Genomic DNA, 57,671 nt, shown 5'->3' with positions numbered 1-57,671 from the left:
CACCGCGAGTCGCGAACCGTCGTCGAAGACGGCCTCGACGTGCACCTCGGTGACGACGTCGGCGACACCGGGCAGCACGTCGTCGGGGCCGAGCACGGACCGGGCCGCCTCGACGGCCTCGGCGAGCCTGCGTCCGTCGCGGGCCGCCTCGCACACGGTGTCGGCGATCAGCGCGGTCGCCTCCGGGACGTTGAGCCGCAGGCCTCTGGCGCGGCGGGCGCGGGCCAGCTCCGCGGCTCCGAAGAGCAGCAGCCGGTCACGTTCCGTGGGGGTCAGTCTCACGACGCGGCACCTCCTTGCTTCCCACTGATTAGAGCATCACTCTAAACGCCGGATTCATGAAACGGAAACATTGACGGACGACGTTCGTACGGTCCACATTGAACGTCGCTCAAACTTCAGGCGGCCGTCGAAGGAGACCAGCCATGCCGATAGAACAGCGCGGAGTCGACACCATCCCCGATGAGGAACGCACCAGCGGTCCCCGCGATCTGGTGTCGATCCTGCTCGGCTCCAACCTCTGCCTCGGCGTGATCATCTTCGGCTGGCTGCCCCCGTCCTTCGGGCTCGGCTGGTGGGCCTCGGTGAGCTCGATCGTGGCGGGCACGGTGGTCGGCACCGCGCTCACGGCCCCGCTGGCCCTGGTCTCGCTGCGCACGGCGACGAACCTGTCGACGTCCTCCGGCGCCCAGTTCGGCGTCCGCGGGCGCCTGGTCGGCTCCGTCGTCGGCCTGCTCCTCGCCCTCGGCTACACCGCCCTGACCGTGTGGATCGGCGGCGACGTGATGGTCAGCGTGCTCGGCCGCCTCTTCGGACTGCCGGACGACGGACTCTCGTACGCCGTCGTCTACGCGCTGCTCGCCGCCGCCACCGTCGCCGGCGCCGTGTACGGCTACCGGGTGCTCCTCGCCATGTCGCGCGTGCTGGCCCTCGCGATGACGGCCCTGCTGGTCCTCGGCGTGATCGCGTACGCGCCGCACTTCACCACGGCCGCGCTCCCCGAGGCCGGCGGCTATCTGCTCGGCTCCTTCTGGCCGACCTGGCTGCTCGCCGCCGTGGCGGCCGGCCTGTCCGGCCCGATCGCCTTCATCACGCTCCTCGGCGACTACACGCGCTACATCTCCCCGGCCCGCCACTCCTCGCGCACCGTCCTGCACGCCACCTGGCTCGGACTGATCGCCGGACTCCTCGTCCCCCAGCTGTTCGGCACCTTCACGGCGTACGCGGCGCGGGCGGCCCTCGACTACGCGGGCCCCCTCGTCACCGCCTCCCCCACCTGGTACCTGGTCCCGCTCCTGCTGGCGGCCTCCGCCGGCTCGGTCGGCAACGCGGGCCTGATGCTCTACTCGATGGGCCTCGACCTGGACGCGATCCTGCCCCGTGCCTCGCGGGCCCGCGCCACCTGCACGGTCGCCGTCGTCGCCACCGCCTGTGTCTTCGTGGGCCACTACGCCTGGGACGCGCAGTCCGCGATGACGTCCTTCGTCCTCCTGCTGACCGCCATCGGCACCCCGTGGGCCGTCATCACCCTGATCGGCTTCGTCCGCTGCCGGGGCGTCTACGACCCGGACGCCCTCCAGGTCTTCAACCGCCGCTCGCGGGGCGGGATCTACTGGTTCCGGGGCGGCTGGAACATCCAGGCCACGGTGTCCTGGGCACTGGGCGCCTTCGTGGGCCTGCTGGCCGTGTCCCTCCCCTCGTACGAGGGGCCCCTGCTGTCGCTGACGGGCGGGGTGGACTGCAGCTTCCTGCTGTCGGGGGCGGTCGGCGGGGTGGCCTATCTGCTGCTCTCGCCCCGGCAGACGTCCGACCGTGTCCTCGCCGGGGACGAACTCGCCCACGCCGACGGCGGGGTCCGGGTCGGCGAACCGGGCCGGTGAACCGGAACGCCCGTGTCCGCCCCGGTTCAAAAACCGGGGCGGACACGGGCGTCGGGTCGCATCAGCCCAGCGGGTGCATCCAGCCGTGCTTGTCCTCGGTCACGCCCCGCTGGATGTCCAGCAGCGCGTTGCGCAGCTTCAGGGTGACCTCGCCGGGCTCACCGTCCGAGTGCTGCCATTCGGTGCCGGAGCGCTTGACCGTGCCGACGGGGGTGATGACCGCGGCGGTGCCGCACGCGAAGACCTCGGTCAGGGTGCCGTTCGCGGCGTCCTTCTGCCACTGCTCGATGGAGACGCGGCCCTCCTCGGAGCCGTAGCCGAGGTCACGGGCGACGGTGAGGAGGGAGTCACGGGTGACGCCCTCCAGGATGGAGCCGGTCAGCGACGGGGTCACGATCCTTTCGCCGTACACGAAGTACAGGTTCATGCCGCCGAGTTCCTCGACCCACTTGTGCTCCACCGCGTCGAGGTAGCAGACCTGGTCGCAGCCCTTGGCGGCGGCCTCGGCCTGGGCGAGGAGGGAGGCCGCGTAGTTGCCGCCCGTCTTGGCGTCGCCCATGCCGCCGGGGACGGCGCGGACACGGTCCTCCGAGAGCCAGATCGAGACCGGCTTCACGCCACCGGCGAAGTAGGCGCCGGCGGGCGAGGCGATCACCAGGAACAGGTACTCGTTCGCGGGCTTCACACCCAGCCCGACCTCGGTCGCGATCATGAACGGACGGAGGTAGAGGGACTCCTCGCCACCGTGCGCGGGCACCCAGTCGCTGTCCTGCTGGACGAGCACGTCACAGGCCTCGATGAACGTCTCGACGGGCAGCTCCGGCATGCCCAGGCGGCGGGCCGAGGCCTGGAAGCGCCGGGCGTTCTTGTCGGGGCGGAAGGTGGCCACGGAGCCGTCGGGCTGACGGTACGCCTTGAGGCCCTCGAAGATCTCCTGCGCGTAGTGCAGGGTCATGTTCGCGGGGTCGAGGGAGAGCGGGCCGTACGGAACGAGCTGTCCGTCGTGCCAGCCGCGGCCCTCGGTCCACTTGATCGTCACCATGTGGTCGGTGAAGTGGCGGCCGAAGCCGGGGTTGGCCAGGATCGCCTCGCGCTCCGCGGCGGAGAGCGGGCTGGCGGACGGCTTGAGCTCGATCGTGGGCTGCGTCATGAGTGGTTGTCCTTCACCGGTTGTGTGTGACGGGCCGCGCTCACGCCCGAACTGCCAGTGGCCAGTGTTAGGACGTCCGAGCATTCCCTCATTCCGCGGCTCCGCGTTCGATTATCGCGCGCGGGGCGCCGGGGACGAAAACTGCGTGAATGCGGCCCTTGGGCTTGCCCAGGGGTTGATGGTGGCACCCGGCGAGGGCATAGCAAAAGCCGCCGGGTGCGGATGCGACCCGGCGGCTCCTGTGTGAAGCGAGTGGCGGCGGGTCAGCCGGCTACCCGTACGGCGAGCGCGTCGCCGATTTCGTCGGTGCTCCGGGCCGGCTTGCCGACGCGCTCCGCGAGGTCGGCCGAGACGGCTTCCTCGATGCGGACGGCCTCCGTCTCGTAGCCGAGGTGGCGCAGCAGCAGGGCGACGGACAGGACCGTGGCGCTGGGGTCGGCCTTGCCCTGGCCCGCGATGTCGGGCGCCGAGCCGTGCACCGGCTCGAACATCGAGGGGAACTCGCCGCTCGGGTTGATGTTGCCGGAGGCGGCGACGCCGATGCCGCCGGAGACGGCCGCGGCGAGGTCGGTGATGATGTCGCCGAAGAGGTTGTCGGTGACGATGACGTCGAAGCGGGCCGGGTCGGTGACGAGGTAGATCGTCGCGGCGTCGACGTGGATGTAGTCCGTGGTGACCTCGGGGAACTCCGCGGCCACCCGGTTGAAGATGTTGGTCCACAGGTGTCCCGCGAAGGTCAGCACGTTGTTCTTGTGGACCAGCGTGAGCTTCTTGCGCGGGCGGGCCTGGGCGCGGGCGAAGGCGTCGCGGACGACGCGCTCGACGCCGAAGGCCGTGTTCACGGAGACCTCGGTGGCGACCTCGTGCTCGGTGCCCTTGCGGATGGTGCCGCCGTTGCCGGTGTACGGGCCCTCGGTGCCCTCGCGGACCACGACGAAGTCGATCTCGGGCTGGCCGGCGAGCGGGGTCTCGACACCCGGGAGGAGCTTCGAGGGACGCAGGTTGACGTGGTGGTCGAAGGCGAAGCGGAGCTTCAGCAGGAAGCCGCGCTCCAGGACGCCGGACGGGACCGACGGGTCGCCGATCGCGCCGAGCAGGATCGCGTCGTGCTGCTTGAGGGCGTCGAGGTCCGCGTCGGTGAGGGTCTCACCGGTGGCGTGGTACCGCTTGGCACCGAAGTCGAACTCCTTGGTCTCCAGCTTCACATCCTGCGGGAGGACGGCGGAGAGGACCTTCAGACCCTGGGCCACGACTTCCTGGCCGATGCCGTCACCGGGGATCACTGCGAGATTGATGCTGCGAGACATGACGGCACCGTACTCCTTGTCCCATGGGATGACACGCCATGTCCGCCATCCGGACATCACGTTCGCCGCCACGGCCCCGCGGAACGCCGACCCGACGCCCACCGTTCACCCTTACGTCCCGCGGCCGTTGGGGCGTCCTGGGAAGTTTCCCGACATGGACACCCCTGACGTCGGCATCCCGGAACAGCTCGCGCGCCGTATGAGCATGGCCGAGCAGCACGAGTACCTGCGGACGAAGCTGACCCGCCGGCGCGCCCTGGTCACCGCGGGCGCGTTCGCGGGCGGCGGTCTGCTGGCCGGCTGCTCGCAGGGGGCGGGGGTGGCGACGCGCACGTCCGGCCCGTCCGTGCGCACGGCGACCGGGCAGGTGCACGGCTCCGTCGTCACGCCCTTCGGCCGTCACCTGGCCTTCGGCGCGGACCCGCGGACCCAGATGCGCGTCTCCTGGCAGGTGCCCCTCGCGGTCAGGAAGCCGTACGTGCGGGTGGGGCTGACGCCGTGGGAGCTGAGCCGGAAGATCGAGGCCGAAGTCAGGACCCTGCACACGCCCGGCCTGGCGGGCCGGCGGTTCGCGCTGGACCAGTACTACCTGCACGCGGCGCTCGACGGGCTGCGCCCCGGCACGACGTACTACTACGGCGTCGGCCACGAGGGGTTCGACCCGGCGGCACGCGAACGGCACGCGACGGTCGGCCGTTTCCGCACGGCGCCCGCCGCTGCCGAGAAGTTCGTGTTCACCGCCTTCGGCGACCAGGGGGTCACCCCCGAGGCGCTCGCCAACGACAAGCTGATCCTCGGCCGCCACCCTGCCTTCCACCTGCACGCGGGCGACATCTGCTACGCGGACTCGGTCGGGCTCGGCAAGGACTCCGACATCTACGACCCCAGCGCCTGGGACCTGTTCCTCAAGCAGACCGAGTCCGTGGCGAAGTCGGTGCCGTGGATGGTGACGACGGGCAACCATGACATGGAGGCGTGGTACTCGCCGAACGGGTACGGGGGCCAGTCGGCCCGCTGGTCGCTCCCGGACAACGGCTTCGACGCGCGCAGGGCGCCGGGCGTCTACTCCTTCACGTACGGCAATGTCGGGATCGTGGCGCTGGACGCGAACGACGTGTCGTACGAGATCCCCGCCAACAAGGGCTACTCGGGCGGGCGGCAGACGGCCTGGTTGGACAAGCGGCTCGGCGAGCTGCGGCGGACGGCCGACTTCGTGGTGGTCTTCTTCCACCACTGCGCGTACTCCACGGCGACGCACGCCTCCGACGGCGGGGTGCGGGACACCTGGGGGCCGCTGTTCGCCAAGCACCAGGTGGACCTGGTGATCAACGGCCACAACCACGTGTACGAGCGGACCGACGCCATCAAGGGCGGAAAGGTCGGCAGGCGCGTCCCGGTCGGCGCGTCGACGGACCCGACACGGGACGGGATCGTCTACGTCACGGCGGGCGGCGCGGGCAAGAGCCTGTACCGGTTCCCCACCGGGGTGAAGGACAGCCACGAGGGGAAGGTCAGAAACCGCGAGTCCGTCGAGACCTTCCACTGGACCGGCTCCCGGCAGCAGAAGGCCGAGACCGTGGAGTGGTCACGGGTGCGGTACACCGGCTTCTCCTTCCTCTCGGTGGAGGCGGAGGCGGGCACCGCTCCCCGGCTCAAGGTGTCGGCGCTCGCGCAGAGCGGCGAGCGCATCGACCACTTCGAGGTGCGGCGCGGCGCGTGAGCCCCGCGCCGCACCCCGTGCGGGTGCGGCTCCCGGTGTGCGGCCCGGCCGTCGGCCGGGGCGTGCGGTCGGCTCAGTGGCCCGTCTCGCCGCCGTTGTCCCGGCGGTCGAGGGCGCGCTGGAGGGCCGCTGCCGCGTTCTTGCGGTCGGAATCGCTCGTACGGGAGATGTGGCGGACTCGGCGGACGGTCGTCTCGGCCATGATGAATCGACTCCTTTGCCTCCGGACGCGCTGGTCCGGAAGTGCGGTGAGGGATTTACGAGACGCCGGATGGGGCGGGGAGCGGTGCCGCAGGGGTTACCTGCCAGGGGCTCCGGCTCACGACCGCCATTCGCTGGGTCGAGCGAGACGTTCGGCTCCTACAAAACTAGGCGAGGAGCGGGCATCTGTCTCCACAGTTAGTCGGACTTCCTACTATCTGAGACGGCGGTTCGGGTCACACCGTTCTGACCTGCACTGATCCCACCGGCCACATCACTCACGGATGGGTGCGGCCGCGGGGTGGCCGCCGCGTCGGGTCCGCCCTCAGAGCACGTCGCCGTCGCGCCAGTCGAAGACCAGCTCGTGGGCGGGGTCGAGCGGGCCGGCCGACGAGGGGCGGACGAAGGTGGCACCCTCCTCCTCCGGCAGGCGCACCACGCCGTCCGGGCCGAGCACGCTGATCCGGCCCGGCCAGACCTGCCAGCCGCGGGCCGTGTAGAGCGCGGCACCCTCCTCGCTCGCGGAGAGTGCCCCCAGTGCGTACGCGCCGTCGACGATGCGCTCCAGTTCGGCCATCACCCGCCCGCCCAGGCCCGTGCGCCGCACGTCGGCGCGCACACCGACCGCCTCCACGTATCCGGTGCGCAGCGAACGGCCGCGATGCAGGACGCGGCGCTGGACCACCGAACCGTGGGCGGCCAGGCCCCGCGCGTCGTGCACGAGGACATGGAGGCCGCCGAGTCCGTGGTCCCAGTCGTGGTCGCCGAAGTCCCCGTCGAAGGCGGCGTCCAGGAGCTCACGGACGGCACGGAGGTCGCCCGGGGCGAGATCCGCGGTGTGGGCCGTGCGCAGTCGCGTGGTCATCGGGCCAGTATCGCCGGGGAGTCGACCACCTGTCGGTCTAACCTCTAAAAATACCTTGACCGGTTAGCCATGGGTGTGATGAGGTGATCTCACCACCAAGGGGAACTTCAGGGGTTAGGGGAACCGCCATGACCGCGCACCGGATCCACCACCGCACCACCACCGTCCGAGGCCTGGAGATCGCCTACCGGGAGGCGGGCCCCGCCGACGCCCCCGTCCTGCTCCTCCTGCACGGCTTCCCGACGAGCTCGCACATGTTCCGGGACCTGATGCCGCTCCTCGCCGACCGCTACCACCTCGTGGCCCCCGACCACATCGGCTTCGGCCGCTCGGCGACGCCCGCCGCCGACGAGTTCCGCTACACCTTCGACCGACTGGCCGAGATCACCGGCGAGTTCACCGAGCAGCTCGGGCTGAAGGAGTACGCGCTCTACATCCAGGACTACGGCGCCCCGATCGGTCTGCGCCTGGCGCTCGCGCACCCCGAGCGGGTGACCGCGATCATCACGCAGAACGGCAACGCGTACGAGGAGGGCCTGGGCGCCGACGCGTGGGCACCGGTGCTCGCGCTGATCGCGCGGCGCACGCCCGAGACGGAGGCGCCGGTCAGGGAGATCAGCAGCCCGGACGGCATCAAGTGGCAGTACCTGCACGGCGTCCCGGACCCGACGCTCGTCAGCCCCGACGCCTACGAGCACGACGCGGCCCGCATGGCCCGCCCGGGCCAGAGCGAGATCCAGCTCGACCTGATCTCCGACTACGGCTCCAACTTCGCCCTCTACCCCGCGTTCCACGAGTACTTCCGCGACAGCCAGGTCCCGCTGCTCGCCGTCTGGGGCGCGCACGACGAGATCTTCGTCCCGGCGGGCGCCCTGGCCTTCCGGCGCGACCTCCCGCAGGCCGAGATCCACCTGCTCCCCGCCGGCCACTTCGCCCTGGAAACGCACGCGGGCCAGGCAGCCGCCCTGATCGGCGACTTCCTGGCCCGGCATGTCCGCTAGCGGTCAGCCCATGTGCGGGTAGCCGTAGTCGGTCGGCGGCACCAGCGTCTCCTTGATGGCGCGGGTCAGCGTCCAGCGCATCAGGTTCTGCGGGGCACCGGCCTTGTCGTTGGTGCCGGAGGCGCGGCCGCCGCCGAAGGGCTGCTGGCCGACGACGGCGCCGGTCGACTTGTCGTTGATGTAGAAGTTGCCCGCCGCGTAGCGGAGCTTCTCCATCGTGTACGCGGCCGCCGCGCGGTCGCCGGAGATGACCGAGCCGGTGAGCGCGTAGTCGGACGCCGACTCCATCTGGGTCAGCATCTCGTCGTACTTGTCGTCCTCGTAGACGTACACGGCCAGGAAGGGGCCGAAGTACTCGGTCGTGAAGACCTCGTTCTCCGGGTCCGTGCACTCGACGACGGTCGGGCGGACGAAGTAGCCGACGGAGTCGTCGTAGCTGCCGCCCGCGACGATCGTGCAGGACGGGTCGGCCTTCGCGCGGTCGATGGCCGCCTTGTTCTTGGCGAAGGAGCGCTCGTCGATGACCGCGCCGATGAAGTTCGACAGGTCGGTGACGTCACCCATGGTCAGGTAGTCGACCTCGGCCGCGAACTCCTCCTTGAAACCGGAGTTCCAGATGGAGGCCGGGATGTAGGCGCGGGAGCTCGCCGAGCACTTCTGGCCCTGGTACTCGAAGGAACCGCGGGTCAGGGCGGTCTTGAGGACCGCGCGGTCGGCCGACGGGTGGGCGACCACGAAGTCCTTGCCGCCGGTCTCGCCGACCAGACGCGGGTAGGAGCGGTACTTCTCGATGTTGTTGCCGACCGTCTTCCACAGGTACTGGAAGGTCTTGGTCGAGCCGGTGAAGTGGATGCCCGCGAGGTCGCGGTGCTCCAGGGCGACCTTGGAGACCTCGATGCCGTCACCGGTGACGAGGTTGATGACGCCCTTGGGCAGGCCCGCCTCCTCCAGGAGCTGCATCAGCAGCACGGCGGCGTGGGTCTGCGTCGGGGACGGCTTCCAGACCACGACGTTGCCCATGAGCGCCGGAGCGGTGGGCAGGTTGCCCGCGATCGCCGTGAAGTTGAAGGGCGTGATCGCGTAGACGAAGCCCTCCAGCGGACGGTGGTCCATGCGGTTCCACACGCCCGGGGAGTTCGCCGGCGGCTGCTCGGCGAGGATCTGGCGGGCGTAGTGGACGTTGAAGCGCCAGAAGTCGACGAGCTCGCACGGGGTGTCGATCTCGGCCTGCTGGGCGGTCTTCGACTGGCCGAGCATGGTGGAGGCGGCCAGCGTCTCGCGCCAGGGACCGGCGAGCAGCTCGGCGGCGCGCAGGATGATCGCGGCGCGGTCGTCGAAGGACATCGCGCGCCAGGCCGGCGCGGCCGCGAGGGCGGCGTCGATGGCGTCCTGCGCGTCCTGCTGGGTGGCGTGCGCGCCGGTGCCGATGACGGCCTTGTGGTTGTGCGGCTGCACGACCTCGAAGCGCTCACCGCCGCCGAGCCGCTTCTCGCCGCCGATGGTCATCGACAGCTCGATCGGGTTCTCGGCCAGCTCCTTGAGCTTGGCCTCCAGGCGGGCGCGCTCGGGCGAGCCGGGGGCGTAGCCGTGCACCGGCTCGTTGACGGGGGTGGGGACCTGGGTCACAGCGTCCATGTGTTCCGTACTCCTTAGTGAGCGGGTGGTTCGGGCTCAGCCCTTGGTGAGGATCGAGCGGGCGAAGAAGAGCAGGTTGGCGGGCTTCTCCGCGAGGCGGCGCATGAAGTAGCCGTACCAGTCGGTGCCGTACGCGGTGTACACACGCATGCGGTGCCCCTCGGCGGCGAGCCGCAGGTGCTCGTCGCTGCGGATGCCGTACAGCATCTGGAACTCGTACTCGTCCAGTTTGCGCCCGGCCTTGCGCGCGAGCTCCTGCGCGATGGAGATGAGCCGCGGGTCGTGCGACCCGATCATCGGGTACCCCTCGCCCTCCATCAGGATCTTCAGGATGCGCACGTACGCCTTGTCGGTCTCCGCCTTCTGCTGGTAGGCGACCTCGGCGGGCTCCTTGTAGGCGCCCTTCACCAGGCGTACGCGGCTGCCGCTCTCGGCGAGGCGGCGGGCGTCGGCCTCGGTGCGGAAGAGGTAGGCCTGGATGACGCAGCCGGTCTGCGGGAAGTCCTTCCGCAGCTCCTCGTGGATGGCGAACATCGAGTCGAGGGTGGTGTGGTCCTCGGCGTCCAGCGTGACGGTGGTGCCGATGGCGGCGGCGGCCTCGACGACGGGGCGGACGTTGGCGAGGGCGAGCTCGTGGCCGCCCTCCAGCGCCTGGCCGAACATCGACAGCTTGATGGACATCTCGGCCTTGGTGCCGAGGTCGAGCTGCTTGAGGCGCTCGATCAGGTCCAGGTAGGCGTCACGGGCCGCGGTGGCCTGCTCGGGGGTCGTGATGTCCTCGCCGACGACGTCCATCGTGACCTCGAGGCCCTTGCCCGTGAGGTCCTGGATGATGGGGACGACCTGGTCGACGGTCTCGCCGGGTATGAAGCGGTCGACGACCGGCTTGGTCACCGGGGCCGCCGAGATCAGACGGCGCATCTTGTCGCTGCGCGAGGCGGCGAGAATCACGGGACCCAGCACGGGGCACCTCCACAACAAAGCCAGCAGGAGGCCGAATCCCGACCATTCGGGTACGGCACGGAGAACCACCGTGAAACCTATGGATCGCTCCGATCCTCTGCCATCGACAGCTGTCACGCATCCGTGCCCTGGATCTCAGACAGATGTATGAAGGCCGCGCGAAAATGCGGGAGAATGCCCGGGTGACGGGTGAATACAGAGGGGACTACCAGGAGCTGGTCGACGAGATCTCGGCACTGCTCGGCGTGCCGGCGACGCTGGAGAACCGGGACTTCGAGCTCATCGCCTTCGGCGCCTACGACTCCGAGGGCGAGCTCGACCCGTCGGCCCTGGATCCCGTGCGCGCCCGCTCGATCCTCACGCGCCGCTCCACCGCGGCGGTCCGCACCTGGTTCGAGGGCTTCGGCATCACCCGCGCCACCGGTCCGGTCCGTATCCCGCCCACCCCGGAGGCGGGCGTGTACCGCGGAAGGATCTGTCTGCCCGTACGCCATCGGGGTGTCGTCCTCGGCTACGTCTGGCTCCTCGACGACGACCCCGGCCCCACCGCCGCCCAGCTCGCCGCCGCCATGCAGGTCGCCTCCCGGATCGGCGCCCTGCTCGCGGACGAGGCGCAGGCGGGCGCGGACCTCACCCGCGAACTGCGCGCGGTGCTCACCGCGGAGCGCGGCTGGCAGCGCGACATGGCCGTGGCCGAGCTGCGGTCGGCGCTCGGGCCGCGCGCCGACGTCCTGCACACCGTCGTCTGCGTGGCGCCATGGCCCTCGGCCGGCCCGGACGACGCCCCCTCCGCCCGCACGGTGCCGGGCGCGACCGCACTGTGCACGGTGCCGTGGCGTGGGGGTACCTCCGGCGCCCCCGAGGAAGCGGGGGACACCGGGCAGAGCCTGGCGCTGCTCGTGCGGCTGAGGTCGGCGGACGTCCTCTCCCCTGCGCTGACGGCGGCCTCACGGTTCGTGCGGGAAGCGGAGGGCGGGCGCGCGGAGAGCGGGCCGTCGGCGGGCGGCCCGGACGCGACGCGCGGGGAGGACGGACGGCTCCCGGGCGCCGCGGAGGGCGGACGGACCAGAACCGGCGCGCGTGGCGGACGAGGCCGGGCCGCGGCCGGGGTCGCCACGGCCCGCGTGGGTCTCGCGGAGCTCGGGGCCGCCTGGCAGGAGGCCTCCGCCGCCGCCCGTGCCGTCCTCGCCGAGCCGCGGCTCGGCCCGGTCGCCGAGTGGGCGTCCATCGGCCCCTTCAGACTGCTCACCTCCCTTCCCCCGGAGGTGGCCCACGACCCCGTGGTGAAGGGGCTGCTGGCGCCCGCCCACCGCGAACTGGCGCGCACGGCCGAGGTGTTCCTCGACTGCGCGGGCCAGGCCGGCCGTACCGCCGCCGAGCTGGGCGTCCACCGCCAGACGCTCTACTACCGCCTGTCCCGGGTCGAACAGCTCACCGGCCTGGACCTGGACGACGGCGAGGACCGACTGCTGCTGCACATGGCCCTGAAGGGGGCCCGGCTGTAGGGGCCGTGCGGGCCGGTGTGCCGTCAGGGGCCCGCCAGCAGGTCGCCGACGGCCGCGATGCCCTCGGTGATCGCCCGTTCGCCCACGTCCCCGAAGCCCAGGACCAGCCGGGGCGGCTCGCTCCCGCCGGCCGAGCGGCACGGGCTCATGCCGTAGAGGCCGACGCCGCGTTCCCGCGCCGCGGCCACGACGGCCTGCTCGTCGGCGTCCGGGGAGAGATGGGCGACCGCGTGGAAGCCGGCGGCGAGGCCCGTGAGGCGCACCGCGGGGGCGTGCTCGCCGAGCGCCGAGACGAGGGCCGCGCGCCGGGCCGCATAGACCGTCCGCATGCGGCGCAGATGACGGTCGTGGCGGCCGGACTCGATCAGCCGGGCGAGGGCCAGTTGGTCGAGGGTCGGGGAGCCGCGGTCGGTGAGGTGCTTGGCCCGGGTGAGCGGGTCGGTGAGCGAGGGCGGGCAGAGCAGCCATCCGATGCGCAGGGCCGGCGCGAGGGACTTGCTGACGGTGCCGACGGAGATCACCCGGTCCGCCGCGATCCCCTGGAGCGCGCCCACGGGCTCGCGGTCGTAGCGGAACTCCGCGTCGTAGTCGTCCTCGACGACGTATGCGTCCCGGCGTGCCGCCCAGTCGACGAGGGCGAGCCGGCGCCCGGGGGCGAGGACCACTCCGGTCGGCCACTGGTGGGCCGGGGTGACGATGACGGCCCGCGCTCCGGTCGCGTCGAGCGCGGCGACGTCGACGCCGTCCTCGTCGACCGGGACGGGCACCGCCGTCAGACCCGCGGCCTCGGCCGCGGCCGTCGCCGTGGCGGGCGCGCCCGGGTCCTCGTACGCCACGACGCGCACGCCGGTCCGGGCCAGGGCGCGCAGGGCGAGGCCCAGGCCCTGCGCGTAGCCGGAGCAGACCACGATCCGTTCGGGGTCGGCCGCGGCGGCCCGCACCCGGCGCAGATAGCCGGCCAGCACCTCGCGCAGGACGGAACTCCCGCGCGGATCCCCGTAGTCGAGGCCGGAGGTCGGCATGGCCCGGCCCGCCTCGCGCATCGCCCAGAGCCAGTCGGTGAGGGGGAAGCCGCCCAGGTCCGGTACGCCGTGGCGGAAGTCGGCGATGAGCCGCGGGGCCGCCGGGGGCGCGGAGACCGGCGCGGCGGGCACGTGGGCGACCGTCGCGACCCGGGTGGCCGAGCCGACCCGGGTCACCAGGTAGCCCTCCGCCTGGAGTTGGGCGTAGCAGTCCTGGACCAGACCTCTGGACAGGCCGAGCGTGCGGGCCAGTTCGCGGGAGGACGGCAGGCGCTCACCGGGGCCGAGGCGGCCGGTGCGGATCGCGTCGCGGACCTGGCGCTCCAGTTGGGCACGCAGGTGCTCGCCGCTGTCCCGGTCGACGGACAGGAGCAGTTCGGGTGACAGACCGGCCCACTGCAACGGCATGGAATTGGAGCTTACCGGCGGTCCGGCGCGCACCTAGCGTCGTTCCCATGACGACTACCGCGACGAACTCCCCGGCCCGCCCGCGCCTGGTCACCCGTCCGCTACTGCTCCGCTTGGTGAGCATGGTCGGCGCCTCGACCGGCTTCTTCCTGCTCCTGTCGGTCGTCCCCCGCTACGCGACGGCGTCGGGGGCGGGCCCGGCCACCGGTGCACTGATGCTGTCCACGGTCCTCGGCGAGCTGGCCGCCCCTCGTTTCGTGGCCCGTTACGGCCACCGGTTCGCGCTGGTCGTCGGGCTCGTCCTGCTCGGCGCGCCCGCCCTGGTCCTGACCCTCTCGCACGACCTGGCATGGATCGTGGCGGTGTGCCTGGTGCGGGGCCTCGGCTTCGCCCTGACCTTGGTGGCGGGCGGGGCACTGACCGCCTCGCTCATCCCGGCCGAGCGGCGCGGTGAGGGACTGGCCCTGGTCGGAGTGGTCTCCGGGGTCCCCTCGCTGATCGCCCTGCCGCTGGGCGTGTGGCTCGCCACGCACGTCGGGTACACGCCCGTCGCGGTCGCCGCGGGTGTGGCGGCGCTGGCCGCGGTCGCCTCCGTGCCCGGTCTGCCGGGCCGTCAGGCGACCGCGCCGGGTGGGGAGAAGCCGGTGGGCATGGTGGCCGGCCTGCGCACCGGAGGCCTGGTGCGGCCCGCCGCGGTCTTCGCGGTCACGGCCGTCGCGACCGGCATCGTCGTCACGTTCCTGCCGCTCGCGGTGCCCGCCGCGCTGGACGGCGTCGTCGCGGTCGCCCTCTTCGTCCAGCCCGCCGCGTCGACGGCGGCACGCTGGGCGGCGGGCCGCCACGCCGACCGGCACGGGCCCGCGCGGCTGGTGCTGCCCGGCCTGGTCCTGTCCGCCGTGGGCATGCTGGTCACCGCCGCGACCGGCAGTCCGGCCGCCGTGCTCGCCGGGGTCGCCCTGTTCGGGATCGGCTTCGGCATCGCCCAGAACGCGACGCTGACGCTCATGTACACACGGGTCACGGCCTCCGGGTACGGCACCGTCACCGCGCTCTGGAACCTCGCGTACGACGGTGGCATGGGCGTCGGCGCGGTCGGCTTCGGCGCGCTCGCCGCTTGGACGGGCTACTCCTGGGCGTTCGCGGTCACCGCCGTGCTGATGCTGGTGGCAGTGGTGCCCGCCGTGCGCGACCGGCACACGGACGCACCCGCGCCGCCGTCGTGCTGAGCGCGCCGTGCCGAGGCCCCAAGGCGCCGGGGGCCCGCCCGTACTACGTCAGCCGGCGGCCGTCTCCCCCCGGCCGCCCTTCGCCGCGCCGTCGAGCACCCGTCGCAGGCCCTCGGTCAGCTGCTCGGCGGTCGTCGCCGAGTCCGCGTCGAAGAGCCACTGCACGCTGAGTCCGTTGAGCAGGGTCTGGTAGAAGCCGCCCACCGTGCGCAGCGTCTCCTCGTCCACGTCGTCCTCCGATCCGCCCATGAGCAGGGGGACGAGGCCCCGGCGCCCCTCGTCCGAGGCCTTCACCAGGTGATCGCGGACCATGGGCAGCCGGTCGGTGTTGGTGATGACCTCGAAGGTGAGCATCCAGATCGCGCGGTCCTCGACGAAGGACCTGGTGACGTTCGTCCAGACCTCCTGGAAGCGGGCGAGGGAGCCCGGCTCCCCGACGGCCCCGCCCGCGCCGATGGACTCGAACGTCCCGCCGACGTCCGAGATGAGTTCGACGTAGGCCTGGGCGAGCAGCGCGTCCTTGGAGCCGTAGTGGTAGCCGATGGAGGCCAGGTTCGTCCCCGACTCCTTCACGATGTCGCGCGCCGTGGTGCGCACGAACCCCTTCGCCAGCAGGCAGCGCTTGGCGCCTTCGAGCAGATCCTCGCGGTGTCCCATGCGGGTCAGCGTACCCCGATCCAGACAAGCGTCCTATACGCACGTATCAAACCAACGTCTTATACGCTCGTACTAGACAAGCGTTTAAGACGCTCGTACAGTCACTGCCATGACGAACCCGAAGAGCACGACCGCCTTCGCGTCCGGCGCCCCCGCCGGCCGCCGCGAATGGACCGCCCTCGGCGTCCTGATGCTTCCGCTGCTCCTGGTCTCCATGGACGTCTCGGTCCTCTACTTCGCGATCCCCGCGATCAGCGCGGACCTGGAGCCCAGCGGCACCCAGCAGCTCTGGATCTTCGACATCTACGCGTTCGTGCTCGCGGGCCTGCTGATGACGATGGGCTCCCTCGGCGACCGCATCGGCCGCCGCAAGCTCCTGCTGATCGGTGCCGCGGCCTTCGGCACGGCCTCCGTGATCGCCGCCTACGCCGACAGCGCCGAGATGCTGATCGCCGCCCGCGCGGTCCTCGGCATCGGCGGAGCGACCCTGATGCCGTCGACGATGGCGATCATCCGCACGATGTTCACCGACCCCGGACAGCGCGCGAAGGCGATCGGACTGTGGTCCGGCGTCATGACCGGCGGCATCGCGCTCGGCTCGGTGATGAGCGGCGTCCTCGTCGAGTACTTCTGGTGGGGCTCGGTCTTCCTGGTCAACCTGCCCGCGATGGCGCTGCTGCTGATACTCGGCCCGATCCTGCTCCCCGAGTCCAAGGACCCGAACCCCGGCCGCTTCGACCTGCTCGGCGTGCCGCTGTCGATGGCCGCCGTCCTCCCCGTCATCTACGGCATCAAGGAGATCCCCTCCGAGGGCTGGAACGTCCGCTACGTCGTCTCCATCACCGTCGGCCTGCTCTTCAGCGCCCTCTTCGTCCACCGCCAGCGCACCACGAAGTCCCCGCTCATCTCTCCCGCCCTGTTCCGCGGCCGGGGCTTCGCCCCCGCCGTCGTCCTCAACCTGGTCTCGTCCTTCGGGATGATGGGATCGGCGTTCTTCACCACGCAGTACCTCCAGTCGGTGCTCGGCAAGAGCTCCATGGAGGCCGCGCTGTGGGCACTGCTCCCCACCGTCCTGGTCGGCGTCGCCGCGCCGGTCGCCGCGCAGCTCGTGCAGAAGGGCGTGCACCGCGCCCACGTCGTCTCCGGCGGCTTCGTCACCGGCGCCTGCGGCTACGCGCTGCTCGCCCTCGCCGGCACCGACTCGATGTGGCTCGTCCTCGCCGGCGCCGGCGTCCTCGCCTCCGGCATCGTCACCGTGATGTCGCAGATGATGGACCTCGCCCTCGGCACGGTCCCCATCGGCAACGCCGGTGCCGCGTCCTCCCTGCTGGAGACGGGCGCCGAGTTCGGCGGCGCGCTGGGCATGGCCGTCCTCGGCTCCATCGGCACCGCGGTCTACCGTCACGACATGCCCTCCGGGGTTCCGGCCCCCGCCCACGAAACCCTCGGCGGCGCGCTGGCCGTGGCCCGGCAGCTCCCCGGCGACACCGGCCAGGCCCTGGTGACGGCCGCCCGCGAGGCCTTCACCCACGGCATGCAGGCGGCGGCGATCGCGGGCACGGTCGTGCTGCTGGGGGCGGCGGCCCTGGCCACCGCGACCCTGCGGAAGGTGCACGTCCGGGAGGCCGAAGCCCCGGACGCCACGCACCCGGAGGCGGAGGGCGCGACCGCCTGACACGGGTCCACCGAGCACGTTCCGCGAGGGGCCCGGACCACCGCAGGGTGGATCCGGGCCCCTCGCGTGCGTGGGACCGGGTCCTTCGTCCCCGGAGGCCCACCCCTCGCGTACGCGGGACTGGGAGCCTCGCCCCCGAAGACCCGCCCCTCGGAGACCCGCGCACGGGGCACGCCCGGGCCGGAACGGGTCGGAACCGGCTCTGGGCCGGGTGCTCGGGTCGCCCGGTGCTCGGATCGCCGTCTGCCGAGATCCATCGTTCAGGTCGCCACGTGCTGGAGGCCAGTCGCCGTGTCCGCCACCTGCCGGGGCCTGTCACGCTGGTCGCCCCACCGAAGCCCGTCGCGCCGGTCGCCCCACCGGAGCCCGTCGCACCGGTCGCCCCACCGAAGCCCGTCGCCCCACCGGAGCCCGCCGCACCGGTCGCCCCACCGAAGCCCGTCGCGCCGGTTCGCCTCCCGCCGAGCGCGCCGTCGGTCGGAGTGCGCAGGCCGGAGCCGCCGCTTCCGGTCGCACCCCTGAGGTCCCGGCCGGACCCAGGGCACAGGCCGGAGCCGCCACTCCCCCCTCTCCGCCTCCCCGGCCCGTCGGTCCGAGTGCGTCGGCCGGAGCCGTCCTGTCCGAACCGCGTGCCAGGATGTCCCCGTGGCACAGACTTTCGGTACGCCGTTCATAGGCCGCGCGGACGAACTCGCCCGGCTCACCGACGTGCTGGAGCGGGCGAAGCAGGGCGACCCGCGCGCCGTGCTGGTGGCGGGCGACGCCGGCGTCGGCAAGACCCGGACCCTCGCGGAAGCCTCGGCGCACGCCGCCGACACCGGCATGACCGTCCTCACCGGCCACTGCGTGGACCTGGGCGACGTAGGCCTGCCGTACCTGCCGTTCACCGAGATCCTCGGTGCCCTCGCCGCGGACGAACGCTTCGCCCCCGCCCTCGCGGCGCACCCTGCCGTGGGCCCGCTGCTCGGCGCCGGCCCCGGCACCGGCGCGGACCACGGCGGGCGGCTCCAGCTCTTCGAGGGGCTGGCCGGACTCCTCGCCGCCGTCACCGACATCAGCCCGCTGCTGCTGGTCCTCGAAGACCTGCACTGGGCGGACCAGTCCTCCCGCGACCTCCTGCGCTTCCTGCTCAGCCGCGGCGTCCTGCAACGGCCGGCGGCCGGCGCCTTCACCCACCGCCTCGCGGTCTTCGCCTCCTACCGGGCGGACGACCTGCACCGGCGCCACCCCCTGCGCCCCCTCCTCGCCGAGCTGATACGACTGCCCGCCGTCGACCGCCTCGAACTGCGGCCCATGCCCGACGCCGAGGTGGCCCGCCTCGTCCGCGCCCTGCGCACGGACCCCGTGCCGGACACCACGGTCACCCGCATCGTCGAACGCGCCGAGGGCAACGCCTTCTACGCGGAGGAACTGCTCGCCGCGCTGCCGGGCGGCGTCGACCCCGCCTCCCCCGCCATGCCCAGCGGCCTCGCCGACGTCCTCCTCATCCGGATCGAGCAACTCTCCGAGACCGCCCAGCAGGTGCTGCGCACGGCCGCCGTCGCCGGCCGCCGCGTCGAGCACGACCTGCTGCGCGACGCCGTCCAACTGCCCGAGGACGCGCTGGAGTCGGCGCTGCGCGAGGCCGTCGGCCGGCAGCTCCTCGTCCCCGACGAAGCTGCCGCGTACTCGTTCCGGCACGCCCTGACCCGCGAGGCCGTGTACGCCGACCTGCTGCCGGGCGAGCGGGTCCGGCTGCACGGGACCTTCGCCAGACTCCTCGCGGAGAACGGCCGTTCGGCGCGGAGCGCGGCGGAGCGGGCCCATCACTCGCGCGAGAGCCACGACCTCGCCGACGCGCTGACGGCCTCGCTCGAAGCCGCCGACCACGCCCAGCAGGTCGGCGCGCCCGCCGAGGAACTGCGCCACGTGGAGATGGCCCTCGAACTGTGGCCCGCGGTGGAGGCCGCGGCCCGCCCGGGGGACGGCGACCCGGTGACCCTCACCCTGCGCGCCTCCGCGGCAGCCGCGCGGGCCGGCGAGTCCCACCGGGCGGTCCACCTCACCCGCGCCGCGCTCGCCCGGGCGGGCTCGGACGCCGACTCGGAACTCGCGGCACGCGTCCGCTACACCCTCGCGGGCAACCTGATGCGCATCGACAGCCTGAAGGCGGCCTTCACCTACAGCAGCGAAGCGCTCGCCATGATCCCCGAGGAGCCTCCGTCGTACACCTGGGTGTGGGCGGCGGCCACCCATGTCATGGCGGCGCGGTACGTGGGCCGGGACGAGGACGCCGAGCGGGTCGCCCGGCAGGCGCTGCGCACCGCCGAACAGCTCCGGCTCGTCGACGCGCAGGCCGACCTGTTGGTCTCCCTGGTCGGGCTGGAGCCCGACAACCGGCGTACGCAAAGGGGCCGCGACCGGCTGCGGCAGGCCCGCGAACTGGCGCGCGGCTCCGGCAACGTCCCGGTCGAGATGCGCGCGCTCTACAACCTCGCCATCGGCTGCTACGAATCGGGCGACCTCGACGAGTGCCTCGACTGGCTCGGCGAGGGCCTGGACCGTGCCCGCCGCTCCGGTCTCGTCTCCTCGCCGTACGCGCTGGAGCTGCGTTACCTCCAGTCCCTGGTGCTCTACACCCTGGGCCGCTGGGACGAGTGCGTCACCGCGGCGGCGTCCGATGCGGAGCGGCTGCCCGCCGCGGCCGGGTTCACGACCGGACCCGCCCTGTACGTGGCTGTCGCGCGCGGCGACGAGGACGCCGACGACCGCGCCCGTGCCCTGCTGGCGGGGCCGTTCGACTGGCTGGCCACGCTCATCGGCGGGATCGTGCTGACGGACGCCGCCGCACTGCGCGGGGACGCGGACGCCGCCGTCGGGCGGATGCGCGACACGATCAGCGCGCTCACCGGGAACACGGCCACCGACCGGCCCGACGTCGGGGTCCGGCTGGCCGCGCTCGCCCTGTCCGCGGTCGCGGACACGGCCGTGGAGCTGCGGCTGACCGGGGACGAGGCGGGGGCGCGCCGGTGGACCGACACCGCGGCCGAGCTGGTGGAGACCGCGCGGGTCACCGCGGACCGGGGCGAGGACGGTTCACGGCAGGGGCCGGAGGGACTGGCCTGGCTGGCGCGGGCCGAGGCGGAGTGGCTGCGCGCGCACTCCGGGCCGGACGTGCCGGCCTGGGAGAAGGCCGTCACCGCGTTCGGCTACGGCGATCCGTACGAGCTGGCCCGTTGCCGGTGGCGGCTCGCCGAGGCGCTGCTCGCGGCGGACCGACGGGTGGAGGCCGCCGAGCAGGCGCGGGAGGCCCGTGGGACCGCGGTCCGGCTGGGGGCGGTGCCGTTGCGTGAGGCCGTGGATGCGCTCGTGCGGCGCGGGCGGCTGGGCGAGGCGCCGTCCGGCGCGGACCGCTCCCCCGTGCTGACCGCCCGGGAGAGCGATGTCCTGCTGCTGCTCTCGCGGGGGCGGACCAATCGTCAGATCGGGGAGGAGCTCTTCATCAGCGGCAAGACGGCGAGTGTGCACGTGTCCAACATCCTCGCGAAGCTGGGTGCCGCGAGCCGGACGGAGGCCGTCGCCATCGCCTACCGACAGGGCCTGGTCACCCCCGGCCCGGACGGGCCCTGACCCCGGCCAGAGCGCCCCTGACCTGGGCCTGGACGGCTCCTGCCCTCGGCCGGAACGCCCCTGCCGTCAGCCCGGACAGCCCCTGACCCCCGCCCGAAACGCCCCTGCCGTCAGCCCGGACAGCCCCTGACCCCCGCCCGGAACGCCCCTGCCGTCAGCCCTGACAGCCCCTGACCCCCGCCCGGAACGCCCCTGCCGTCAGCCCGGACAGCCCCTGACCCCCGCCCGGACGGCTCCTTTCCCCGGCCGGAACGCCCCCCTGACCCCGGCCGCGACGCTCCGCCGGCGTCGATCGGACGCCCCCGACCGGATGGCTCGGCCCGGGATTACCTCGCCCCAGGATGCCTCGGCCCCAGGTCGGCGCCACCCCGGGTTCCTTCGCCCCCGCCGCCCCTACCCGTCCCCTGCCCTGGGGCTCCGCCCCAGACCCCGCTCCTCAATCGCCGGAGGGGCTATTTTTTGGCGCCCCAAACGCCGGACGCGCCGGTGCTCCCGGAGCACGGAAACCCCTAGCCCGTCCGGCGCCTGAGGACGAGGCCGCCAGGCCGATACGACAACGCCGGACACGATGGTGCCCCCGGAACACGGAAGCTCCCAGCCCGTCCGGCGCTTGAGGACAAGGCCGTCCAGGCCGATGCAGGGACCCGAGGACGCACGACGAACAGCACCACAGAAACCGCAAACGCCGGACACGCCGGTGCTCCCGGAGTGCGGAAGCTCCCAGCCCGTCCGGCGCTTGAGGACGAGGCCGTCCAGGCCGATGCGGGGGTCTGGGGGCGGCAGCCCCCAGGGGTGCGGGCGACCTCAGACGAGGTTGACCGAGCGAGCCGAAGCCGCTCCGATCTCCTCCGACAGCTCCCCGAGCACCGCCGGCGAGACCGTGTCGTCCACGGTGAGGACGGCGACCGCCTCGCCGCCCACCGCGGCACGGGCGACCTGCATGCCGCCGATGTTGATGCCGGCCTCGCCGAGGATGCGGCCGACGGTGCCGACGACACCGGGACGGTCCTCGTAGCGCAGCACGACCATGTGGTCGGCGAGCGCGAGGTCCACGTCGTACTCGCCGACGGCGACGATCTTCTGGAGGTGCTTCGGCCCGGCCAGCGTGCCGGACACCGAGACCTCCTGGCCGTCGCCGAGCGTGCCGCGCACGGTGACGACATTGCGGTGGTCCGGGGACTCCGAGCTGGTGGTCAGCCGGACCTCGACGCCGCGCTCCTGCGCGAACAGCGGGGCGTTGACGTACGACACCGTCTCGTCGACGACGTCCTCGAACACGCCCTTGAGCGCGGAGAGTTCGAGCACCTTGACGTCGTGCTGGGTGATCTCGCCGTACACCTCGACGTCGAGACGGACCGCGACCTCGCCCGCGAGGGCGGTGAAGATGCGGCCGAGACGCTCGGCGAGCGGCAGGCCCGGCTTGACGTCCTCGGCGATGACACCGCCCTGGACGTTCACCGCGTCGGGGACGAGCTCGCCCGCGAGGGCCAGGCGGACCGAGCGGGCGACGGCGATGCCGGCCTTCTCCTGCGCCTCGTCGGTGGAGGCGCCGAGGTGCGGGGTGCAGACGACCTGGTCGAGCTCGAAGAGCGGGGAGTCCGTGCAGGGCTCCTTCGCGTACACGTCGAGGCCGGCGCCTGCGACGCGGCCCTCCTTGAGCGCCGAGTACAGCGCCTCCTCGTCGACGATCCCACCGCGCGCGGCGTTGACGATGCGCACCGAGGGCTTGACCTTGTGCAGCGCCTCGTCGCCGATGAGGCCGAGGGTCTCGGGGGTCTTGGGGAGGTGGACGGTGATGAAGTCCGACACCTCCAGCAGCTCGTCCAGCGACAGCACCTTGACGCCCATCTGCGCGGCGCGGGCGGGCTGCACGTAGGGGTCGTAGGCGACGACCTTCATGCCGAACGCGGACATGCGCTGCGCGACGAGCGCGCCGATGCGGCCGAGGCCGACGACGCCGAGGGTCTTCTCGGCGAGCTCGACACCGGTGTACTTGCTGCGCTTCCACTCACCGATCTTCAGGGCCGAGTTGGCCTGCGGGATGTTGCGCGCGGTGGCGAGGAGGAGACCACAGGCCAGTTCGGCGGCGGTCACGATGTTCGAGGTGGGGGCGTTGACGACCATCACGCCGGCCTTGGTGGCGGCGGAGACGTCGACGTTGTCCAGGCCGACGCCGGCTCGTGCGACGACCTTCAGCTTCTTGGCGGCGGCGACGGCCTCGGCGTCGACCTTGGTGGCCGAGCGGATCAGGATCGCGTCGACGTCCGCGATCGCGGGCAGCAGCTCGGCGCGGTCCGCGCCGTTCGCGTGCCGGATCTCGAAGTCCGGGCCCAGGGCGTCGACGGTCGCGGGCGACAGCTCTTCAGCGATGAGTACGACAGGTTTCGAGCTCACGTGAGTCCTCACAAGTCCAATGCGGACGGCCGTCCCGACGGCCGCAGGCGGTGGAGGTTGGCTAGCCGCGTGGAAGACGCACGACGCTGTGGGCCTGACGCGTATGTTGTGCAGCAGTGTAGTGGCGTCACGCCGTACGTCTTACGCCGCTGCGGAAGGATCACCCGTCCGTGGCTGGACGGGATGGACAACGCCGCGTCCGCGGCGTTACCCGGGGTTCGACGCGGGGGCCGAAGCGTCACGCTCCGGCCCCCGCGTCGTTCGGCTCACGCCTCGTCGTCGTTCACCCACGACATGAGCTTGCGCAGCTCCTTGCCCGTGGTCTCCAGGAGGTGGTTCTCGTCCTGGGTCTTGTACTCGTTGTACTTCTTCAGACCGGAGTGGTACTCCTCCATCCAGTTCTTGGCGAACGTGCCGTCCTGGATCTCGGCGAGGACCTTCTTCATCTCGGCCTTGGTGGCGTCCGTGATGATGCGCGGGCCGGTGACGTAGTCGCCCCACTCCGCGGTCTCGGAGACGGACCAGCGCATCTTCTCCAGGCCGCCCTCGTACATCAGGTCGACGATGAGCTTCAGCTCGTGGAGGCACTCGAAGTAGGCGATCTCCGGCTGGTAGCCGGCCTCGGTCAGGGTCTCGAAGCCCGCCTTGACCAGCGCGGCCGTACCACCGCACAGGACGGCCTGCTCACCGAACAGGTCGGTCTCGGTCTCCTCGGTGAAGGTCGTCTTGATGACGCCGGCACGGGTGCCGCCGATGCCCTTGGCGTACGAGAGCGCGAGCGCGAAGGCGTTGCCGGTCGCGTCCTGCTCGACGGCCGCGATGCAGGGAACGCCGCGACCCTCCTCGTACTGGCGGCGCACCAGGTGGCCCGGGCCCTTGGGGGCGACCATGGCGACGTCGACACCGGCCGGCGGCTTGATGAAGCCGTAGCGGATGTTGAGGCCGTGGCCGAAGAACAGGGCGTCGCCGTCCTTCAGATTCGGGGCGATGTGCTCCTCGTAGACCTGGGCCTGGATCGGGTCCGGCACCAGGATCATGATGACGTCGGCCTCGGCGGCGGCCTCCGACGGCGTCACCACGCGCAGGCCCTGCTCCTCGGCCTTCGCCTTGGACTTGGAGCCCTCGTGCAGACCGACGCGGACGTCGACACCCGAGTCACGCAGCGACAGCGCGTGGGCGTGGCCCTGGCTGCCGTAGCCGATGACCGCGACCTTGCGGCCCTGGATGATGGACAGGTCGGCGTCGTCGTCGTAGAACAGCTCGGCCACTGGGGTTCTCCTTGGTGTGCTCGTGTTGCGTCCCACCGTACGGCGGGCGGGGGAAGGGAAGTCTTCGGGTCTCGGTATGCGGGCGGACTGTGTGCGCTGTCCGCCCGCACCGAGACGGTTTCCGGGATTAGGCCGACCGGTCCAGAGCGCGCAGCGACCGGTCCGTGATCGAACGCGCCCCGCGTCCGATCGCGATCGTGCCGGACTGGACGAGCTCCTTGATGCCGAACGGCTCCAGCATCTTGAGCATGGCCTCCAGCTTGTCGCTGCCACCGGTCGCCTCGATGGTGACCGCCTCCGGGGAGACGTCCACGGTCTTGGCGCGGAACAACTGAACGATCTCGACGATCTGGGAGCGCGTCTCGTTGTCGGCGCGGACCTTCACCAGAACGAGTTCGCGCTGAACGGCCGAACCGGGTTCCAGCTCGACGATCTTCAGCACGTTGACGAGCTTGTTGAGCTGCTTGGTGACCTGTTCGAGCGGCAGTGCCTCGATCACGTTCACCACGATGGTGATGCGGGAGATGTCGGGGTGCTCGGTGACACCGACGGCCAGCGAGTCGATGTTGAAGCCGCGACGGGAGAACAGGGCCGCGATCCGGGCGAGGATGCCGGGCTTGTTCTCGACGAGGACGGAGAGGGTGTGCTTGCTGCTCATGATCTGACTCGGCTCTCTCTCAGTCGTCTTCGTTGTCGCCGAAGTCGGGGCGGACGTCCCGGGCTGCCATGATCTCGTCGTTCGAGGTGCCGGCGGCGACCATCGGCCACACCATCGCGTCCTCGTGGACGATGAAGTCGACGACGACCGGGCGGTCGTTGATCGAGTTCGCCTCCTCGATGACCTTGTCGAGGTCGTCCGGGGACTCGCAGCGGATGGCGTGGCAGCCCATGGCCTCCGACAGCTTCACGAAGTCGGGGACGCGGGTGCCGGCGCTCGGCTGCTTGCCGTCCGCCTCCGGGCCGGAGTGCAGCACGGTGTTGGAGTAACGCTGGTTGTAGAAGAGGGTCTGCCACTGGCGGACCATCCCGAGGGCGCCGTTGTTGATGATGGCGACCTTGATCGGGATGTTGTTCAGGGCGCAGGTGGTCAGTTCCTGATTGGTCATCTGGAAGCAGCCGTCGCCGTCGATCGCCCAGACCGCGCGGTCCGGCTGACCGGCCTTGGCGCCCATCGCGGCCGGGACCGCGTAGCCCATCGTCCCGGCGCCGCCCGAGTTCAGCCAGGTGGCGGGCTTCTCGTACTGGATGAAGTGCGCGGCCCACATCTGGTGCTGGCCGACGCCCGCGGCGAAGATCGTGCCCTCGGGCGCGAGCTGCCCGATGCGCTCGATGACCTGCTGCGGCGAGAGCGAGCCGTTGTCGGGCTGGTCGTAGCCGAGCGGGTACGTCTCGCGCCAGCGGTTCAGGTCGTTCCACCAGGCGGAGTAGTCGCCGGCGTGTCCTTCGCCGTGCTCCTTCTGCACGGCCTGGATCAGGTCGGCGATGACCTCGCGGGCGTCACCGACGATCGGCACGTCGGCGGCACGGTTCTTGCCGATCTCGGCCGGGTCGATGTCGGCGTGGACGATCTTGGCGTACGGGGCGAAGCTGTCCAGCTTGCCGGTGACGCGGTCGTCGAAGCGGGCTCCGAGGGCGACGATCAGGTCGGCCTTCTGCAGCGCGGTGACGGCGGTGACCGCACCGTGCATGCCCGGCATTCCCACGTGCAGCGGGTGGCTGTCGGGGAATGCGCCGAGCGCCATCAGGGTGGTGGTGACGGGCGCTCCGGTGAGTTCTGCGAGGACCTTCAGCTCGGCGGTGGCGTTCGCCTTGAGGACGCCGCCGCCGACGTACAGGACGGGCCGCTTGGCCTGGGTGATCAGCTTGGCGGCCTCGCGGATCTGCTTGGCGTGCGGCTTGGTCACCGGGCGGTAGCCGGGCAGGTCCTGGACGGGCGGCCACTGGAAGGTGGTCTGCGCCTGGAGGGCGTCCTTGGCGATGTCGACGAGGACGGGGCCGGGACGGCCGGTGGAGGCGATGTGGAAGGCCTCGGCGATCGTCCGCGGGATGTCCTCCGCCTTGGTCACCAGGAAGTTGTGCTTGGTGATCGGCATGGTGATGCCGACGATGTCCGCCTCCTGGAAGGCGTCCGTGCCGATCGCCTTGGAGGCGACCTGCCCGGTGATCGCCACGAGCGGCACCGAGTCCATGTGCGCGTCGGCGATCGGGGTGACCAGGTTGGTGGCACCGGGGCCCGAGGTCGCCATGCAGACACCGACCTTGCCGGTGGCCTGCGCGTAACCGGTGGCCGCGTGGCCGGCGCCCTGCTCGTGGCGGACGAGCACGTGCCGCACCCGCTTGGAGTCCATCAGCGGGTCGTACGCCGGAAGGATCGCACCGCCGGGAATGCCGAATACGGTCTCGGCCCCGACCTCCTCAAGCGAGCGGATGAGGGACTGCGCGCCCGTGACGTGCTCGGGGGCGGACTGCTGTCCTCCGGAACGGGGCCGCGGCTGCGGATGGTGGGCCCCGGTGGCCTGCTCGGTCATCGGCATTCTCTTCTCGATGCTGAGGGTTTTTGCGAGTTTTGTGCGGTGTACGACATGTGCCTGTGCAACAAAAAACCCCTCGTGCCGTGAGGCAAGCGAGGGGAGCGCGCCGGGTGCGGTCGCTGGGTGTCCCGGGTCCGTCCGGTGGCCACCTAGCTTCAGCCGACGCGCTTTCCAAGTACGAGAATTCGGGTGCGCATGGCATTGACCCTCCCCCCGGCACGCACCGACTGTCAAGTGGGTGGGACGGGAGTCTCATTATGTGAGCGGAGGGCCGTACCGCCCCCGAAAACTGCCGGCACACCACTCGTATACACCCCTGAGCCGCCGCCCGCGAACGCAGGCTCGACGGGGCCGTGGGGCACCGGATAATGGCCGGAAGACAGCGCTCTGCGCAGCCGGTACTCGTCGAGCGGCCCGGAGAACGCCATGCCCTGCCCGTGGGTGCAGCCCATCGCGCGCAATGCGATGACCTGCTCCGGAAGGTCGACGCCGTCGGCCACGGACTGGAGCCCGAGGTCGGTGGCGATCCGCAGCAGCCCACTGGTGATCTTGTGCAGCCGGGCGGACTCGACCACTCCCTCGACCAGACTCCTGTCGAGCTTGAGCACGTCGACGGGGAGTCTCCTGAGCGCCGTGATGGCCGCGTAGCCGCTGCCGAAGCCGTCCAGGGCGATACGGACGCCGAGGCGCCTGAGCGCGTTCAGCCGGCGCTCCAGCTCGTCCAGGGAGACCCGGGGATCGGTGTCGGACAGCTCGATGATCAGGGCGCCGGAGGCGAGCCCGTGCCGGGTGAGCAGGGCTTCCACGGAGCCGAGGGGGCCCGAGCGGTCCAGCAGCCGCCGCGCGTTCGTCCGGACGGTGACGGGCACCGTGACGCCCGCGGCGGTGCGCTGGGCGGCCTGCTCGACGGCTTCCTCGAGCACCCAGCGGCCGAGCTCGGCGGTCTTGTCGCTGTCCTCGGCGACGCGCAGGAACTCCGCGGGCGTGAAAAGCACACCCTGGGCGGATCGCCAGCGCGCCTGAGCGGTGACCGACGTGATCCGGCCGCTCTCCAGCGAGACCACGGGCTGATGCAGCAGCGCGAACTCGCCGTCCTGCAGGGCCGACCGCAGCCGGGTCGCCAGCTCCGCCTTGCGTACGACGTCCTGCTGCATCTGCGGCGCGTACAGCTCGACGCGTCCCTTGCCCGCCGCCTTGGCGCGGTACATCGCCAGGTCGGCGTTGCGCTGGAGCTCTCCGGCGCCCAGGCCCGGTTCGGCGAAGGCGACACCGATCGACGCGGCCACCCGGACATCGTTGCCGTCGATGGAGTAGGGCTGGGAGAGGGTGACCCGCAGCCGGTCGGCGAGCTCCATGATGTGGTGTTCGCGGGCGCTGCGGTCGCGGTTGCCGTCACCGACGATCAGGGCCGCGAACTCGTCGCCGCCCAGGCGGGCGGCGGTGTCGCCCTGCCGTACCGAGTCCTGGAGTCTGCGGGCGGCCTGGACGAGGAGTTCGTCGCCGGCCTGGTGCCCGATGGTGTCGTTGACCGCCTTGAAGCCGTCGAGGTCGATGAAGAGGACGGCGGTGCCGCGGTCGGAGGAGCGGCGGCCGGAGAGCGCCTGCTGGACGCGCCGGGTGAACAGCGCGCGGTTGGGCAGGTCGGTGAGCGGGTCGTGCTCGGCGTTGTGCTGCAGCTGCGCCTGGAGGCGGACCCGTTCGGTGACGTCGCGGCTGTTGAAGATGAGGCCGCCGTGGTGGCGGTTGACCGTGGACTCCACGTTGAGCCAGCCGCCGTCGCCGGACCGGAACCGGCACTCGATCCGGGTGGTGGGTTCCTCGGTGTGGCTGGCCGCGAGGAAACGTCGTACTTCGTGAACTACGCAGCCGAGGTCTTCGGGGTGGATGAGCGTGGCGAGCTCGGAGCCGACGAGATCGTCGGCGTCGCGTCCGTAGACTCCGGCGGCGGCCGGGCTGACGTACCGCAGGACGCCGTTGGGCGCGGCGATCATGATGACGTCGCTGGAGCCCTGCACCAGGGAGCGGAAGTGGTTCTCCTTCTGGGCCAGCTCCTGGGTGAGGGTGATGTTGTCGAGCAGCATGATGCCCTGGCGCACCACGAGGGCCAGCACGACGAGGCCCGCGGTGATCAGGACCACGCGGTCCACGTTGTGGCCGTTGAGGACGTTGTAGAGGATGCCCAGGGTGCAGACGGCGGCGGCCAGGTAGGGCGTGAGGGCGGCCAGCGAGCCGGCGATCGGGCGTGAGGCCGGATACCGGCCGTGGCCTTCGTCCTGGGGGTTCACGTGCCCGTGTCCCCCTTGCTGTCCGTCGGGCTGTGACGGCTGTGGTCCGTCGTGCCCCTGTGGTCCGTCGGCCCCTTCCGGGCCCTGGAATCCGTGGGCGGCGTGGTCCGCCCGCTGCCCGGCGCGCTCTTTCCGGCGCTGCCCCGGGATGTGCTCGTGGACCACGCGCGCGTGCCCGTCCGCGGGGTGGTCGTCGGCGTCCGGCTGTCCGTGCCGGGTGCCGACCCAGGGCGCGTACGCGAGGAGCAGTGAGCCGGCGAACCAGCCCGCGTCGAGGAGCTGGCCCGAGTGATAGCTGTTGTGCAGGAGCGGCGAGGTGAACAGGGCGTCGCACATCACGGTCAGGGCGAGCGCCCCGATCGCCGTGTTCACCGCGGAGCGGTTCACCGACGAACGCCTGAAGTGCAGCGCGAGCACCATGCTGACCAGCGCGATGTCCAGCAGCGGGTACGCGAGGGACAGCGCGGTGTGGGCGACGCTCGGGCCGTCGAACTTCGCGGCCTGGGCGAGCGCGAGGCTCCACGACAGCGTGAGCAGCGAGCCGCCGATCAGCCAGGCGTCCAGCGCGAGGCACACCCAACCCGCCTTGGTGACGGGCCTCTTGGCGAGCACGAGCAGTCCTACGATGGCGGGTGGCGCGAAGCACAGGAAGAACAGGTCGGCATAGCTCGGGCTGGGGACTGGGCGGTCGAGGACCACCTCGTACCACCCCCAGACCAGGTTCCCGAGCGAGGCCATGGCGGAGGAGAGCGCGAACAGCAGCCACGCCGGTCGAAAACGGCTGTGCCGGCTACGGGCGTAGCGGAAGCAGGAGACGGCCGCGGTGCCCGCCGCGGCGCTCAGTCCGAAGTCGCCCATGATCAAAGCAAGTCCGGCGGAGCCCCAGCCGAGCGCGGAACCGACGGCGTATGCCGCGCACACGAGGGCCAGTGCGAGTTGTGAGTACAGACCCGTCCCACCGCCGAACACCGGCCGGCGGGTCAGCAGTGCCCCTGGCGAGCTCACCGGGGCCACCCGGTCCGCACTCCGGAGTCCCGCTGGTCGCCGTGGGCCGGGTGCGCGTGCCTCCGGCGGCCGCCGTGCCTGCGGTGGGGATGGCCACCATGTCCGTGGCCGCCGTGCCCGGCGTGGCCGCGTCTGCGCGTGGCCGCGCGCAAGGGCCGTCGTCGGCGGCTCCGCCGCGTCGGATCGTTGGTCCATAGGCCGTGCATCGCCCGTCGCCCCCCTCGCAGTCCGAATGTTCAACCCCGGCGCCGAACGGTGCGCGGCGCAGCCCCTGTCGGGACGATACACCAGTCTCGTCACTCAGGGACATAGTTCCTCTACGCTCCGTAACGACCAGCGCGGATGTCGGAACTGCCCGCGTTCGGGGAACTGCGGAGGGTGCTCGAAGCGGACGGTGCGCGAACGGGACGTGACCTAAGCGCCGGTGGTAAGGACCACGTTCCGCAGCGGCTCCCGGTTCACGAAACGGTTCAACTGGTCCGCCAGGAGCCGCTTGGCGCGTGGCATGAACGCCGAGGTGGGACCGCCGACATGGGGGCTGATGAGCACGCCGGGCGCGTGCCACAAGGGATGTCCCTGCGGCAGCGGCTCGGGATCGGTGACGTCGAGGGCCGCGGTGAGCCGGCCGCTCTCCAGCTCGGCGAGCAGGGCCTTGGTGTCGACGACGGGGCCGCGCGCGACGTTCACGAGGAGCGCGCCGTCCTTCATCCGGGCCAGGAACTCGGCGTCCACCAGGCCTCTTGTGTCCTTGGTGAGGGGCGTGGACAGCACCACGACGTCGGCCTCGGGCAGCAGGGCGGGAAGTTCCGTGAGTGGATGCACCAGACCGCGCGCCATGGTGCGCTCGGAGCGCGCGACGCGCGCCACCCGCGCCACCTCGAAGGGCGCGAGCCGGTCCTCGATGGCGGCCCCGATGGACCCGTAGCCCACGATCAGCACGGACTTGTCGGCGAGCGCGGGACGGAAGCCCGAGCGCCACTCCCCCTTGTCCTGGCCGCGCACGAAGTCAGGGATGCCGCGCAGTGAGGCGAGGATCAGGGCGAGGGTGAGCTCCGCCGTGCTCGCCTCGTGCACACCGCGGGCGTTGCACAGCCGTACTCCCGGACGCAGGTGCCCGAGGCTCGGCAGGACGTGGTCGACCCCGGCGGAGAGCGTCTGCACGACCTGGACCGACGTCATCCCGGGCATCGGCCGCTGCGAGACGGCGGGCGGCTTCATGTAGGGGACGACGTAGAACGCGCACTCGGCCGGGTCGGCGGGGAAGTCCTCGCCGCCGTCCCAGAAGCGATAGTTCAGGCCTTCGGGGAGGCCTTCGATCTCGTCGGCGCGAATCGGGAGCCACACATCGGGAGTCATGGTCAGGAGGCTATGCCAGGCACCCGCAGGCGCAGAGGTTAGGTTGGGGTGCCAGCAAGGGGAGGATTACGGCCAGGTGGAGCGCAGGACGATCGGGGCGGCGGCGCTCGAGGTGGGCGCGGTCGGGCTCGGGTGCATGCCGATGAGCTGGGCGTACACCGCTTCGCGACAGCGCGGCGAGGAATCGCTGCGCGCGGTGCACACGGCACTCGACCAGGGCTCGACGCTGCTCGACACGGCCGACATGTACGGCCCCTTCACCAACGAGCTCCTGGTGGGACGAGTACTGAAGGAGCGGCGCTCCGACGCCTTCGTGTCGACCAAGGTCGGTCTGCTGGTCGGCGAGCAGCACATCGTGGCCAACGGCCGCCCCGGCTACGTGCGACGAGCGTGCGACGCGTCGCTGCGCCGGCTCCAGACCGACGTGATCGACCTCTATCAGCTGCATCGCGCGGACCCGGAGGTCCCGGTCGAGGAGACCTGGGGCGCGATGGCCGACCTGGTCACCGCGGGCAAGGTCCGCTCGCTCGGCCTGTGTGCGGTGGGCGCCCGGTCCGGCCGCCGCTCGGGGGCGCGGCTGCACGACGGGACGATCCGGCAGCTGGAGCGGGTGCAGCAGGTCTTCCCGGTCAGCGCGGTCGAGGCCGAGCTGTCGGTGTGGTCGACGGAGGCGCTGGACGCGCTGCTGCCGTGGTGCGCGGCGCGCGGGGTCGGCTTCCTGTCGGCGATGCCGCTCGGCAACGGTTTCCTGACCGGCACGCTGACCCCGGGCGAAGGGTTCGAGCCCGACGACGTGCGCGCCCGCCACCCCCGGTTCACCGCGGAGATGATGGCGGCGAACCAGCCGATCGTGGCGGGGCTGCGGCGGATCGCCCGGCGGCACGGGGACGAGGTGACGCCCGCACAGGTGGCACTGGCGTGGGTGCTGGCACAAGGGTCGCAGGTGGTTCCCGTGCCGGGGACCAAGCAGGAGCGCTGGGTCGACGAGAACGCGGGGGCGGCCGGACTGCGGCTGACGGCGGCGGACCTCGCCGAGGTCTCGGCGCTGCCCGGGGCCCGGGGATCCTGGGACTGAGTCCGTCCGCCGCGGGGCCGTCCGCCTCGGGCTTCGGTGATCGGGAACCTCCGCGGCACCGGCGGTGTATGAACAGTAGGACCGCCGCGTCGAAGGGACCTTGATCGTGCAACGACGAGTGGTGACGGCCGTGTTGGCCGCGGCAGCGCTTCTGGTGACGGCCGGCTGTTCCTCCGGGGACGGGGGCGCGCCGGACGACGGGAAGAGCGCGTTCCCGGGCATCGGGAGTTCGACGCCCGCGCCGTCGTCCTCCGGGAGCCCCACCGAGGAGGCACCCCCCGCGAAGGGTTCGGTGAAGGTGGTGCGGACGGTCGCCGAGGGCCTGAAGACGCCCTGGGGTCTGGCACCGCTGCCTGAGGGCGGGCTCCTGGTGTCGTCGCGGGACGAGGGGACGATCGTCCGGGTGGACGAGAAGACCGGCCGGAAGACGGAGCTGGGCGAGGTCCCGGGGGTCGCGCCCGCGGGCGAGGGCGGCCTCCTGGGCATCGCGCTCTCCCCGGACTACGCCTCGGACCACATGGTCTACGCGTACTTCACCACCGCCTCGGACAACCGCATCGTCCGCATGCTGTACGACGCGAAGAAGCCGCCGGGTGAGCAGCTCGGCGCCCCGGACACCGTCTTCAAGGGCATCCCCAAGGGAGTGATCCACAACGGCGGCCGGATCGCGTTCGGCCCGGACAAGATGCTGTACGCCGGCGCGGGCGAGACCGGTGACCGGGGGCAGGCCCAGAACAAGAAGGCGCTGGGCGGCAAGATCCTGCGGATGACGCCGGACGGCGATCCCGCGCCGGGCAATCCCTTCGGCGAGTCCGTCGTCTATTCGTACGGCCACCGCAATGTGCAGGGACTGGCCTGGGACGACAAACAGCGGCTGTGGGCCTCCGAGTTCGGCCAGGACACCTGGGACGAACTGAACCAGATCAAGCCCGGCGACAATTACGGCTGGCCGGTCGTCGAGGGCCGCGGCGGCGAAGCCGAGTACCACGACCCGGTCGCCCAGTGGCACACCGACGACGCCTCCCCCAGCGGCATCGCCTACGCCGAGGGTTCCATCTGGATGGCGGGTCTCAAGGGCGAGCGGCTCTGGCGCATCCCCCTGAGCGGCACGAAGGCGTCGGCGGCCCCCGAGTCCTTCCTCGAGGGCGAGTACGGCCGCCTGCGGACGGTCGTCTCCGCCGGCGGCGACAAGCTCTGGCTGACGACGAGCGAGACGGACGGTCGCGGCAGCCCCGCGCAGGGGGACGACAAGATCCTGGAGCTGAAGGTGAGCTAGGGGGCGGGGCCGCTCTTCGCCGCGGTGCTTGTCTCCGGTGCCGTCCAGCGGCCACGCGTCGTGCGCCTGCGCGGGGCCGATTCCCGCCGCCTGGCCAGGGCCCTGGTACCCGCCGGCGTCGGGGTGCCGGCCGGGGTCGTGGTGCCCGGGCCGGCGGCGTGCTGCCCGGGCCTCAGGCCGCGGCGTGCTGCCCGGGCCTCAGGCCAATGGTCGGGATCAGGGTCGTGGTCGGCGGCCTATTCGGGCTCGGAGTCCTGCGTCGGCTCGGATCCCTGTCCCGACTCTGGCTGTGCGTCCTGAGCGGACTCGGCCCCGGGGTCATGCCCGGCCTCGCGCCCCTGCCCGGACTCGGCCTCGGGCTCGGACTCGGACTCGGACTCGGGTCCACCGTCCGGCTCGTGGTCGGTGTTCTGTTCCTGCTCGGACCCCTGCTCGTGTTTCGGCAGTCGTACGACCACCTTGCCCGAGGACAGGTCTATGGGGCCGCGCCCCGGGTCGCCGTCCGTCAGGTCGACCCGGCTCAGCTCCAGTCGCTTGCGTTCGTCATTGGTGTGCTTGCGGCCTGGTGCGAAGAGCTCCTCGAACATGTTGAACACAGCGCCTCCCTCGGCCCGGATCCTTCACAGCGTAGATCTCAGCCCGTCGCCCTGGCGGCCGGGGCCTCCGGGGGAAAGAGCCGCAGCCGGTGTGCGAGCGCGGCGGCCTCCCCCCGTCCTGAGACGTCCAGCTTGGCCAGAATGTTCGAGACGTGGACGCTGGCCGTCTTCGGGGAGATGAACAGCTCCTCGGCGATCTGCCGGTTGCTGCGGCCGGCGGCCACGAGGCGCAGCACGTCGCGCTCGCGGCTGGTGAGGCCGAGGGCCAGCGCCGGGTCCTTGGGGGCAGGTGCGCCTGGTGCGGGCGCGGCGGTCAGGGTCAGCCGGGCCCGCTGGGCGAGCAGTGCGACGGCGTCGGCGAGCGGACGCGCGCCGAGGTGATCGGCCGCCGCCCGGGCCAGCCGCAGCAGTTCGGTGGCGCGGGCGCGGTCGTCCTCCTCGGTGCCCGAGAGCAGCAGGGCCTCGGCGAGGCGGTACCGGACCCGGGCGAGGTCGTACGGGCGCTCCAGGAGTTCGAAGGCGGTGACGACCTCGGACCAGTCGTCCGGGGCGGTGATCCCCTCGGCGCGCCGGAGCTCGGCGCGCACCCAGGCCTCGTGGGCGAGCCACACGGGCGCTCCCGTGGCCAGCCGCTTCGCCATGGTGCGGACGCACTCCACGGTGTCGGAGCGGCCCGCTTCGGCGAGGGGCAGTCCCCGGGCGTCCGCCTCCGCGGTGGCGGCGGCGAGCAGGAGCGGCCAGGCGTAACGCTGGGTGCCGGGCGGGAAGCCGCAGCCCAGGGCCTGTTCCAGGACGGCGCGGGCGTCGAGGAGACGGCCCTCGGCCGCGGCGACGCCGAGGGCGGTGCGCAGCAGCGGCAGGGCGTGCTGCGGCTGGATGTCATGGGTTCCGAAGTGGTCGCCGGCGGCCACCAGTTGGCGTCCTGCCTCGGCGAGGTCACCGCGCGCGAGGGCGAGGGGGGCGAGCCGGGAGGCGCCGACGCCGGACGGCTTGCCGCTGAGCCCGATGCCCAGCGCGTTCCGGGCCGCTTCGGTGGCCTCGTCCCAGTGGCCGAGGGAGCCGAGCGACTCGGAGAGGTTCCCCCAGATCCAGGCTTCGGTGTCCAGCAGCCCGTGCTTCCGCGCGAGTTCGGCGCCCTCGCGGAGGATCCGGACGGCTTCCCGGGAGCGGCCGACCGACTCCAGGTGGGAGGGCAGGTTGATGTGCACGCGGCCCATCACGAGGAAGACGTCCTGCCGGACCACCTGCTCCCTGACCTCGTACAGCTCTTCGAGCCCCGCCTCGACGTCGCCCGAGTCGACCATGAGTCCGCCGAGGGTGAGCCGCGCGTTCAGCTCGATGTCGCGGGCGCCCACCATGCGCGCGTACTCCACGGCGCGCTCGGCGGCGGAGACAGCGCCGGGGCCCGGCTCGTGCAGCATGCACCATGCGGCGACGTTCGACAGGACGTCGGCGTGCACCTCGGACGGCGGAAGGCCCCGGACCAGGTCCTGGGCGGTGGCGAGTTCCGTCCAGCCGTCGCCGCGGGCCTGTGCCTGGATGAGGCGGGAGCGCTGGATCCAGAACCAGGCGGCGCGCAGGGGGTCTCCCTTGACCGCGCCCGGCGGGGAGTTCGGGGACGGCGCGGCCTCGTCCTCCAGGAGGTGCAGTGCCCGCTTGGTGATCTTCAGGGCGCGCTCGCGCTCCCCGCAGAGCCGGCCCGCGACGGCGGCCTCGGCCATCAGGTCGAGGTAGCGCAGGGGTGTGGTGGCCGGGTCGCAGCCGCAGGGCGGGTAGACCTCCACGTAGTCGACGGGCCGCAGTTCGGCGCGGACGGTGTCCGGGGTGACCTCCCACAGCTCCATCGCCCGCTCCAGGAGCCGCAGTTGCTCGGAGGGGGCGTGGCGGCGGCGGGCCTGGACGGAGGCGTCGAGGACGGCGGGGAGGGCCTTGGCCGCGTCGTGGGCGTGGTACCAGTAGCTGGCCAGGCGGGTGACGCGCTCGTCGGCCGGCACGAGCGACGGGTCGGCCTCCAGGGCCTCGGCGTACCGGCGGTTGAAGCGGGAACGCTCGCCGGGCAGCAGGTCGTCGCTGACGGCCTCGCGGACCAGGGAGTGGCGGAAGCGGTAGCCGTCGCCGCCGGGTGAGGCGAGCAGGATGTTGGCGCCCACGCAGGCGCGCAGCGCCTCGATGAGGTCGTCCTCGGCGAGCCGTGCGACGGCGGCGAGCAGCGGGTACTCGACGGTGGAGCCGCCCTCGGCGACGATCCGGGTGACGCGCTGGGCGCTTTCGGGCAGGCCCTCGACCCGTACGAGGAGCAGGTCGCGCAGGGAGTCCGTGAGCCCGGTGGGACAGCCCTCGTGCGCGGCGACGGCGAGTTCCTCGACGAAGAAGGCGTTGCCGTCGGAGCGGCCGAAGATGTCGTCGACCTGGGCCGGGTCGGGTTCGTGGGCGAGGATCCCGGCGATCTGACGGCCGACCTCGGCGCGGCTGAGGCGGCTCAGTTCGATGCGGCGGACGGTGCGCAGCCGGTCCAGTTCGGCGAGGAGGGGGCGCAGCGGGTGGCGGCGGTGGATGTCATCGGCGCGGTAGCTGGCGACGACGACGAGACGGCCGCTGCGCAGCGTGCGGAAGAGGTAGGCGAGGAGGTGGCGGGTGGAGGCGTCGGCCCAGTGCAGGTCTTCGAGGGCGACGACGACGGTGCGGTCGGCTGCGACGCGCTCCAGGAGACGGGCGGTGAGTTCGAACAGGCGGGCCATGCCCTCCTCTTCGTACCGGCGGCCGGAGGTCTCGCCGAGCTCCGGCAGGAGCCGGGCCAGTTCCTCCTCCTGTCCGGCCGCCGCGGCCGCGAGTTCGTCGGGGAGTTGCCGGCGCAGGGCGCGCAGGGCGGTGGAGAACGGCGCGAAGGGGAGGCCGTCGGCGCCGATCTCCACGCAGCCGCCGCAGGCGAAGACGGCGCCTGCGCGCGTGGCCGCCGTGGCGAACTCCTCCAGCAGGCGGGTCTTTCCGACACCCGCCTCGCCGCCGAGCAGCAGCGCCTGCGGCTCGCCCGCGGCGGCGCGGGCGAGCGCGTCGTTCAACTCCCCCATCTCGTCGGCGCGTCCGACGAACACCGGGCTGACGGACCTGGTCTCCACAGGCCCGAGCATCGCACAGGGGTCCGGCGGTGCGGCACCGGATATCGCGACGACGTCCGCGGTGCCGGCGCCCGCGGCGGGGGCCGTACGGACGAAGGCGCCGACCTTCTCGGTCGGCGCCTCGCCGGGGAGGTTCCCTGTCGTGTTCCGCGGCGGGCGGCCGCCCCCGGTACGGCCGCCCGCCCGTGCCCCGGCGTTCACGCGACGCGTGCGAACCGGTGCCTGCGGGGGTGGTTGCTATGTCCCTCGTTCTCGTTGCGTCCTGCCTCACGCGCGGCGGCGTTGCGGGCGGCCCGGCGGACGCGGCGCGCCTCCCGGACGAGCCGGTGGTTCTCGGCCTCGCGGATGAGCTCTGCGGAACGGATCTGGTGAAGCTCGTACTCGAACATCTGGTGTCCCTCGTGAGGAGTCGGTTTCGGCCTCGCTTGTTCGCGATGCCTCAACTTTCGCCTCCCAGGGGGGTGTGTCACATCGGGAGAGTTCCGCATCTTGCGCGCGTGAGGGGCCTTAGGGCGGACGCGGATGACCGGCGCCGGCCCTAAGGCCCCTCAGACGTGCGGGACGGACGGAGTGTGTCAGCCGGTGGAGGGCAGCCCGAGCAGGATGTCGGAGTACTTGGCCACCGCGAGCACGAGGCCGATGACGCCGAGCGAGACGCCCGCCCAGGCGACCGACTTGATCCAGGCGGCCTGCGGCCTGCCGGGTGCGCCGAAGGCGGGGCGGGCGAGCACGACGACGCCGACGATCAGTGCGGCCAGCGCGAACAGGCCGCCCACCAGGGCGGTCGCCGCCCAGGCGTCGCCGTAGACCTCCTTGACCTGCTTGGCGACGCTGGCGGAGGAGGAGGTCTGGAGCTGGCCGACGAGCGTCTCGCGGGCGGCGGCGACGGTGGCGACCCAGCTGCCGGTGAGCGAGACCACGCCGAGCCCGGCGGACACGACGGCTGCCGCGCCCTGGCCCACGCCGGTGGCTCCCTCACCGTCGCCCGGGGCGTCGTCCCCGGCCGTGTCGTCGCCGGTGGTGTCGTCGCCGGTGGTGTCGTCGGCCTCGGCCGACCCGTCGGTCCCGGCACCGGTCGGCGTGGCCTCGTCGGTGACGCTGCCGTCCGCCTCGGTGACGTCCTTCTTGGTGACGTCCACGGTCTTCTCGTCGCTCGTGGCCCCGGTGTCGGTCCCGGCTTCGTCAACTGTCTTGGTACCCATGCCCCGCACCGTACGGACGCTGTCTGAGAAGTCTCTTAATGATCGTCGTGGGCGGCACGCGCGCGTGCGGCACGCCATTCCGGCGCGAGGACGGACCAGACCTCCATGTCGTGGCGCGCATCGCGGTAGACGTAGCTCTGCCGCAGTACGCCGTCCCGGGTCATGCCGAGCCGCCGGGCGACGTTCAGGCTGGGGGTGTTCGCGCTCGGGGCGATCCACTCCACGCGGTGCATGCCGCGCTCGTCGACGGCCCAGTCGATGAGGACGCGCATGCCGCGGGTGACGAGTCCGCGGCCGGCCGCGGCGGGCTCCAGCCAGCAGCCGGCCTCACAGGTGCCCATGGCGGTGTCGAAGATCCGGAAGAGCAGTCCGCCGACGAGTTTCCCGTCCAGCCAGATCCCGTGCAGGCTGCCGCTGTCGGCGGCGCGCTTGTCGGCGTACAGCTGGAGATAGTTCCGCGCGGAGTCGAGGTCCGTCACGTGGTCCGGGAGCGACACATGGCGGCCGATGTAGTCCCGGCCACGCTCCATGTGCGTGAAGAACTCCTCGGCGTGCCAGGGCTCCAGGGGCCGCAGCTCCGCTCCGTCGTCACCCAGGGATATCGCGTACATCCCGCTTCCGCTCCTTCTCCAGTACGTCCGCCACGTCGGCGTCCACCGCTTCGGCCAGCCTCTCATGGGCGGCGCGGCACTCGGGCGGCTCGATGCTGATGCGCGGCAGGCAACGGTCGAGGCGGCGGGGCAGCCACCAGTTCGCGCCGCCCAGCATGTGCATGAGGGCGGGCACGAGCAGCGTGCGCAGGACGAAGGCGTCGAGGGCGACCGCCGAGGCGAGGGCGATGCCGAACATCGCGATGACGCGGTCGCCGCTGAGCACGAAGGCGAGGAAGACGGAGATCATGATGACGGCGGCGGAGTTGATCACGCGACTGGTCTCGGCGAGTCCGACCCGGACGGCGCGCCGGTTGTCCCGGGTCTCCAGCCATTCCTCGTACATCCGGCTGACCAGGAAGACCTGGTAGTCCATGGAGAGCCCGAACAGGACGGACACCATGATCACGGGAAGGAAGGGTTCGATCGGTCCGGCGCGGCCGAGTCCGAGCAGCTCGCTGCCCCAGCCCCACTGGAAGATCGCGACGACGACCCCGAAGGCGGCGGCGACGGCGGCGACGTTCATCACGGCGGCCTTCACGGGGATGCCGATCGACCGGAAGGCGAGCAGCAGCAGGACGCAGCCGAGCCCGATCACAACGCCCACGAAGAGCGGGAGTTTGCCGACGACGACGTCCGCGAAGTCGTCGTAGCTCGCCGTCACCCCGCCGACCTGCACGTCGAGCGTGGTGCCCGCTTCGGCCCGTGGCAGCACCTCGGCGCGCAGCCGGTCGACGAGGTCGCTGGTCTGCCGGGACTGCGGGGCGGATTCCGGTACGACGGTGAGGTAGGCGGTGTCGCCGCCGCTGTCGTAGGTCACGGGTGTCACCGTCGCGACGCCCTCGGTCGCCCGGAGCGTGGCGTCCAGGTTGTCGAGCGCGAGCCGGCCCTCTGCCCCGCCGACCCGGGTGACGAGGGTCAGGGGGCCGTTGACGCCGGGTCCGAAGCCGTCCGCGACGAGGTCGTAGGCCTGGCGTGTGGTCGTGTGCCCCGGGTCGTTGCCCTGGTCGGAGGTGCCCAGGCGGAGCGAGAACGTGGGCAGGGCGAGGAGCACCATGACGACGACGGCGACGGTGCCGAGAAGCTTGGGGTGCCGTTCCACGAAGGCGGACCAGCGGGCGGCGAACCCGGTGGGGAGCTCCGGTTCGGGCCCGTGCTCGTGGAGCCTGCGCCGTTCGCGGCGGTTCAGCGCACGTGGGCCGATCCAGGAGAGCAGGGCCGGCAGCAGGGTCACGGAGGCGGCGACGGTGAGGACGACGGTCAGGGAGGCGGCGACCGCGACGCCGTTGAGGAAGCCGAGCCGCAGGATGAGCATCCCGAGCAGCGCGATGCAGACGGTGGCGCCCGCGAAGACGACCGCGCGGCCGGTGGTGGCGACGGCGTTCCGCGCGGCCTCGTCGGCGGGGAGGCCGCGTTTGAGGCCGCGCCGGTGCCGGGTCACGATGAACAGCGCGTAGTCGATGCCGACGCCGAGTCCGATCAGCATGCCGAGCATCGGCGCGAAGTCGGCGACGGTCATGGCGTGTCCGAGGAGCACGATTCCGGCGTACGCGGTGCCGACGCCGACCAGTGCGGTCGCGATGGGCAGCAGGGACGCGGCGAGCGAGCCGAAGGCGAGGAAGAGGACGACGGCGGCGACGACCACGCCGACGGCCTCGGCGAGGTGCCCGCCGGACGACTGGGTGAGCCCGATCGCGCTGCCGCCCAGCTCCACTTGGAGCCCTTCGCTCTCGGCGGCCTTCGCGGTGTCGACGACGGCCCGGGCCTCGGCCTTGTCGATGTGCTCGGCGCGGTCGTCGAAGGTGACGGTGGCGTAGGCCGTGCGGCCGTCGGAGCTGATCCGGTCGCTGCCGCGGCTGCCGTGGGGGCCGACGACGGAGGCCACTCCTGGCAGGTCGGCGATCCGGTCGAGGGTCCGGGTCATGGTCTGTTCGACGTCGGAGGAGCGCACGGTGCCCGACGTGGTGTGCCAGACGACGGTGTCGCTGTCGCCGCCGAGTCCGGGGAAGCCGTCGGACAGGAGGCGGGCGGCGCGGCCGGATTCGGTGCCGGGGGCTTCGTAGTCGTTCGAGTAGGCGGAGCCCGTGACGGCAGCGGCGGCGGTGACGCCGCCGAGGGCGAGAAGCCAGAGCAGTACGGCCACGAGGCGGTGTCGGACACACCAGCGTGCGAGGGCTGCCACGGACGAGCTCCCTGAGTGATTTGTGGATCTTTATCGGGAACTGCCCGCAAAGAACGCATGACTTATGCGTCATCACTCTTGCAGCCGGTAGTGATCGTCTGCCCCGTTCGCGGGGCTTCTCACGAGAGTGCGAGCCAACTCACAGGACATTCCCGTGAACTCTGTCGCCCCGCGAGGCGTCGGTCAGTCGAACTGGTCACCCACGGCCATGACCATCACCCCGGCGACCATCAGCCACAATGCCCGCCGCGTGCGACCACGAGAACCGAGAACCGAGGCGATCGCGCACAGGGCGGCACCCGAGGCGTACGAGACGGGTATGAGCGCGGGCGCGGAGCCGGTGGAGCGCAGCGCCGAGGCGGCCAGCCCGGCGACGGTCAGCAGCGCTCCGGCGCAGACCGCCGTCCAACGGGCCCGCCGCACCTCGTGCGTCGGGTCCTCGACGTCACCGGGCTCCACGTCGGGTATCTCGGAGTCACTGCTTCCGCTCATGGCGCGGGAGCGTAGCGCGTGTCCCTGAGAAGGTGCGCGCATGCCCAGGGGGGTGCATCGGAACCGATGCACCCCCCTGGGGTTCTGAGAAGGACGGGCTCAGCCCTCGCTGACGCCCAGCTTCTCCAGGATGAGCTCCTTGACGCGGGCCGCGTCGGCCTGGCCGCGCGTGGCCTTCATGACCGCGCCGACCAGCGCGCCCGCGGCCTGGACCTTGCCGCCACGGATCTTGTCGGCGATGCCCGGGTTCCCGGCGATGGCCTCGTCGACGGCGGTGGTGAGCGCGCCCTCGTCCGAGACGACCTTCAGGCCGCGCTTCTCGACGACCTCGTCGGGCTCGCCCTCGCCGGCGAGCACGCCCTCGATGACCTGGCGGGCCAGCTTGTCGTTGAGGGAGCCCTCGGTGACCAGGGCGGTCACGCGGGCGACCTGCGCCGGGGTGATCGGCAGGTCCTCCAGGGCCTTGCCCGACTCGTTGGCGCTGCGGGCCAGTTCACCCATCCACCACTTGCGGGCGGACGTGGCGTCGGCACCGGCCTCGATCGTGGCGACGATCGGGTCGATGGCACCGGCGTTGAGGATCGACTGCATGTCGTGGGCGCCGATGCCCCACTCCTCGCGCAGCCGGTTGCGGCGGGCCAGCGGCTGCTCGGGCAGACCGGCGCGCAGCTCCTCGACCCACTCACGGGACGGGGCGACGGGGACGAGGTCGGGCTCCGGGAAGTACCGGTAGTCCTCGGCCTCCTCCTTCACCCGGCCCGAGGTCGTGGACCCGGTGTCCTCGTGGAAGTGGCGGGTCTCCTGGATGATCGTGCCGCCGGAGTTCAGCACCGCGGCGTGGCGCTGGATCTCGAAGCGGGCGGCACGCTCCACGGAGCGCAGCGAGTTCACGTTCTTCGTCTCGGAGCGCGTGCCGAACTTCTCGCGGCCGTGCGGACGCAGCGACAGGTTCACGTCGCAGCGCATCTGCCCCATCTCCATGCGGGCCTCCGACACACCGAGCGCCCGGATGAGCTCGCGCAGTTCGGCGACGTAGGCCTTGGCGACCTCGGGGGCCCGCTCCCCCGCGCCCTCGATCGGCTTGGTGACGATCTCGATGAGGGGGATGCCCGCACGGTTGTAGTCGAGCAGGGAGTGCGAGGCGCCGTGGATGCGGCCGGTGGCACCGCCGACGTGCGTCGACTTGCCGGTGTCCTCCTCCATGTGGGCGCGCTCGATCTCCACGCGGAAGACCTCGCCGTCCTCCAACTGCACGTCGAGATAGCCGTTGAAGGCGATCGGCTCGTCGTACTGGGAGGTCTGGAAGTTCTTCGGCATGTCCGGATAGAAGTAGTTCTTCCGGGCGAAGCGGCACCACTCGGCGATCTCGCAGTGCAGCGCGAGACCGATCTTGACGGCGGACTCGACGCCGGTCGCGTTGACGACCGGGAGTGCGCCGGGCATGCCGAGGCAGGTCGGGCAGGTCTGCGAGTTGGGCTCGGCGCCCAGCTCGGTCGAACACCCGCAGAACATCTTCGTCTTGGTGCCGAGTTCGACATGGACCTCGAGGCCCATGACGGGGTCGTACGACGCCAGCGCGTCCTCGTACGACACCAGGTCGGTCGTGGTGGTCACGGTGAAACTTCCCTCTCAGCCCAGCAGGACGTCGTCGTCGCCCAGCCGCTTCAGCTCGCGGTACAGGATGGCGAGACCGGTGGCGATCGCGACGGCGGACACGGTGGCGTCGATGAGCCGCAGTGTGTCGTGCTCGGCGCGGGCCTTCTTGATCTGCTTGGCGACCCCGAACGCGCCGAACGCGGTCCCGGCCATCGACAGATACGTACCGGACTTCGACTTCTTGAAGCCCTTGGCCTTGTTCAGTGCACTCACAGCGACGGAGCCTCCTCGATCAGCGGGTGCCCCCACTTTTCCACGAAGGCGGCCTCGACGGCGGCGCCGACCTTGTACAGGCGGTCGTCCTTCAGCGCCGGAGCGATGATCTGGAGACCGACGGGCAGGTTGTCCTCCGGCGCGAGACCGCAGGGCAGCGACATGGCGGCGTTGCCCGCCAGGTTGGTCGGGATGGTGCAGAGGTCCGCCAGGTACATCGCCATCGGGTCGTCGGCACGCTCGCCGATCGCGAAGGCGGTGGTCGGCGTGGTCGGCGAGACGATGACGTCGACCTGCTCGAAGGCCTTCTCGAAGTCGCGCGTGATGAGCGTGCGGACCTTCTGGGCGCTGCCGTAGTACGCGTCGTAGTAGCCGGAGCTGAGCGCGTACGTGCCGAGCATGACGCGGCGCTTGACCTCGGCGCCGAAGCCGGCCTCGCGGGTGAGGGCGGTGACGTCCTCTGCCGAGCGGGTGCCGTCGTCGCCCGTACGGAGGCCGTAGCGCAGGCCGTCGAAGCGGGCGAGGTTGGACGAGCACTCGGACGGGGCGATCAGGTAGTACGCCGAAAGAGCGAGGTCGAAGGACGGGCAGTCCAGCTCGACGATCTCCGCACCCAGCTCCTTGAGCAGTTCGACGGACTCGTCGAACCGCTGGATGACGCCGGCCTGGTAGCCCTCGCCGCGGAACTGCTTGACGACGCCGACGCGCATGCCCGCCACGCTGCCGTTGCGGGCGGCCTCGACGACCGGCGGGACCGGCGCGTCGATGGAGGTCGAGTCGAGTGGGTCGTGCCCGGCGATGACCTCGTGCAGGAGGGCCGCGTCCAGGACCGTACGGGCGCAGGGACCGCCCTGGTCGAGGGAGGACGAGAACGCCACCATGCCGAAGCGGGAGACGGCGCCGTAGGTCGGCTTGACGCCGACCGTGCCGGTGACGGCCGCGGGCTGGCGGATGGAGCCGCCGGTGTCCGTGCCGATCGCCAGGGGCGACTGGAAGGAGGCGAGGGCGGCGGAGGAGCCGCCGCCGGAGCCGCCGGGGATCTTGGTGAGGTCCCAGGGGTTGCCGGTGGGGCCGTAGGCGCTGTTCTCGGTGGAGGACCCCATGGCGAACTCGTCCATGTTGGTCTTGCCGAGGATGACGACGTCGGCGGCCTTCAGCCGCTTGGTGAGCGTCGCGTCGTACGGCGGGATCCAGCCTTCGAGGATCTTCGAGCCGACGGTCGTCGGGACGCCCTCGGTGGTGAAGATGTCCTTGAGCGCGAGCGGAACGCCGGCGAGCGGGCCGAGCTTCTCGCCGGCCTCCCGCTTGGCGTCCACGGCACGGGCCTGGGCGAGGGCTCCCTCGCGGTCGACGTGCAGGAAGGCGTGCACCTTCTCGTCGACGGCCTCGATGCGCGCCAGGTGGGCCTCGGTGACCTCGACGGCGGTGAGCTCGCCGGCCGCGATCTTCTCGGCGATCTCGGCCGCGGTGAGCTTGATGATGTTGACGTTGGTGTCCGTCATGGTGATTAGTCCTCCCCCAGGATCTGCGGCACCTTGAAACGCTGCTGCTCCTGGGCCGGGGCGCCGGACAGCGCCTGCTCGGGGGTGAGCGACGGACGGACCTCGTCCACGCGCATGACGTTCGTCAGCGGCAGCGGATGAGAGGTCGGCGGTACGTCTTGGTCGGCGACCTCACTGACGCGGGCGACCGCGCCGATGATGTCGTCCAGCTGTCCCGCGAAGTGATCGAGCTCTTCGGGCTTCAGCTCCAGACGCGCCAGCCGGGCGAGGTGGGCGACCTCCTCGCGCGTGATGCCAGGCATGCAGCGTTCCTCTGGGGTGAGTGTGTGTGGTTTGGGGCCAATCCTAGGGTGCCGGGCCCGGTGCCCGTGAAACGGTTTCCCCTGCCGGGCCCCTTCAGCGGCGGCCGTCCCACGCCCGGCTGTGCAGGAAGTGGTTGTCGTAGAGCTCCTGCACGTCCAGCAGGCTCTCCGGCGCGGCCTCTCCGAGGGCGACCCGCCGCAGGTGACGGAAGTACTCGAAGCGCTCCACGCCCGGGGTGATGACGACGAGGAGGTCGGCGTCGGCTCCGGGCGCGGCGGCGAAGGCGTGCGGTACGCCCGGCGGGACGACGACCAGGTCGCCGCGTTCGGCGGTGACGACCTCCTCGCCCGACAGGAGTTCGGCGCGGCCGTCGAGGACGAAGAACATCTCCGCGGACTTGGCGTGCCAGTGGGGGTGGGCGCCGTCGGCGCCGCTCGTGAGGGTGACGCGCTGGGTGGACAGCGCCCCGCCCGTGGCGCTGCTGTCGGCCAGCAGCCGCACGGTGGTGGGCGCCCGGCCCACCACTTCGGCCTCCGCCTCGCGGACGATCACGGTCGAGTCGAACGTCGGAACGATCAGCGACATGTCGGGCTCCCTGTGGATGTCGGGTGAGGCGATCAGACGGCGAAGAGCAGACCGGCGCTGACGAGCACGACGGCGGCGGTGGCGAAGTGGATGCCGAACGCGACGGCCTTGGTGCCGCCGTGGCGCAGCACTATCAGCGTGTCACCGAGCGGGACGATCGCGACCATGAGCATGAACCACGCCTCCGCCCGGGCACCGGCGAAGGCCAGCAGGGCCAGGCCCATGACGCCGAGGGCGGCGTCCCTCAGGCCCTTGATCGTGAGGTAGGCCGCGTCTCCGTCGGGCTTGGCGGGGACGCCGTAGCCGGCGGCGGCGGCCTGCGGCTGGAACAGGAACCGGGCCCCGATGAACAGCACGAGCAGGTCGAGGACGACGGCGAGCGTGTACGCGGTGACGGTCATGCCGGATCTCCTTGCTAGCAGTGCTAGTGACAAGAGCGAAGCTAGCAGAGCATCGACATGAACGCTAGCGGTGCTAGAATTCTGGTCATGTCGATTCAGACGCGCCGGGAGCGCGAGCGGGCGGAACGAGAGCGGCTGATCGTCACGGCCGCACGGGAACTGGCGGAGGCCGAGGGCTGGGAGGCGGTCACCACGCGACGGCTGGCCGCCGAGATCGAGTACAGCCAGCCCGTCCTCTACAGCCACTTCAAGGGCAAGGACGCCATCATGGCGGCGGTCGCGGTGGAGGGCTTCGCCGAGATGGCGGAGGAGCTGCGGAAGGCGCGCACGGCGGCCCGGGGGACACGGGCGGCCCTCGCGGCGGTGGGCGAGGCGTACACGGCGTTCGCGCGGCGGCGGCCCGCACTGTACGACGCGATGTTCACGCACACCGTGGACCTGCCGTTCGCCACGCCGGAGGCCCCCTCGGCGCTGCACGCGGCGTTCGGCGAGCTGCTCCGGGCCGTCGAGCCCGTCGCGGCCGGCGGGGAGGATCCCGGCCTGCTCACGGAGACGTACTGGGCCGGGCTGCACGGTCTGACCACGCTGATGCGCAGCGGTCGCCTCCCGGAGGACGCCCATGACCGCCGACTGGCCCTGCTGACCGCCCACTTCACCGCGTCGGACTGACCTGGGCCGGTCCCCGACGGCCCCACGTCCCGGCCTGGACCGGCCGAGGTCACCGCCCCTGGTTCGCACCCGCGCAGGACCAGTCGCCCGGCGGCTGCCGGAGACCGCCCAGGTGGCCGCGGGCGCCGTCGGCGGAGCTGCCCCGAGCAACTCCGGCCGAGGCCGTCGGGACTGCCACCGGGATCGCCCCCGCCGCGGTCGACGGGGACGGGGCGACCGGCCCGGGGCAGCCCGAGGCGGCCCAAGACGGCTGAGGTCACCGCGGGCGACATCGGCGGAGCTGCCCGACCGGGCCGGCCGAGGTCACCGGGACCGACCGCCGTCACCGCGGGAACGGCCGCCCTGCCAAGGGTCGGCCCGGGGCCGCTCAGGTGGCCGGGGGCGCCGTCGGTGGAGCTGCCGGAGCTGCCTTCGGCCGGGGCGGCTCAGGCGGCTGTCGTGGGCGCCGTCGGCGGAGCTGCCGGAGCTGTCTCCGGCCGGGTCGGCCCAGGTGACTGTTGCGGGCGACATCGGCGGAGCTGCCGGAGCCGTCTCCGGCCGGGGCCGCTCAGGTGGCTGCCGTGGGCGCCGTCGACGGGGCTGCGCGGCCCGGCTCCGCTCGGCCGGACGGGTCGGTGAGGGCTGGGCTACACGATCCGGCCCGGGTCGTCCGCGGCGGACGCCGGCAGGGCCGCCTTCGGGCGCTGCCAGCCACGGCTGCCGCGGGCCCGCAACCAGGCCGTGGCCTCGTCGGCGGGCATGGCGGCCGCGACCAGCCAGCCCTGTACGGCGTCACAGCCGAGGTCGCGCAGGCGCTCCCAGGTCTCGTCGTCCTCCACGCCCTCGGCGACGACCAGGAGGCCCAGCGAGTGCGCCAGGTCGACCGTGCAGCGCACGATCTCCGCGTCCTCGGCGTCCACCGCGAGCCGGGCCACGAAGGACCGGTCGATCTTCAGTTCACTCACCGGCAGGCGCCTGAGGTGCACGAGCGAGGAGTACCCGGTGCCGAAGTCGTCCAGCGACATCTTCACGCCGTGGCCGGTCAGCCCCGCGAGGGTGTCGGCGGCGCGCTGCGGGTCCTCCAGGAGCACGTGCTCGGTTATCTCCAGCTGGAGCGCCCCCGCCGGGACCCCGTGCCGGGCGAGCCGGGCGGCGACCGCGCCGGCGAAGCCGGGGGTGTGCACATCGCGCGGCGAGACGTTCACCGCGACCGGCACGTGCAGGCCCTGCGCCCGCCATCGCGCGACCTGTCCGAGCGCCGTCTCCAGTACGTACTCGGTGAGATGGGGCATCAGTCCGGAGGACTCGGCGATGGCGATGAACTCGTCCGGCGGAACCTTCCCCCGCTCCGGGTGCACCCAGCGGACCAGTGCCTCGAGTCCGGCGACCTGGCCGTTGAAACGGACCTTGGGCTGGTAGTGCAGTTCGACGTCGCCGGCGTCGAGGGCCCGGCGCAGGTCGCCGAGCAGGCCGAGCCGGTCAGGGGTGTTGGAGTCGCGCTTGGACTCGTACACCTCGACGCCCGTACGGTCCCGCTTCGCCTGGTACATGGCGACGTCCGCCCGCCGCAGCAGCCCCTCCGCGTCGAGCGCGTGGTCGGGGAAGACGGCGAGACCGGCACTGGCCTCCAGCACGAGGGTGAGGCCGTCGAGGTCGAGCGGGGAGCCGAGCGCGGCGACCAGGTTGCGCGCGACCCGGGTGGCCGACGTCGTGGAGTCGGCGACCGGCAGCAACACGGCGAACTCGTCGCCGCCGAGCCGCGCGGCCGCCGCCCCGCGCGGCAGCGCCAGCCGCAGCCGGTCCGCTATCTGGAGGAGCAGCCGGTCCCCCGCGAGATGCCCCAACGTGTCGTTCACCGACCGGAAACGGTCGAGGTCGATCAGCATCAGGGCGGAACGCGCACCGATGCGCTCGGCGTCGTCCAGGGCCGTCCAGGTCCGCTCCAGCAGCCACTGACGGTTGGGCAGCCCCGTCAGCGGGTCGCGCAGTTGCTCCTCCGCCCGGGCGCGGGCGATCCACAGCGTGGAGTCGAGGGCGATCAGCGGGATCGCGAAGAGGGGCAGCAGGATCGGCAGCGCGACGGCGACCACGCAGACCAGCGGCGCGATCCCGAGGAGCGCGACGGCGACGAGCCCCTGTCTGACCAGGGCGGTGCGCGCGACGGTGGGCAGACCGCCGGTGCGCGGCGCGTGCAGGTACCAGAGCAGGGCCCGGGTGACGGCGAGGTAGGCGGCCGCGACGAGCACGACCTCGGGTGCCGCGTAGAGCGTCCAGGTCCTCGGGTCCCAGGGCGTCTCGACGGTCGGGAACCGTCCGAACACGGCGAGGACCAGGGCGCCCGCCCCGATGCCGAGGATGTCGACCGCGCCGTGCAGGACGCCCTGCCGCCAGCGGTTGCGCCGTGCGGCGCCTACCAGGACCACGACGGTCAGGCTGACCATTCCGGCGGGTACCCAGCCGTACAGCAGCAGGACCGCGAGGGTGAGCGCGGCGCCGGAGCCGGTGCCGCCCCACCACCGGGCCCGGCCGAGGGCGACCAGGTGGCCGACGATGATGCCGGTGAGCAGGGCGAGCGCCCAGCCGACGGTGCCGCACGGGAAGAGCGCGTGGTTGCCGCTGAACGCCCGGTAGAAACCGGCTCCGAGGACGAAGCCCGCCGCCGCGACGACCGCCGCGGGCAGCGCGGGCCACGATATGTGCGGTTCGGAATCGTGTTCGGAGTCGTGACCGGGCAGGCCGTCGCCGCGCCCCGCGTCGAGCGGGCCGACGCCGGGTGCGGCGGGTGCCATGAGGGGTCCGGAGTCGCGCTGCCCGGCACGCTCCTCGGTCCGCCCCGTCCGGAGTCCGGCCATCCACGCGCCGGTCATCCGGCGCAGGCGCAGCCGTGAATCGGGGGCGGCGCTCTCGGTCGGTTCCATTCCCGTCCCTCTCACAGCCGGCGGTGCCCACGCCACGCGGTCCGTTGCCGGCCACGACTGCCAACGGTGCGTCTGAAAGCCTTCCCCGGCACTCGTGATGAGCAGGGGATGCCCCGACCGCAGCTGGGCACGGCAGGTGCACACCTCAACAGTAGGCCGCGGAAGGCTTCCACGGGCAGCGGTCGTCGACGGTTGCCCGAATGCGACCCGGCCACCCGTATGCATCTGATATGCGCCGAACGGGTGGTCTTCAACCGCTACTCCTCGATCGGAAGCGCAACTTCCGCCGCGGCCTCGGGTCCTTGTTCCAGAAGGACGGCGAAGCCCTCCTCGTTCAGAACAGGAACCTTCAGCTGCATCGCCTTGTCGTACTTCGAACCAGGATTGTCACCCACCACGACGAATGACGTCTTCTTGGAGACAGAACCGGTCACTTTCGCTCCCCTGCTCTGCAGTGCCTCCTTGGCGCCGTCCCGCGTGTGGTGTTCGAGCGTGCCGGTGACGACGACGGTGAGCCCTTCGAGCGGGCGCGGCCCCTCGTCCTCGCCGGAGCCCTCCTCCTCCGTCCGGACCCCGGCGGCCCGCCACTTGCGGAGGATCTCGCGGTGCCAGTCCTCGGCGAACCACTCCTTGAGGGAGGCCGCGATGATCGGCCCGACGCCCTCGGTGGTGGCGAGCTCCTCCTCGGTCGCCTGCTCGATCCGGTCGATGGAACGGAACTCGCGCGCCAGCGCCTCGGCCGCCACCGGCCCGACATGACGGATCGACAGACCGGTCAGTACGCGGGCGAGGGGACGCTCCTTGGCGGCCGCGATGTTGTCCAGCATCGCCAGCGCGTTCTTCTTCGGCTCCCCCTGCTGGTTGGCGAAGACCGTGGCGATCTTCTCCTCGCCCGTCTTCGGATCGCGCTTGGGCAGACCGCTGTCCTGGTCGAGGACGTACGCCTTGATGGGCAGCAGCTGCTCGACGGTGAGGGCGAAGAGGTCGCCCTCGTCGGCCAGCGGCGGGTCCGACGGCTCCAGCGGCTTGGTCAGGGCCGCCGCGGCGACGTACCCGAAGTGCTCGATGTCCAGGGCCTTGCGGCCCGCGAGATAGAAGAGCCGCTCGCGCAACTGGGCCGGGCAGCTGCGGGCGTTCGGGCAGCGCAGGTCGACGTCGCCCTCCTTCATGGGCCGCAGCGGCGTGCCGCACTCGGGGCACTCGGCGGGCATCACGAACTCCCGCTCGCTGCCGTCGCGCAGGTCGACGACCGGGCCGAGGATCTCCGGGATGACGTCGCCCGCCTTGCGCAGCACCACCGTGTCCCCGATGAGGACGCCCTTGGCCTTCACCACGTCCTGGTTGTGCAGGGTGGCGAACTCGACCTCGGAGCCGGCGACGGTGACCGGCTCGACCTGTGCGTACGGCGTGACGCGGCCGGTGCGCCCGACGCCGACGCGGATGTTGACCAGCTTGGTGTTGACCTCCTCGGGCGCGTACTTCCAGGCGATCGCCCAGCGCGGCGCACGCGAGGTGGAGCCCAGCCGCCCCTGGAGGGGGATCTCGTCGAGCTTGACGACCACGCCGTCGATCTCGTGCTCCACGGAGTGGCGGTTCTCTCCGTAGTACGCGATGAACTCCCGTACGCCGTCGAGGTCGTCGACCACCTTCGCGTACCGCGTGGTCGGCAGGCCCCACTCGTGGAGCAGTGTGTACGCCTCGGACAGCCGGGTGAGCCCCTCGAAGCCCTCCAGCGCGCCGATGCCGTGGACCACCATGTGCAGCGGGCGGGTCGCGGTGACGCGCGGGTCCTTCTGGCGCAGCGAACCCGCCGCCGCGTTGCGGGGGTTGGCGAAGGGCTTGTCGCCGGCCGCCACCAGACGGGCGTTCAGCTCCTCGAACTTCTCCATCGGGAAGTAGACCTCGCCGCGGATCTCCACGAGGTCGGGGACGCGGTCACCGTGCAGCCGGTCCGGAATCTCCGTGATCGTCCGCACATTGGGGGTGATGTCCTCACCGGTGCGGCCGTCGCCGCGGGTCGCCGCGCGGGTGAGCCGGCCGCGCTCGTACGTGAGGTTCACCGCGAGGCCGTCGACCTTCAGCTCGCACAGGAAGTGGTGGACGGAGGTGCCCACGTCCTTGGCGACGCGCTCCGCCCAGGCGGCGAGCTCCAGGTCGGAGAAGGCGTTGTCGAGCGAGAGCATGCGCTGGCGGTGCTCGACGGAGGTGAACTCCGTCGCGTACGCCCCGGCGACCTTCTGGGTCGGCGAGTCCGGGGTGCGCAGCTCGGGGTACTCCTCCTCCAGCGCCTCCAGGGAGCGCAGCAGTGTGTCGAACTCCGCGTCGCTGACGACCGGAGCGTCCTTCACGTAGTACCGGAAGCGGTGCTCCTCGATCTGCTCAGCGAGCAGCGCGTGCTTCTCCCGTGCCTCGGCGGGCACCGAATCCGAAGCCGAGGCGGTCTCTGCGTGCTTTTCGCCGGCCACCGTATGTCCTCCCGTTACTCAGGGTTGTCCGCGAGGGATCTCGCCGCCCGGACGCAGTGGGCGAGCGCCTTGCGCGCGAAGTCGGGGGAAGCCCCCGCGAGCCCGCACGTCGGAGTGACCGTGACCGATTCCGCGAGAAGCCCCGGTCGCAGCCCCAGCCTGCGCCACAGCGTCCTGACACCCATGACGCTACCGGCAGGGTCCGACAACGGGGCATCCACGCTCGGCACGACACCGGCGAAGAGCCGCGTGCCCCCTTCCACCGCCTCGCCGATCGCCTCGTCGTCACGCTCGGTGAGGAGCGAGAAGTCGAAGGAGACGGCCGCCGCGCCCGCCCGGCGCAGCAGGGCGAAGGGCACGTCCGGTGCGCACGAGTGGACTACGACGGGCCCGTCGCCGTGAACCCCGACGACGTCCCGGAGCGTGGCCTCGACGACCTGCCGGTCCACGGCACGGTGGGTGCGGTAGCCGCTGGCCGTCCTGACCTGCCCGCGCAACACGGCGACGAGTGACGGCTCGTCGAGCTGGAGGACGAGCCGGGCGCCGGGGACGCGCCGCCGGACCTCGTCGAGATGGAGCCGCAGGCCCTCGGCGAGCGACCCGGCGAGGTCACGGCACGCGCCGGCGTCGGAGAGCGCCGCCTCGCCGTTCCTCAGCTCCAGGGCGGCGGCGAGGGTCCAGGGGCCGACGGCCTGCACCTTGAGCGGTCCCTCGTATCCCTGGGTGAACTCCTCCAGGGCGTCGAGGTCCTCGCCGAGCCAGGACCTGGCCCGCTTGGTGTCCCGTCCGGGCCGGTCCCCGATCCGCCAGCCGCTGGGCTCCACGCGCGCGTACAGCTCGACCAGCATCCCCGCGGTCCGCCCGATCATGTCCGCGCCGGGCCCCCGGGCGGGCAGCTCCGGAAGGAACGGGAAGTCCTCGAAGGAGCCGGTGACGGTCTTCGCGGCCTCCCGCGCGTCACCGCCCGGCATGGACCCGACCCCGGTGGCGCCGCCGAACCTGAACTCGCTGTTTTCACTCACCCCGGAAGCGTACGTAACGCTCCCGGGGCGAGGCCGACGAAGGTGCCGGCACCGAGGACCGTGGGCGCGGAACGTCAGCGTCCCGGACGCACCGTCAGGTCGTTGACCTCCGCGTCCTTCGGCAGGTCGAGGGCCATCAGGATCGTGGTCGCGACGGACTCGGGGTCGATCCACCTCGCGGCGTCGTACTCCTTGCCCTCCTGCTGGTGGACCTTGGCCTGCATGGGGCTCGCCGTGCGGCCGGGGTACACGGAGGTGACCCGGACGCCGTTCGCGTGCTCCTCGTGGCGCAGGGAGTCCGCCAGGGCCTTCAGACCGTGCTTGGACGCGGCGTACGCGGACCAGTCGGCGTGCGCGTTGAGGCCGGCGCCGGAGTTGACGAACACCACGTGGCCCTGGGCGACGCGGAGTTGCGGCAGGAAGTGCCGGGTCAGTTCGGCGGGGGCGATCAGATTGACGTTCAGCTGGTGGCGCCAGGACTTCGGGGTGAGTTCGCCCACCGGGCCCAGGTCGACCACGCCCGCGATGTGCAGGAGCGAGTCGACGCGGTCCGGCAGGGTCTGGTGCGAGAACGCCCAGGAGAGCTTGTCCGGGTCCGCCAGGTCGCCGACCAGGGTCCGGGCCCCGGGGAACTCGGCCGCGAGTTCCTTCGCGCGGCCGGCGTCGCGCGCGTGCAGCACGAGTTCGTCCCCGCGCGCGTGGAGGCGGCGGGCGACGGCCGCGCCGATGCCGGAGCCCGCCCCGGTGATCACATGTGTAGCCATGACCGCCATGCTCGCATCACCCGATGGTCACCGGACGCCCCGGCTCTCCTCCAGGTACGCCAGCGCGCCGACCGGCTCCTCCGCGAAGAACACCAGCTCGGTCAGCGGGCGGGGCAGGAAGCCCTCGGCGTCCATCCGCCGGAACTGCTCCTTGAGACCGTCGTAGAAACCCGCGGTGTTCAGCAGGACCACCGGCTTGTCCGTCTTGCCGTGCTTCTTCAGCTCCAGGATCTCGGTGGCCTCGTCGAGGGTCCCCGTGCCGCCGACCATGATCACCACCGCGTCGGCCTTCTCCAGGAGCAGCGCCTTGCGCTCGGCGAGGTCACGGGCGACGACCATCTCGTCCGCGCCCACCCGGGCCTTGGCGGCCAGGAAGTCCACCGAGACGCCCAGCAGCCGTCCGCCCGCCTCCTGCACGCCGTCGGCGACGACCTTCATCAGACCGACGTCGGAGCCGCCCCACACCAGCGTGTGGCCGCCCTTTCCGAGGAGTTCGGCGAACTCGCGGGCGGGTCGGGTGTAGCGGTCGTCGAGGTCGGCGGCGGAGAGGAAGACGCAGATGTTCATGGGTTCACCGTACGCGGGAAGAACACGGGCTCCGCGAGCGCTTCCCCGAGTATGGCTGAAGGACACACGATCACCATCGAGCAGAACGACCGGCACGTGCGCGTGGTGCGCGGTGACCAGGTCCTGGCGGAGAGCGACCGCTCCCTCGTGCTGCGCGAGACCGGCTGTCCCGCGCGGTACTACATCCCGGCCGAGGACGTGCGCCTCGACCTGCTGACCCCTTCCGAAACGCACACCCACTGCCCGTTCAAGGGCACGGCGTCCTACTGGTCGCTGCCGGACGCGACGGACCTCGTCTGGTCCTACCCCGAGCCGAAGCCCGACGTGGCACAGATCAAGGATCACCTCTGCTTCTACGAGGTGGAGGTGTCGTGACCCGATGAGTTCCGGTCCGCCCGGCAGTCTCTACGGGTATGGACAAGAAGACCGTCTCGCGCGACGGGACCCCCATCGCCTACGAACGTCTCGGTGACGGCCCGGCGATCATCCTGGTCGCCGGAGCCATGTGCACGGGCGCCACGCTGGCGCCGCTCGCCGCGGCCCTGTCGGACCGCTTCGGAGCGGTCGTCTACGACCGCCGCGGGCGCGGCGCCAGCGGCGACACCGCGCCGTTCGCGGTCGCCCGCGAGGTCGAGGACATCGCGGCGCTGATCGAGGCGTGCGGCGGCAGCGCCGCGCTCTTCGGCGTCTCCTCGGGCGGCGCGCTCGCCCTGGAGGCGGCCGCGAGCGGGCTGCCCCTCACCGAAGTCGCCGTCTACGAAACACCGTTCGCCGTCCACGACGAGGCGCGTGCGGAGCGGCGGGAGTACACCGAGCGGCTGACCGGGCTGCTCGCCGAGGACCGGCGCGGCGACGCCGTGGAGCTGTTCCTGTCGCTCACCGGCATGCCCCCGGAGATGATCGCGGGCACCCGCCGCTCCCCCGCGTGGCCGGACATGGAGGCCATCGCCCCCACCCTGGCGTACGACGACGCCGCACTGGGCGACGGCCCGGTGCCCACGGAGCGGCTGGGCGCGATCGGCGTCCCGCTGCTGTCCGTGGCGGGCGGCGCGAGCCCCGAATGGATGCGCGAGGCGGCGCGGACCGTCGCGGACGCGGCGCCGGACGGGACGTACCGGGTGCTGGACGGCCAGACCCACATGGTGGACCCGCAGGTCCTCGCCCCGGTGCTGGCGGACTTCTTCGGCGGCGCGGCCGAGGCCGGCTGAGGCAGCGCGGCCGGGGGGGACCCGCACTCCGCGGCGGCGGGGATCAGCACTCCGCGGGTCCGGTCTGGCAGGGCGCTACCGGCTCCCGGCGGGCGAGCACCGGCCGGGCCGCCGCCGGCCGGGCCGCTCGGCCAGGCCGGGGTGCCGCGCCCGGCGGCCCCCTAGACCGAGGCCGTCGCGCGCGTGGTCGTCGCGATCGTCGCCGACCCCACCACGCGCGTGCCGTCGTACAGGACGACCGCCTGGCCGGGGGCGACGCCGCGGACCGGCTCGGTGAAAGCGACGCGCAGTTCGCCGTCCACGAGTTCCGCCGTCACCTCGGTCTCGCCGCCGTGCGCGCGCAGCTGCGCCGTGTACGTGCCCGGGCCGGCCGGGGCGGCGCCGCACCAGCGCGGCTTGATCGCCGTCAGGGCGCTCACGTCGAGGGAGGCGGCCGGGCCGACCGTCACCGTGTTGTTCACCGGCGAGATGTCCAGCACGTAGCGCGGCTTGCCGTCGGAAGCGGGGGTGCCGATGCGCAGTCCCTTGCGCTGGCCGATGGTGAAGCCGTACGCGCCCTCGTGGGTGCCCAGCTTCGCACCGGCCTCGTCGACGATGTCGCCCTCGGCCCGGCCGAGCCGGTCCGCCAGGAAGCCCTGGGTGTCGCCGTCGGCGATGAAGCAGATGTCGTGCGAGTCGGGCTTCTTGGCGACGGCGAGGCCGCGGCGCTCCGCCTCCGCGCGGATCTCGTCCTTCGTGGTGACCGTGTCGCCGAGCGGGAACAGCGCGTGGGCGAGCTGGCGGTCGTCGAGGACACCGAGGACGTACGACTGGTCCTTGGCCATGTCGGAGGCGCGGTGCAGCTCGCGCGTTCCGTCCTCGTTCACGAGCACCTTGGCGTAGTGGCCGGTGCAGACCGCGTCGAAGCCGAGGGCGAGCGCCTTGTCGAGCAGCGCGGCGAACTTGATCTTCTCGTTGCAGCGCAGGCACGGGTTCGGGGTGCGCCCGGCCTCGTACTCGGCGATGAAGTCCTCGACGACGTCCTCGCGGAAGCGCTCGGCGAGGTCCCACACGTAGAACGGGATGCCGATGACGTCGGCCGCGCGGCGGGCGTCGCGCGAGTCCTCGATCGTGCAACAGCCACGCGCGCCCGTGCGGAACGACTGGGGGTTCGCCGACAGGGCGAGG

46 protein-coding genes (2 of these 46 cut by a window edge) are annotated in these 57,671 nt (G+C 72.0%); 12 read left to right on the top strand and 34 right to left on the bottom strand.

Annotated features, from left to right (window positions below; translation table 11 throughout):
* Positions 1-282: the 5' end (the start) of an urease subunit gamma gene (gene ureA / locus ACSYGO_RS32110; RefSeq protein WP_426677924.1), read on the bottom strand. Its footprint begins 423 nt before the window's first position; only the first 282 of its 705 coding nucleotides appear in the window; it begins with the start codon at positions 280-282; its stop codon lies beyond the left edge, outside the window.
* A gap of 143 nt (positions 283-425) precedes the next feature.
* On the opposite strand from ureA, the gene ACSYGO_RS32105 reads away from it, so the two are divergent.
* Positions 426-1,880 (top strand): cytosine permease, encoded by a 1,455-nt coding sequence (locus ACSYGO_RS32105; protein WP_460388574.1) that lies wholly within the window; start codon positions 426-428, stop codon positions 1,878-1,880.
* A 61-nt stretch (positions 1,881-1,941) separates the two neighbouring features.
* Here the strand turns inward: ACSYGO_RS32105 and ACSYGO_RS32100 are convergent, their stop codons facing one another.
* Positions 1,942-3,030 (bottom strand): branched-chain amino acid aminotransferase, encoded by a 1,089-nt coding sequence (locus tag ACSYGO_RS32100; protein ID WP_460388572.1) that lies wholly within the window; start codon positions 3,028-3,030, stop codon positions 1,942-1,944.
* A 263-nt stretch (positions 3,031-3,293) separates the two neighbouring features.
* Positions 3,294-4,337 carry a 3-isopropylmalate dehydrogenase gene (locus ACSYGO_RS32095; RefSeq protein WP_426677921.1) on the bottom strand — a complete coding sequence of 348 codons (1,044 nt, stop codon included), beginning with the start codon at positions 4,335-4,337 and terminating at the stop codon, positions 3,294-3,296.
* Between the two features lie 154 nt (positions 4,338-4,491).
* Here ACSYGO_RS32095 and ACSYGO_RS32090 point away from each other — a divergent pair, with 154 nt between their 5' ends.
* The gene (locus ACSYGO_RS32090) at positions 4,492-6,057 is read left to right on the top strand and encodes a purple acid phosphatase family protein (RefSeq protein ID WP_460388570.1); all 1,566 of its coding nucleotides are present in this window, start codon (positions 4,492-4,494) and stop codon (positions 6,055-6,057) included.
* 73 nt (positions 6,058-6,130) lie between these two features.
* On the opposite strand, the gene ACSYGO_RS32085 is transcribed toward ACSYGO_RS32090, so the two are convergent.
* A complete protein-coding gene (locus tag ACSYGO_RS32085; protein WP_095936841.1) occupies positions 6,131-6,259 on the bottom strand; it encodes a hypothetical protein in 129 nt (42 codons plus the stop codon).
* 324 nt (positions 6,260-6,583) lie between these two features.
* A complete protein-coding gene (locus tag ACSYGO_RS32080) occupies positions 6,584-7,123 on the bottom strand; it encodes a GNAT family N-acetyltransferase (RefSeq protein WP_426677919.1) in 540 nt (179 codons plus the stop codon).
* A gap of 128 nt (positions 7,124-7,251) precedes the next feature.
* Here ACSYGO_RS32080 and ACSYGO_RS32075 point away from each other — a divergent pair, with 128 nt between their 5' ends.
* Positions 7,252-8,124, top strand: a complete 873-nt coding sequence (locus ACSYGO_RS32075; protein WP_426677918.1) for an alpha/beta fold hydrolase — start codon at positions 7,252-7,254, stop codon at positions 8,122-8,124.
* Between the two features lie 3 nt (positions 8,125-8,127).
* Here the strand turns inward: ACSYGO_RS32075 and pruA are convergent, their stop codons facing one another.
* Positions 8,128-9,759 carry an L-glutamate gamma-semialdehyde dehydrogenase gene (gene pruA, locus ACSYGO_RS32070; RefSeq protein WP_426677917.1) on the bottom strand — a complete coding sequence of 544 codons (1,632 nt, stop codon included), beginning with the start codon at positions 9,757-9,759 and terminating at the stop codon, positions 8,128-8,130.
* 36 nt (positions 9,760-9,795) lie between these two features.
* Complete coding sequence (locus ACSYGO_RS32065; RefSeq protein WP_359501502.1) at positions 9,796-10,722, bottom strand: proline dehydrogenase family protein; 927 nt, start codon at positions 10,720-10,722, stop codon at positions 9,796-9,798.
* Positions 10,723-10,886: 164 nt separating this feature from the next.
* Here ACSYGO_RS32065 and ACSYGO_RS32060 point away from each other — a divergent pair, with 164 nt between their 5' ends.
* Positions 10,887-12,227, top strand: a complete 1,341-nt coding sequence (locus ACSYGO_RS32060; protein WP_426677916.1) for a PucR family transcriptional regulator — start codon at positions 10,887-10,889, stop codon at positions 12,225-12,227.
* Between the two features lie 23 nt (positions 12,228-12,250).
* Here ACSYGO_RS32060 and pdxR read toward each other — a convergent pair whose 3' ends face one another.
* Positions 12,251-13,657: a MocR-like pyridoxine biosynthesis transcription factor PdxR gene (gene pdxR, locus ACSYGO_RS32055; RefSeq protein ID WP_432172485.1), complete on the bottom strand. Its 1,407-nt coding sequence runs from the start codon at positions 13,655-13,657 to the stop codon at positions 12,251-12,253.
* A 47-nt stretch (positions 13,658-13,704) separates the two neighbouring features.
* On the opposite strand from pdxR, the gene ACSYGO_RS32050 reads away from it, so the two are divergent.
* Positions 13,705-14,883: an MFS transporter gene (locus ACSYGO_RS32050; protein WP_460388566.1), complete on the top strand. Its 1,179-nt coding sequence runs from the start codon at positions 13,705-13,707 to the stop codon at positions 14,881-14,883.
* Between the two features lie 48 nt (positions 14,884-14,931).
* Here ACSYGO_RS32050 and ACSYGO_RS32045 read toward each other — a convergent pair whose 3' ends face one another.
* Positions 14,932-15,540, bottom strand: a complete 609-nt coding sequence (locus ACSYGO_RS32045) for a TetR/AcrR family transcriptional regulator (protein ID WP_460388564.1) — start codon at positions 15,538-15,540, stop codon at positions 14,932-14,934.
* A 109-nt stretch (positions 15,541-15,649) separates the two neighbouring features.
* On the opposite strand from ACSYGO_RS32045, the gene ACSYGO_RS32040 reads away from it, so the two are divergent.
* Positions 15,650-17,215 carry an MFS transporter gene (locus ACSYGO_RS32040; RefSeq protein WP_432172487.1) on the top strand — a complete coding sequence of 522 codons (1,566 nt, stop codon included), beginning with the start codon at positions 15,650-15,652 and terminating at the stop codon, positions 17,213-17,215.
* Positions 17,216-17,860: 645 nt separating this feature from the next.
* The gene (locus ACSYGO_RS32035; RefSeq protein WP_460388562.1) at positions 17,861-20,824 is read left to right on the top strand and encodes a helix-turn-helix transcriptional regulator; all 2,964 of its coding nucleotides are present in this window, start codon (positions 17,861-17,863) and stop codon (positions 20,822-20,824) included.
* 804 nt (positions 20,825-21,628) lie between these two features.
* Here the strand turns inward: ACSYGO_RS32035 and serA are convergent.
* From serA to ACSYGO_RS32005, 6 genes are all read right to left on the bottom strand, one after another.
* The gene (gene serA / locus ACSYGO_RS32030) at positions 21,629-23,218 is read right to left on the bottom strand and encodes a phosphoglycerate dehydrogenase (protein ID WP_460388560.1); all 1,590 of its coding nucleotides are present in this window, start codon (positions 23,216-23,218) and stop codon (positions 21,629-21,631) included.
* A 266-nt stretch (positions 23,219-23,484) separates the two neighbouring features.
* Positions 23,485-24,486 carry a ketol-acid reductoisomerase gene (gene ilvC / locus ACSYGO_RS32025; protein WP_099504719.1) on the bottom strand — a complete coding sequence of 334 codons (1,002 nt, stop codon included), beginning with the start codon at positions 24,484-24,486 and terminating at the stop codon, positions 23,485-23,487.
* Between the two features lie 127 nt (positions 24,487-24,613).
* Positions 24,614-25,144, bottom strand: coding sequence for an acetolactate synthase small subunit (gene ilvN, locus ACSYGO_RS32020; RefSeq protein ID WP_028805269.1), 531 nt, complete (start codon positions 25,142-25,144; stop codon positions 24,614-24,616).
* A gap of 19 nt (positions 25,145-25,163) precedes the next feature.
* A complete protein-coding gene (locus tag ACSYGO_RS32015; RefSeq protein WP_426677909.1) occupies positions 25,164-27,020 on the bottom strand; it encodes an acetolactate synthase large subunit in 1,857 nt (618 codons plus the stop codon).
* Positions 27,021-27,247: 227 nt separating this feature from the next.
* Positions 27,248-30,502 (bottom strand): putative bifunctional diguanylate cyclase/phosphodiesterase, encoded by a 3,255-nt coding sequence (locus ACSYGO_RS32010; protein ID WP_426677908.1) that lies wholly within the window; start codon positions 30,500-30,502, stop codon positions 27,248-27,250.
* Between the two features lie 219 nt (positions 30,503-30,721).
* Positions 30,722-31,663 carry a 2-hydroxyacid dehydrogenase gene (locus ACSYGO_RS32005; RefSeq protein ID WP_426677907.1) on the bottom strand — a complete coding sequence of 314 codons (942 nt, stop codon included), beginning with the start codon at positions 31,661-31,663 and terminating at the stop codon, positions 30,722-30,724.
* Positions 31,664-31,739: 76 nt separating this feature from the next.
* Between ACSYGO_RS32005 and ACSYGO_RS32000 the strand changes: the two genes are divergently transcribed.
* Positions 31,740-32,738, top strand: a complete 999-nt coding sequence (locus ACSYGO_RS32000) for an aldo/keto reductase (protein ID WP_426677906.1) — start codon at positions 31,740-31,742, stop codon at positions 32,736-32,738.
* A 100-nt stretch (positions 32,739-32,838) separates the two neighbouring features.
* The gene (locus tag ACSYGO_RS31995; RefSeq protein WP_426677905.1) at positions 32,839-34,014 is read left to right on the top strand and encodes a PQQ-dependent sugar dehydrogenase; all 1,176 of its coding nucleotides are present in this window, start codon (positions 32,839-32,841) and stop codon (positions 34,012-34,014) included.
* Positions 34,015-34,250: 236 nt separating this feature from the next.
* Here the strand turns inward: ACSYGO_RS31995 and ACSYGO_RS31990 are convergent, their stop codons facing one another.
* The 13 genes from ACSYGO_RS31990 to ACSYGO_RS31930 form a co-directional block, all read right to left on the bottom strand.
* Positions 34,251-34,610 carry a DUF6191 domain-containing protein gene (locus ACSYGO_RS31990; RefSeq protein WP_426677904.1) on the bottom strand — a complete coding sequence of 120 codons (360 nt, stop codon included), beginning with the start codon at positions 34,608-34,610 and terminating at the stop codon, positions 34,251-34,253.
* Positions 34,611-34,648: 38 nt separating this feature from the next.
* Positions 34,649-37,738 carry a helix-turn-helix transcriptional regulator gene (locus ACSYGO_RS31985; RefSeq protein WP_426678040.1) on the bottom strand — a complete coding sequence of 1,030 codons (3,090 nt, stop codon included), beginning with the start codon at positions 37,736-37,738 and terminating at the stop codon, positions 34,649-34,651.
* 185 nt (positions 37,739-37,923) lie between these two features.
* Positions 37,924-38,115: a hypothetical protein gene (locus ACSYGO_RS31980; RefSeq protein WP_426677903.1), complete on the bottom strand. Its 192-nt coding sequence runs from the start codon at positions 38,113-38,115 to the stop codon at positions 37,924-37,926.
* Between the two features lie 186 nt (positions 38,116-38,301).
* Positions 38,302-38,928 (bottom strand): hypothetical protein, encoded by a 627-nt coding sequence (locus tag ACSYGO_RS31975; protein ID WP_426677902.1) that lies wholly within the window; start codon positions 38,926-38,928, stop codon positions 38,302-38,304.
* Between the two features lie 35 nt (positions 38,929-38,963).
* Positions 38,964-39,539: a GNAT family N-acetyltransferase gene (locus ACSYGO_RS31970; RefSeq protein WP_345657026.1), complete on the bottom strand. Its 576-nt coding sequence runs from the start codon at positions 39,537-39,539 to the stop codon at positions 38,964-38,966.
* Positions 39,517-41,760: an MMPL family transporter gene (locus ACSYGO_RS31965; RefSeq protein WP_460388557.1), complete on the bottom strand. Its 2,244-nt coding sequence runs from the start codon at positions 41,758-41,760 to the stop codon at positions 39,517-39,519. Before ACSYGO_RS31965 ends, ACSYGO_RS31970 begins: the two co-directional genes overlap by 23 nt.
* 183 nt (positions 41,761-41,943) lie before the next feature.
* Positions 41,944-42,252 carry a hypothetical protein gene (locus ACSYGO_RS31960; protein ID WP_426677900.1) on the bottom strand — a complete coding sequence of 103 codons (309 nt, stop codon included), beginning with the start codon at positions 42,250-42,252 and terminating at the stop codon, positions 41,944-41,946.
* Positions 42,253-42,351: 99 nt separating this feature from the next.
* Positions 42,352-43,866, bottom strand: coding sequence for an Asp-tRNA(Asn)/Glu-tRNA(Gln) amidotransferase subunit GatB (gatB, locus tag ACSYGO_RS31955; protein ID WP_426677899.1), 1,515 nt, complete (start codon positions 43,864-43,866; stop codon positions 42,352-42,354).
* A gap of 15 nt (positions 43,867-43,881) precedes the next feature.
* Positions 43,882-44,121, bottom strand: coding sequence for a hypothetical protein (locus tag ACSYGO_RS31950; RefSeq protein ID WP_028805281.1), 240 nt, complete (start codon positions 44,119-44,121; stop codon positions 43,882-43,884).
* Positions 44,118-45,623, bottom strand: a complete 1,506-nt coding sequence (gatA, locus tag ACSYGO_RS31945; protein ID WP_359501535.1) for an Asp-tRNA(Asn)/Glu-tRNA(Gln) amidotransferase subunit GatA — start codon at positions 45,621-45,623, stop codon at positions 44,118-44,120. Before gatA ends, ACSYGO_RS31950 begins: the two co-directional genes overlap by 4 nt.
* A 5-nt stretch (positions 45,624-45,628) precedes the next feature.
* The gene (gatC, locus tag ACSYGO_RS31940; RefSeq protein ID WP_095936815.1) at positions 45,629-45,925 is read right to left on the bottom strand and encodes an Asp-tRNA(Asn)/Glu-tRNA(Gln) amidotransferase subunit GatC; all 297 of its coding nucleotides are present in this window, start codon (positions 45,923-45,925) and stop codon (positions 45,629-45,631) included.
* Positions 45,926-46,019: 94 nt separating this feature from the next.
* A complete protein-coding gene (locus ACSYGO_RS31935; protein ID WP_095936814.1) occupies positions 46,020-46,511 on the bottom strand; it encodes a cupin domain-containing protein in 492 nt (163 codons plus the stop codon).
* 32 nt (positions 46,512-46,543) lie between these two features.
* Positions 46,544-46,912 carry a DUF4267 domain-containing protein gene (locus ACSYGO_RS31930; RefSeq protein WP_426677898.1) on the bottom strand — a complete coding sequence of 123 codons (369 nt, stop codon included), beginning with the start codon at positions 46,910-46,912 and terminating at the stop codon, positions 46,544-46,546.
* Positions 46,913-46,999: 87 nt separating this feature from the next.
* Between ACSYGO_RS31930 and ACSYGO_RS31925 the strand changes: the two genes are divergently transcribed.
* A complete protein-coding gene (locus ACSYGO_RS31925; protein WP_426677897.1) occupies positions 47,000-47,581 on the top strand; it encodes a TetR/AcrR family transcriptional regulator in 582 nt (193 codons plus the stop codon).
* 626 nt (positions 47,582-48,207) lie between these two features.
* Here ACSYGO_RS31925 and ACSYGO_RS31920 read toward each other — a convergent pair.
* From ACSYGO_RS31920 to ACSYGO_RS31900, 5 genes are all read right to left on the bottom strand, one after another.
* Positions 48,208-50,478, bottom strand: a complete 2,271-nt coding sequence (locus tag ACSYGO_RS31920) for a putative bifunctional diguanylate cyclase/phosphodiesterase (protein WP_432172493.1) — start codon at positions 50,476-50,478, stop codon at positions 48,208-48,210.
* Positions 50,479-50,735: 257 nt separating this feature from the next.
* Positions 50,736-52,943, bottom strand: coding sequence for an NAD-dependent DNA ligase LigA (ligA, locus tag ACSYGO_RS31915; protein ID WP_460388554.1), 2,208 nt, complete (start codon positions 52,941-52,943; stop codon positions 50,736-50,738).
* A gap of 14 nt (positions 52,944-52,957) precedes the next feature.
* Positions 52,958-53,965 (bottom strand): methionine synthase, encoded by a 1,008-nt coding sequence (locus tag ACSYGO_RS31910; RefSeq protein ID WP_432172494.1) that lies wholly within the window; start codon positions 53,963-53,965, stop codon positions 52,958-52,960.
* Positions 53,966-54,039: 74 nt separating this feature from the next.
* A complete protein-coding gene (locus ACSYGO_RS31905) occupies positions 54,040-54,738 on the bottom strand; it encodes an SDR family oxidoreductase (RefSeq protein ID WP_426677893.1) in 699 nt (232 codons plus the stop codon).
* A gap of 18 nt (positions 54,739-54,756) precedes the next feature.
* Complete coding sequence (locus ACSYGO_RS31900) at positions 54,757-55,296, bottom strand: LOG family protein (protein WP_426677892.1); 540 nt, start codon at positions 55,294-55,296, stop codon at positions 54,757-54,759.
* Positions 55,297-55,347: 51 nt separating this feature from the next.
* On the opposite strand from ACSYGO_RS31900, the gene ACSYGO_RS31895 reads away from it, so the two are divergent.
* On the top strand, positions 55,348-55,671 hold the full coding sequence (locus ACSYGO_RS31895) for a DUF427 domain-containing protein (RefSeq protein WP_435220673.1): 324 nt from the start codon (positions 55,348-55,350) through the stop codon (positions 55,669-55,671).
* 38 nt (positions 55,672-55,709) lie between these two features.
* Positions 55,710-56,504 carry an alpha/beta fold hydrolase gene (locus tag ACSYGO_RS31890; RefSeq protein ID WP_426677890.1) on the top strand — a complete coding sequence of 265 codons (795 nt, stop codon included), beginning with the start codon at positions 55,710-55,712 and terminating at the stop codon, positions 56,502-56,504.
* A 161-nt stretch (positions 56,505-56,665) separates the two neighbouring features.
* On the opposite strand, the gene mnmA is transcribed toward ACSYGO_RS31890, so the two are convergent.
* A protein-coding gene (gene mnmA, locus ACSYGO_RS31885; RefSeq protein WP_426677889.1) for a tRNA 2-thiouridine(34) synthase MnmA crosses the window boundary here: on the bottom strand, positions 56,666-57,671 show its 3' portion. 116 nt of this gene lie beyond the right edge of the window; the window shows 1,006 of its 1,122 coding nt (coding positions 117-1,122); its start codon lies off the right edge, out of view — the gene reads right to left on this strand; its stop codon occupies positions 56,666-56,668.

It is taken from the genome of Streptomyces krungchingensis (genome assembly GCF_054729265.1).
The sequence above is the reverse complement of the archived record's forward strand: the minus strand, read 5'-3'. Positions and strand labels throughout refer to the sequence as shown.

What these genes read in the sequence shown, in the direction of transcription:
- ACSYGO_RS32105 (WP_460388574.1), top strand. Translation starts at nt 426, where the DNA reads ATGCCGATAGAACAGCGCGGAGTCGACACCATCCCCGATGAGGAACGC.
- ACSYGO_RS32100 (WP_460388572.1), bottom strand. Translation starts at nt 3,030, where the DNA reads ATGACGCAGCCCACGATCGAGCTCAAGCCGTCCGCCAGCCCGCTCTCC.
- ACSYGO_RS32095 (WP_426677921.1), bottom strand. Translation starts at nt 4,337, where the DNA reads ATGTCTCGCAGCATCAATCTCGCAGTGATCCCCGGTGACGGCATCGGC.
- ACSYGO_RS32090 (WP_460388570.1), top strand. Translation starts at nt 4,492, where the DNA reads ATGGACACCCCTGACGTCGGCATCCCGGAACAGCTCGCGCGCCGTATG.
- ACSYGO_RS32085 (WP_095936841.1), bottom strand. Translation starts at nt 6,259, where the DNA reads ATGGCCGAGACGACCGTCCGCCGAGTCCGCCACATCTCCCGTACGAGC.
- ACSYGO_RS32080 (WP_426677919.1), bottom strand. Translation starts at nt 7,123, where the DNA reads ATGACCACGCGACTGCGCACGGCCCACACCGCGGATCTCGCCCCGGGC.
- ACSYGO_RS32075 (WP_426677918.1), top strand. Translation starts at nt 7,252, where the DNA reads ATGACCGCGCACCGGATCCACCACCGCACCACCACCGTCCGAGGCCTG.
- pruA (WP_426677917.1), bottom strand. Translation starts at nt 9,759, where the DNA reads ATGGACGCTGTGACCCAGGTCCCCACCCCCGTCAACGAGCCGGTGCAC.
- ACSYGO_RS32060 (WP_426677916.1), top strand. Translation starts at nt 10,887, where the DNA reads ATGCGGGAGAATGCCCGGGTGACGGGTGAATACAGAGGGGACTACCAG.
- pdxR (WP_432172485.1), bottom strand. Translation starts at nt 13,657, where the DNA reads ATGCCGTTGCAGTGGGCCGGTCTGTCACCCGAACTGCTCCTGTCCGTC.
- ACSYGO_RS32050 (WP_460388566.1), top strand. Translation starts at nt 13,705, where the DNA reads ATGACGACTACCGCGACGAACTCCCCGGCCCGCCCGCGCCTGGTCACC.
- ACSYGO_RS32045 (WP_460388564.1), bottom strand. Translation starts at nt 15,540, where the DNA reads ATGGGACACCGCGAGGATCTGCTCGAAGGCGCCAAGCGCTGCCTGCTG.
- ACSYGO_RS32040 (WP_432172487.1), top strand. Translation starts at nt 15,650, where the DNA reads ATGACGAACCCGAAGAGCACGACCGCCTTCGCGTCCGGCGCCCCCGCC.
- ilvN (WP_028805269.1), bottom strand. Translation starts at nt 25,144, where the DNA reads ATGAGCAGCAAGCACACCCTCTCCGTCCTCGTCGAGAACAAGCCCGGC.
- ACSYGO_RS32015 (WP_426677909.1), bottom strand. Translation starts at nt 27,020, where the DNA reads ATGCCGATGACCGAGCAGGCCACCGGGGCCCACCATCCGCAGCCGCGG.
- ACSYGO_RS32010 (WP_426677908.1), bottom strand. Translation starts at nt 30,502, where the DNA reads ATGGACCAACGATCCGACGCGGCGGAGCCGCCGACGACGGCCCTTGCG.
- ACSYGO_RS32005 (WP_426677907.1), bottom strand. Translation starts at nt 31,663, where the DNA reads ATGACTCCCGATGTGTGGCTCCCGATTCGCGCCGACGAGATCGAAGGC.
- ACSYGO_RS31985 (WP_426678040.1), bottom strand. Translation starts at nt 37,738, where the DNA reads ATGCTCGGGCCTGTGGAGACCAGGTCCGTCAGCCCGGTGTTCGTCGGA.
- ACSYGO_RS31980 (WP_426677903.1), bottom strand. Translation starts at nt 38,115, where the DNA reads ATGTTCGAGTACGAGCTTCACCAGATCCGTTCCGCAGAGCTCATCCGC.
- ACSYGO_RS31975 (WP_426677902.1), bottom strand. Translation starts at nt 38,928, where the DNA reads ATGGGTACCAAGACAGTTGACGAAGCCGGGACCGACACCGGGGCCACG.
- ACSYGO_RS31970 (WP_345657026.1), bottom strand. Translation starts at nt 39,539, where the DNA reads ATGTACGCGATATCCCTGGGTGACGACGGAGCGGAGCTGCGGCCCCTG.
- ACSYGO_RS31960 (WP_426677900.1), bottom strand. Translation starts at nt 42,252, where the DNA reads ATGAGCGGAAGCAGTGACTCCGAGATACCCGACGTGGAGCCCGGTGAC.
- gatA (WP_359501535.1), bottom strand. Translation starts at nt 45,623, where the DNA reads ATGACGGACACCAACGTCAACATCATCAAGCTCACCGCGGCCGAGATC.
- gatC (WP_095936815.1), bottom strand. Translation starts at nt 45,925, where the DNA reads ATGCCTGGCATCACGCGCGAGGAGGTCGCCCACCTCGCCCGGCTGGCG.
- ACSYGO_RS31935 (WP_095936814.1), bottom strand. Translation starts at nt 46,511, where the DNA reads ATGTCGCTGATCGTTCCGACGTTCGACTCGACCGTGATCGTCCGCGAG.
- ACSYGO_RS31930 (WP_426677898.1), bottom strand. Translation starts at nt 46,912, where the DNA reads ATGACCGTCACCGCGTACACGCTCGCCGTCGTCCTCGACCTGCTCGTG.
- ACSYGO_RS31925 (WP_426677897.1), top strand. Translation starts at nt 47,000, where the DNA reads ATGTCGATTCAGACGCGCCGGGAGCGCGAGCGGGCGGAACGAGAGCGG.
- ACSYGO_RS31920 (WP_432172493.1), bottom strand. Translation starts at nt 50,478, where the DNA reads ATGGAACCGACCGAGAGCGCCGCCCCCGATTCACGGCTGCGCCTGCGC.
- ACSYGO_RS31905 (WP_426677893.1), bottom strand. Translation starts at nt 54,738, where the DNA reads ATGGCGGTCATGGCTACACATGTGATCACCGGGGCGGGCTCCGGCATC.
- ACSYGO_RS31900 (WP_426677892.1), bottom strand. Translation starts at nt 55,296, where the DNA reads ATGAACATCTGCGTCTTCCTCTCCGCCGCCGACCTCGACGACCGCTAC.
- ACSYGO_RS31895 (WP_435220673.1), top strand. Translation starts at nt 55,348, where the DNA reads ATGGCTGAAGGACACACGATCACCATCGAGCAGAACGACCGGCACGTG.
- ACSYGO_RS31890 (WP_426677890.1), top strand. Translation starts at nt 55,710, where the DNA reads ATGGACAAGAAGACCGTCTCGCGCGACGGGACCCCCATCGCCTACGAA.